The 57416-nt window shown below is 72.4% G+C and carries 54 protein-coding genes (1 of these 54 running past the window's edge); 8 read left to right on the plus strand and 46 right to left on the minus strand.

The annotated features are described in order from the left end of the window. Nucleotides 1-604: 604 nt before the first annotated feature. Nucleotides 605-1441, plus strand: a complete 837-nt coding sequence (locus tag D1350_RS21655; protein ID WP_125778133.1) for an alpha/beta hydrolase — start codon at nt 605-607, stop codon at nt 1439-1441. Then, a complete protein-coding gene (locus D1350_RS21660; RefSeq protein ID WP_125778134.1) occupies nt 1438-2220 on the plus strand; it encodes a glycerophosphodiester phosphodiesterase family protein in 783 nt (260 codons plus the stop codon). Before D1350_RS21655 ends, D1350_RS21660 begins: the two co-directional genes overlap by 4 nt. Before the next feature lie 4 nt (nt 2221-2224). Here D1350_RS21660 and D1350_RS21665 read toward each other — a convergent pair whose 3' ends face one another. The 16 genes from D1350_RS21665 to D1350_RS21740 form a co-directional block, all read right to left on the minus strand. Continuing rightward, entirely contained in the window at nt 2225-3076 is an 852-nt protein-coding gene (locus tag D1350_RS21665) for a hypothetical protein (protein WP_125778135.1), read from the minus strand. 124 nt (nt 3077-3200) lie between these two features. Continuing rightward, entirely contained in the window at nt 3201-4058 is an 858-nt protein-coding gene (locus tag D1350_RS23900; protein ID WP_164545272.1) for a hypothetical protein, read from the minus strand. A 131-nt stretch (nt 4059-4189) separates the two neighbouring features. Further along, nucleotides 4190-5341 carry a 3-dehydroquinate synthase gene (gene aroB, locus D1350_RS21675; protein ID WP_125778136.1) on the minus strand — a complete coding sequence of 384 codons (1152 nt, stop codon included), beginning with the start codon at nt 5339-5341 and terminating at the stop codon, nt 4190-4192. Next, the gene (locus D1350_RS21680; protein WP_125778196.1) at nt 5338-5844 is read right to left on the minus strand and encodes a shikimate kinase; all 507 of its coding nucleotides are present in this window, start codon (nt 5842-5844) and stop codon (nt 5338-5340) included. Before D1350_RS21680 ends, aroB begins: the two co-directional genes overlap by 4 nt. Nucleotides 5845-5888: 44 nt before the next feature. Then, nucleotides 5889-7103, minus strand: a complete 1215-nt coding sequence (gene aroC / locus D1350_RS21685) for a chorismate synthase (protein ID WP_125778137.1) — start codon at nt 7101-7103, stop codon at nt 5889-5891. Nucleotides 7104-7188: 85 nt separating this feature from the next. Then, on the minus strand, nt 7189-8040 hold the full coding sequence (locus D1350_RS21690) for a shikimate dehydrogenase (RefSeq protein ID WP_125778138.1): 852 nt from the start codon (nt 8038-8040) through the stop codon (nt 7189-7191). After that, entirely contained in the window at nt 8040-9200 is a 1161-nt protein-coding gene (locus D1350_RS21695; RefSeq protein ID WP_125778139.1) for an endolytic transglycosylase MltG, read from the minus strand. The genes D1350_RS21690 and D1350_RS21695 overlap by 1 nt, the downstream gene beginning before the upstream one ends. A gap of 82 nt (nt 9201-9282) precedes the next feature. After that, nucleotides 9283-10437, minus strand: coding sequence for an endolytic transglycosylase MltG (gene mltG, locus D1350_RS21700; RefSeq protein WP_240644280.1), 1155 nt, complete (start codon nt 10435-10437; stop codon nt 9283-9285). A gap of 37 nt (nt 10438-10474) precedes the next feature. Further along, nucleotides 10475-11011: a Holliday junction resolvase RuvX gene (ruvX, locus tag D1350_RS21705; RefSeq protein ID WP_125778140.1), complete on the minus strand. Its 537-nt coding sequence runs from the start codon at nt 11009-11011 to the stop codon at nt 10475-10477. Beyond that, complete coding sequence (alaS, locus tag D1350_RS21710) at nt 11011-13695, minus strand: alanine--tRNA ligase (RefSeq protein WP_125778141.1); 2685 nt, start codon at nt 13693-13695, stop codon at nt 11011-11013. Before alaS ends, ruvX begins: the two co-directional genes overlap by 1 nt. A 128-nt stretch (nt 13696-13823) precedes the next feature. Then, nucleotides 13824-14171, minus strand: coding sequence for a hypothetical protein (locus D1350_RS21715; RefSeq protein WP_125778142.1), 348 nt, complete (start codon nt 14169-14171; stop codon nt 13824-13826). Next, nucleotides 14171-14572 (minus strand): DUF948 domain-containing protein, encoded by a 402-nt coding sequence (locus D1350_RS21720; protein WP_125778143.1) that lies wholly within the window; start codon nt 14570-14572, stop codon nt 14171-14173. Before D1350_RS21720 ends, D1350_RS21715 begins: the two co-directional genes overlap by 1 nt. Before the next feature lie 129 nt (nt 14573-14701). Further along, nucleotides 14702-15328 (minus strand): 30S ribosomal protein S4, encoded by a 627-nt coding sequence (rpsD, locus tag D1350_RS21725; protein ID WP_125778144.1) that lies wholly within the window; start codon nt 15326-15328, stop codon nt 14702-14704. Nucleotides 15329-15510: 182 nt separating this feature from the next. Beyond that, nucleotides 15511-18114: an MMPL family transporter gene (locus tag D1350_RS21730; protein WP_125778145.1), complete on the minus strand. Its 2604-nt coding sequence runs from the start codon at nt 18112-18114 to the stop codon at nt 15511-15513. Nucleotides 18115-18162: 48 nt separating this feature from the next. Continuing rightward, a complete protein-coding gene (locus tag D1350_RS21735; RefSeq protein WP_206074643.1) occupies nt 18163-18798 on the minus strand; it encodes a TetR/AcrR family transcriptional regulator in 636 nt (211 codons plus the stop codon). A gap of 38 nt (nt 18799-18836) precedes the next feature. Further along, a complete protein-coding gene (locus tag D1350_RS21740; protein ID WP_125778147.1) occupies nt 18837-20267 on the minus strand; it encodes a replication-associated recombination protein A in 1431 nt (476 codons plus the stop codon). A 105-nt stretch (nt 20268-20372) separates the two neighbouring features. Here D1350_RS21740 and D1350_RS21745 point away from each other — a divergent pair, with 105 nt between their 5' ends. Beyond that, nucleotides 20373-22613 carry an MMPL family transporter gene (locus D1350_RS21745; RefSeq protein ID WP_240644281.1) on the plus strand — a complete coding sequence of 747 codons (2241 nt, stop codon included), beginning with the start codon at nt 20373-20375 and terminating at the stop codon, nt 22611-22613. 36 nt (nt 22614-22649) lie between these two features. Here D1350_RS21745 and D1350_RS21750 read toward each other — a convergent pair whose 3' ends face one another. The 12 genes from D1350_RS21750 to D1350_RS21805 form a co-directional block, all read right to left on the minus strand. Next, complete coding sequence (locus D1350_RS21750) at nt 22650-23156, minus strand: DUF4190 domain-containing protein (RefSeq protein ID WP_125778148.1); 507 nt, start codon at nt 23154-23156, stop codon at nt 22650-22652. 40 nt (nt 23157-23196) lie between these two features. Further along, entirely contained in the window at nt 23197-23697 is a 501-nt protein-coding gene (locus D1350_RS21755; RefSeq protein WP_125778149.1) for a DUF4190 domain-containing protein, read from the minus strand. Between the two features lie 55 nt (nt 23698-23752). Then, nucleotides 23753-24094 carry a hypothetical protein gene (locus tag D1350_RS21760; protein ID WP_125778150.1) on the minus strand — a complete coding sequence of 114 codons (342 nt, stop codon included), beginning with the start codon at nt 24092-24094 and terminating at the stop codon, nt 23753-23755. Nucleotides 24095-24135: 41 nt separating this feature from the next. Further along, a complete protein-coding gene (locus tag D1350_RS21765) occupies nt 24136-24561 on the minus strand; it encodes a DUF4190 domain-containing protein (protein WP_125778151.1) in 426 nt (141 codons plus the stop codon). A 59-nt stretch (nt 24562-24620) separates the two neighbouring features. Beyond that, a complete protein-coding gene (locus tag D1350_RS24215; RefSeq protein ID WP_206074644.1) occupies nt 24621-25466 on the minus strand; it encodes a GNAT family N-acetyltransferase in 846 nt (281 codons plus the stop codon). Next, entirely contained in the window at nt 25463-27268 is a 1806-nt protein-coding gene (gene aspS, locus D1350_RS21775) for an aspartate--tRNA ligase (RefSeq protein WP_125778152.1), read from the minus strand. The genes D1350_RS24215 and aspS overlap by 4 nt, the downstream gene beginning before the upstream one ends. 99 nt (nt 27269-27367) lie before the next feature. Beyond that, entirely contained in the window at nt 27368-28426 is a 1059-nt protein-coding gene (locus D1350_RS21780) for an Ldh family oxidoreductase (protein WP_125778153.1), read from the minus strand. Continuing rightward, nucleotides 28423-29184 (minus strand): SDR family NAD(P)-dependent oxidoreductase, encoded by a 762-nt coding sequence (locus tag D1350_RS21785; protein WP_125778154.1) that lies wholly within the window; start codon nt 29182-29184, stop codon nt 28423-28425. The genes D1350_RS21780 and D1350_RS21785 overlap by 4 nt, the downstream gene beginning before the upstream one ends. Next, nucleotides 29181-30479, minus strand: a complete 1299-nt coding sequence (locus tag D1350_RS21790) for a TRAP transporter large permease (protein ID WP_125778155.1) — start codon at nt 30477-30479, stop codon at nt 29181-29183. Before D1350_RS21790 ends, D1350_RS21785 begins: the two co-directional genes overlap by 4 nt. After that, nucleotides 30476-31054: a TRAP transporter small permease gene (locus tag D1350_RS21795; protein WP_125778156.1), complete on the minus strand. Its 579-nt coding sequence runs from the start codon at nt 31052-31054 to the stop codon at nt 30476-30478. The genes D1350_RS21790 and D1350_RS21795 overlap by 4 nt, the downstream gene beginning before the upstream one ends. Continuing rightward, the gene (locus D1350_RS21800) at nt 31051-32064 is read right to left on the minus strand and encodes a C4-dicarboxylate TRAP transporter substrate-binding protein (protein WP_125778157.1); all 1014 of its coding nucleotides are present in this window, start codon (nt 32062-32064) and stop codon (nt 31051-31053) included. Before D1350_RS21800 ends, D1350_RS21795 begins: the two co-directional genes overlap by 4 nt. 98 nt (nt 32065-32162) lie before the next feature. Then, nucleotides 32163-32861 (minus strand): FadR/GntR family transcriptional regulator, encoded by a 699-nt coding sequence (locus D1350_RS21805; RefSeq protein WP_125778158.1) that lies wholly within the window; start codon nt 32859-32861, stop codon nt 32163-32165. A gap of 73 nt (nt 32862-32934) precedes the next feature. On the opposite strand from D1350_RS21805, the gene D1350_RS21810 reads away from it, so the two are divergent. After that, nucleotides 32935-33399 (plus strand): PPOX class F420-dependent oxidoreductase, encoded by a 465-nt coding sequence (locus D1350_RS21810; protein ID WP_125778159.1) that lies wholly within the window; start codon nt 32935-32937, stop codon nt 33397-33399. A 7-nt stretch (nt 33400-33406) separates the two neighbouring features. Here D1350_RS21810 and D1350_RS21815 read toward each other — a convergent pair whose 3' ends face one another. The 6 genes from D1350_RS21815 to hisS all read right to left on the minus strand — a co-directional run bounded on the left by D1350_RS21815 (nt 33407) and on the right by hisS (nt 39896). Beyond that, a complete protein-coding gene (locus tag D1350_RS21815) occupies nt 33407-35590 on the minus strand; it encodes an intein-containing Rv2578c family radical SAM protein (protein ID WP_125778160.1) in 2184 nt (727 codons plus the stop codon). Nucleotides 35591-35633: 43 nt separating this feature from the next. Next, entirely contained in the window at nt 35634-36332 is a 699-nt protein-coding gene (locus D1350_RS21820) for a hypothetical protein (RefSeq protein ID WP_125778161.1), read from the minus strand. A gap of 119 nt (nt 36333-36451) precedes the next feature. After that, a complete protein-coding gene (locus D1350_RS21825; protein ID WP_125778162.1) occupies nt 36452-36946 on the minus strand; it encodes a GNAT family N-acetyltransferase in 495 nt (164 codons plus the stop codon). A 64-nt stretch (nt 36947-37010) separates the two neighbouring features. Continuing rightward, nucleotides 37011-37679: a hypothetical protein gene (locus D1350_RS21830; protein ID WP_125778163.1), complete on the minus strand. Its 669-nt coding sequence runs from the start codon at nt 37677-37679 to the stop codon at nt 37011-37013. A 314-nt stretch (nt 37680-37993) separates the two neighbouring features. Beyond that, complete coding sequence (locus tag D1350_RS21835) at nt 37994-38521, minus strand: GNAT family N-acetyltransferase (RefSeq protein ID WP_164545273.1); 528 nt, start codon at nt 38519-38521, stop codon at nt 37994-37996. Further along, on the minus strand, nt 38514-39896 hold the full coding sequence (hisS, locus tag D1350_RS21840) for a histidine--tRNA ligase (RefSeq protein ID WP_125778165.1): 1383 nt from the start codon (nt 39894-39896) through the stop codon (nt 38514-38516). Before hisS ends, D1350_RS21835 begins: the two co-directional genes overlap by 8 nt. 228 nt (nt 39897-40124) lie before the next feature. On the opposite strand from hisS, the gene D1350_RS21845 reads away from it, so the two are divergent. From D1350_RS21845 to ligD, 4 genes are all read left to right on the plus strand, one after another. Next, complete coding sequence (locus D1350_RS21845; protein ID WP_240644282.1) at nt 40125-40910, plus strand: peptidylprolyl isomerase; 786 nt, start codon at nt 40125-40127, stop codon at nt 40908-40910. Continuing rightward, the gene (locus tag D1350_RS21850; RefSeq protein WP_338068196.1) at nt 40907-43108 is read left to right on the plus strand and encodes a DUF349 domain-containing protein; all 2202 of its coding nucleotides are present in this window, start codon (nt 40907-40909) and stop codon (nt 43106-43108) included. The genes D1350_RS21845 and D1350_RS21850 overlap by 4 nt, the downstream gene beginning before the upstream one ends. 72 nt (nt 43109-43180) lie before the next feature. Beyond that, nucleotides 43181-43786 carry a hypothetical protein gene (locus D1350_RS21855; RefSeq protein ID WP_125778167.1) on the plus strand — a complete coding sequence of 202 codons (606 nt, stop codon included), beginning with the start codon at nt 43181-43183 and terminating at the stop codon, nt 43784-43786. Nucleotides 43787-43795: 9 nt separating this feature from the next. Continuing rightward, nucleotides 43796-44872: a non-homologous end-joining DNA ligase gene (ligD, locus tag D1350_RS21860; RefSeq protein WP_125778168.1), complete on the plus strand. Its 1077-nt coding sequence runs from the start codon at nt 43796-43798 to the stop codon at nt 44870-44872. A 7-nt stretch (nt 44873-44879) separates the two neighbouring features. Here ligD and D1350_RS21865 read toward each other — a convergent pair whose 3' ends face one another. The 12 genes from D1350_RS21865 to pdxT form a co-directional block, all read right to left on the minus strand. Then, on the minus strand, nt 44880-46076 hold the full coding sequence (locus D1350_RS21865; RefSeq protein WP_125778169.1) for an ATP-dependent DNA ligase: 1197 nt from the start codon (nt 46074-46076) through the stop codon (nt 44880-44882). Nucleotides 46077-46123: 47 nt separating this feature from the next. Then, entirely contained in the window at nt 46124-46657 is a 534-nt protein-coding gene (locus D1350_RS21870; protein ID WP_164545274.1) for a Uma2 family endonuclease, read from the minus strand. A gap of 75 nt (nt 46658-46732) precedes the next feature. Further along, the gene (locus D1350_RS21875) at nt 46733-49117 is read right to left on the minus strand and encodes a RelA/SpoT family protein (protein ID WP_125778171.1); all 2385 of its coding nucleotides are present in this window, start codon (nt 49115-49117) and stop codon (nt 46733-46735) included. Between the two features lie 58 nt (nt 49118-49175). Next, on the minus strand, nt 49176-49757 hold the full coding sequence (locus D1350_RS21880; protein ID WP_125778172.1) for an adenine phosphoribosyltransferase: 582 nt from the start codon (nt 49755-49757) through the stop codon (nt 49176-49178). Nucleotides 49758-49767: 10 nt separating this feature from the next. Continuing rightward, on the minus strand, nt 49768-50862 hold the full coding sequence (gene secF / locus D1350_RS21885; RefSeq protein ID WP_125778173.1) for a protein translocase subunit SecF: 1095 nt from the start codon (nt 50860-50862) through the stop codon (nt 49768-49770). Then, entirely contained in the window at nt 50862-52757 is a 1896-nt protein-coding gene (gene secD / locus D1350_RS21890; RefSeq protein ID WP_125778174.1) for a protein translocase subunit SecD, read from the minus strand. The genes secF and secD overlap by 1 nt, the downstream gene beginning before the upstream one ends. 125 nt (nt 52758-52882) lie before the next feature. Then, nucleotides 52883-53347, minus strand: a complete 465-nt coding sequence (gene yajC, locus D1350_RS21895; RefSeq protein ID WP_240644283.1) for a preprotein translocase subunit YajC — start codon at nt 53345-53347, stop codon at nt 52883-52885. A 68-nt stretch (nt 53348-53415) separates the two neighbouring features. Further along, on the minus strand, nt 53416-54477 hold the full coding sequence (ruvB, locus tag D1350_RS21900) for a Holliday junction branch migration DNA helicase RuvB (protein WP_125778202.1): 1062 nt from the start codon (nt 54475-54477) through the stop codon (nt 53416-53418). A gap of 229 nt (nt 54478-54706) precedes the next feature. Next, nucleotides 54707-55327: a Holliday junction branch migration protein RuvA gene (ruvA, locus tag D1350_RS21905; RefSeq protein WP_125778175.1), complete on the minus strand. Its 621-nt coding sequence runs from the start codon at nt 55325-55327 to the stop codon at nt 54707-54709. A gap of 138 nt (nt 55328-55465) precedes the next feature. Beyond that, complete coding sequence (gene ruvC, locus D1350_RS21910) at nt 55466-56032, minus strand: crossover junction endodeoxyribonuclease RuvC (RefSeq protein ID WP_125778176.1); 567 nt, start codon at nt 56030-56032, stop codon at nt 55466-55468. A 71-nt stretch (nt 56033-56103) separates the two neighbouring features. Beyond that, entirely contained in the window at nt 56104-56862 is a 759-nt protein-coding gene (locus D1350_RS21915; protein ID WP_125778177.1) for a YebC/PmpR family DNA-binding transcriptional regulator, read from the minus strand. 9 nt (nt 56863-56871) lie between these two features. Then, a protein-coding gene (pdxT, locus tag D1350_RS21920; protein WP_125778178.1) for a pyridoxal 5'-phosphate synthase glutaminase subunit PdxT crosses the window boundary here: on the minus strand, nt 56872-57416 show its 3' portion. 91 nt of this gene lie beyond the right edge of the window; the window shows 545 of its 636 coding nt (coding positions 92-636); the start codon falls outside the window, past its right edge — the gene reads right to left on this strand; its stop codon occupies nt 56872-56874.

The following is a 57416-nucleotide window of genomic DNA, read 5'->3' on the forward strand; positions in this document are numbered from 1 at the left end:
CCTCATCCGTCAGATCATGCCGACCCGCAACATCCACCACGAGCCCGCAGCATGCCGAACCCCCAGGTCAACCCGCAATTCCGAAACACGCCCTAGCGCATCTCAGGGACTCGAGCACGCCCCGGTTGGGCCAAGGAGTACACAACCGCTACGGGCACCCTGGCACACGGCACCAGCGAGAGGGCCGCCCAGCCGACCCCGGCCATGCCGGTCACCACCTCAAACGCGGACCCGTACCTGACCTCGTGTACGACGATCTCCCGCCCGCCGACCAGGTGCGCACTCTGCGGCTCATGGTCACCCACGGCGTCCTGACGCTCCACACCACCCCGTGGGGCAGACTGAGCTTCGTCGCCCATCCGGAACGCCTCACCCGAGTGCCAGGCGTGTCGTAGTGACAGGTACCTCGCACGGTGATCGACGGCTGGCCCAGGCGACGACGTCCCTGCCCCGCGCAGCATTCACCATTCGTCATCCCACTCGTAATGTTCCCCCGGTACCCGCGCGATACGGTGTCCGCACGGATGTACCCAGATGTCGACGAGTCGAGCCGAGAATGGCCGTGAACTACCCCTGACCTGCACAGAGAGGCACCTGCACGCACATGGCTGCACCCCGGGGAGCGGTGCTCCACGTCCACGGCTACAACGACTACTTCTTCCAGGCGCACCTGGCCCACGCCTTCGCTGAGGCGGGCTACGCCTTCTACGCGGTGGACCTGCGCACCGCCGGCCGTTCGCTCAAGCCGGGACAGATCCCGCACTACGTCACGGACCTGCGCCAGCAGGCCGCCGACATCGATGTGGCCGCGCACGCGATCCGCGCGATCGAGCAGGGTCCCCTGACCGTCCACGCCCACTCCACCGGCGGGCTGACGGCGGCCCTCTGGGCCCACGACCATCGCGCCGACGGCACGGGCCCCGACGCCCTCGTGCTGGAAGGCCCGTTCCTCGACCTGTCCGCGACGTGGTGGCAGCGCACGGTCGGCACGTGGCTCCTCCAGCTGGCGGGCCGGCTCCAGCCGCTCAAGGTCCTGTCGAGCTCGCCGTCGCACTATGCCACCGCGCAGCTGGCGGCAAACGGCGGCCGCTGGGAGTTCGACACCACGCTCAAGCGCCCCGAGGGCGTCCCCGCCCGGCAGGGGTGGATGCGCTCCGCGCGGCGCGGGCACGCCCAGGTCCGGCGCGGCCTCGGGCTCACCTGCCCGGTCCTCGTGGCCTACTCCGCGGAGTCCGGGCCCGACGACCCCGCCAACCCTCTGCTCGACGCCCAGGACACGATCCTCGACGTTCGCCAGATCGCCGCCCAGGCCCCGCGGCTCGGCGCCGACGTGACGCAGCTCGTGGTCGAGGGCGCGGTGCACGACCTGACCCTGTCGGACGACGAGCCCCGCGCCGCCTACCTGGCCGGCATGCTGGGCTGGCTGGAGGGAAAGCTGTGACCTACTTCGACGACCGGTTCGCCGCCCTCGCTCACCGCGGCTTCTCGCACGGGAACAAGAACCTCGAGAACTCGCTCGCTGCGTTCGCCGCGGCCGTGGAGCTCGGCTACCGCTACGTGGAGACGGACGCGCACGGCACGTCCGACGGCGTCGCCGTCGCCCTCCACGACGAGTCCCTCGACCGCACCACCGACGCGTCGGGGCTCGTGTCGGACCTCCCGTGGTCCGTCGTCAAGGAGGCGAAGATCGGCGGATCCGAGCCAGTACCGCTCCTCGAGGAGGTGCTCGGCACCTGGCCGCACCTGAACGTCAACATCGACGTGAAGGCCGAGTCGGGGATCGCGCCCGTCGCCGACGCGATCGAGCGCACCCGGTCGTGGGACCGCGTGTGCGTCACGTCGTTCTCGGTGGACCGCCGCCTCGCGACGCTCGCCCGCCTGACGCGCCCCGTCGCCACCTCGGCAGGCCGGAGCGAGGTCGCGCGGTTCCTCGTCGGGGCGCGCCTGCGGCTCGCCCCCGTGGCGAACCGCGCGCTCCGCCACGTCGACGCGCTCCAGGTACCGGTGATGGATCGTCTCCCCGCGGACCTGGGCCCCCTCACGGTGGTCGACGGCGTCACGGTCGCCCGGGCGCACCGCGCCGGGAAGAAGGTCCACGTCTGGACCATCGACGAGCCGGAGGAGATGAGGCACCTGATCGACCTCGGCGTGGACGGCATCGTCACCGACCGGGCCGACCTCCTGCGGGAGGTGCTGGTCCAGCGAGGGCTCTGGAGCTGAGGCGTCAGTCGCTGCCGCCGCTGCTGCCGCCGGAGGCGCTACCACCGCTCGCGCCGGGTTCGCTACCGCCGCGATCCCAGTCGCCGCTGGAACCTGAGCCGCCGCCGCTGCCGCCACCTGCCGAGGACCTGCCGGAGTCGGACCAGACCGAGTCGCTCCCCCAGGCACTGCCGCCCTGCCAACCGTCGCCGCCCTCGGCGGAGTCGTGGCTGACGGCGTCCCCGTCCCGGGCCGCGAGCGGGTCCTTCCATCCACCGGGGACCGCCGGTTCGATCGTGGTGTCGGCGCCGTATGTCACCAGTCCCTCGGGCCCCTGACCGGGTCGGCCTACGGTCGTGCCTTGCCTTGCGGTGAACGCCCAGACGACCACGCCCTCGGGCGAGGTCAGGCGGGCGGGTCCCTGCACCATCGATCCCGCGAAGAGGTCCGCTGTCACGGGCCCGTCAGCGACGAGACGGGCCGCGGCACCGTCGACGAAAAGAGCGTGCAGGTAGTACCGCGTGCCGAGGGTCTCCACGACGACGGTGCGCATCTCGCGACCGGAGACCACGCGCCTCTGCGGCACCACCCGACCCTGGACGGTGAGCGTGGCCTGCCCGCGCGCGGCGCGGTTCCAGATGCCGTAGGACCTGACGTAGCGCACCGTCGCGGCGATGCAGATCGCGAGGACGACGACGTTGCCACCGATCCACACCGGCGAGATCTCCGCGAACCCGCCGGAGACGGAGAGGGCGACAACGACATAGACGACGGCGAGGGCCCAGACCAGAACCACCCCGCGTGGACTCCGCCTGCCCACCGCCCGGGCTTCCCTGAACAGTGCGGCGGCGGGGTCCTTCAGGCGATCCGCGCTCATGGCCATCTTGGCAGGCTAATGCAGCAGTGCCGCATCAACAGGGAGGTGCGTGCAAATCACCCAGGACCCTCGCTGTCTTGCTGTGGCGCGAGCTCCGGAGGCCCGGAGCTACCGGTGCGACACCTCAGTCGCCGCCGCCTCCCCCGCCGGAGTCGCCCCCGCTGCTGCCGCCGTCCCCGCCCCCGCTGCTCCCGCCGCCGTCCGCGCTCGAGGTGCCGCCCGAGCCGGACCAACCCGAGTCGCTCCCCCACGTGCTGCCGCCCTGCCAGCCGTCGCCCGCGGCGCCGTACCCAGCGCCGTCCGACGCGGCGTTGCCGCCGCCGCCTGCCCCGTCACCGGAACGGTCGGGGTCTCGGTCGCGGTCGCCGGGATGGGACCCGGCGGTCCCCAAGGACGTCGTGTCGGCGGCGACAGTCCCGCCCCGGTCCCCCGGGAGCCGGCCGGCGGCCACCGGTCTCCCCTGCTTCGACGTGAACGCCCAACGGACCGTCCCGTCCGCAGCCGCCAGCCGCGCTGGCCCTTCGACCTTCCCGCCCGCGAAGAGGTCGACCGTCGCGGGGCCGGCAACGAGCGCGCGGGCCGCGGCGTCGTCCGCGAAGAGGAGGTGGAGGTACCGGGCACCGCCGTCCTCCGGGACGACGGCCGTGCGCATCTCCCGGCCCGAGACGGTCCGCTGCTGCGGCACCACGTGGCCCTGGAGGCTCTTCGCGGGCTGCCCGCTCGCGGCACGGCGCCAGAGCGCCCACGACAGCGCGGCACGGACGGTGCCGCGGATCACGAGCCCGAGGACGATGACCGAAGCGACGACCACCGCCACGCCGGTGTCCGTGAAGCCGTCCGTCAGCGCGTGCGCTACCGGGACGAACGCCCCGGCGAAGGCCCAGAGCACGACGACCGGGGCCACTCGTCGGCGGCCGGCCCGCCGGGCTACCCGGAACGCCGTCGTCGCGGGATCTTCCAGGAGCGCATCAGATCTCGTCATGTGGGGAAGCGTAATGCCCGAACCGCCCGTTTCAGGAGGTCCGTCGGCTCCGGCCGGGTGCCAGCCGCAGATGCCAGCCGCAGATGCGTCCCCGCGGCCCGGGCCCGTGCAAAGGCCACGGAGTCCACCCCTCAGCCCAGCGTCAGCTGGACCGGCGTCCCCGGACCACCCGTCGGCGGCTCCTTGGCCACCTCGGCGTACGCGGCGACGAGCAGCGCCGGGTCCGGGCCCTCGAGCCGCGTGGGCTGAGCCACGTCGTCGAGCACGACGAACCGCAGGAGGTCGCCCCGCGACTTCTTGTCGCGGCGCATCGCCGAGAGCAGCTGGTCCCACTTGTCCCCGCGGTACGACACGGGCAGGCCGAGCGAGGTGAGGATGGCGCGGTGGCGGTCGACGACGTCGTCGGGCAGCTTGCCCGCCATCCGGCCGAGCTCGGCCGCGAAGACCATGCCCACGCTCACCGCGGCACCGTGCCGCCACTGGTACCGCTCGGTGAGCTCGATGGCGTGCCCGAGCGTGTGGCCGTAGTTGAGGATCTCCCGGAGACCCGCCTCCTTGAGGTCCTCCCCCACCACCGCGGCCTTGACCCGCACCGACCGCTCGATGAGCTCCGCGAGCACGGCCCAGGTCTCGGGCGCAGCCTCCGCCCCGGCCCAGCCACGGAGCGCGTCCGCGTGCTCCTCCACCAGCTCGAGGATGCGCGGGTCGGCGATGAACCCGGTCTTCACCACCTCGGCGAGGCCCGCGACGAGGTCCCACCTGTCGAGCGACTCGAGCGAGGCGAGGTCGCAGAGCACGCCCGCGGGCGGGTGGAACGCGCCCACGAGGTTCTTGCCCTCGGCCGTGTTGATGCCGGTCTTGCCGCCCACCGCGGCGTCGACCATGGCGAGCAGCGTGGTGGGCACCTGCACCACGCGGATCCCGCGGAGCCAGGTGGCGGCCACGAAGCCCGCGAGGTCCGTGGTGGCGCCGCCGCCCACGCCGACGATCGCGTCGGTCCGCGTGAAGTCGAGCTGCCCCAGCAGACCCCAGAGGAAGGCCGCGACCTGGGCCGTCTTGGCCTCCTCTGCGTCGGGCACCTCGGCCACGTACGCGTCGTAGCCCGACGCGCGCAGGTCCTCCTGCAGCACGTCCGCCGTCGTCGACAGGGCGGCCGGGTGGATCACGAGCACCTTGCGGGCGTCCGGGCCGATCAGGGCGGGCAGCTCGCCGAGCAGGTGCCGGCCTACGACGACGTCGTAGGGGACGGCGCCCTGGACGGTGATGCGGGCTGCGTCGTTCACGAGTTCTCCTTGGTGAGGGCGTCAGCGATCTCCTGGGCCACCTGCTGCGGGGGGCGGTCGTCGCTCACGACGTGCAGGGTGGCGAGCCGCTCGTACATGGGGCGGCGCTCCTGCATGAGCGCCTGCCAGCGGGCCCGCGGGTTACCCAGCAGGAGCGGCCGGGCCTGGTTCAGACCCACGCGGGGGGCCGCGACGGCGAGGGTGACGTCGAGGAAGACGACGGCACCGCCCGCGCGGGCGTACGCCTCGAGGGCCTCCTGCGTCCGCGGGTCCATCGGGGCGCCGCCGCCCAGGGCGAGCACCCCGTCGTGCAGCGCGAGGGCGGTCGTCACGGCGTCGCGCTCCAGGTCGCGGAACCTCGGCTCGCCCTCGTCCACGAAGATGTCGGACACCGCCTTGCCGGCCGTCTCCTCGACGTCGGCGTCCGTGTCCCGGAAGCCTCGGCCGAGCAGGCCCGCCAGCGCACGGCCGACGGTCGTCTTCCCCGAGCCGGGCGGCCCCATCAGTACTGCGACCGGACCCGGCTGCTGCTGCGCCTGCGAGTCGCTCACCGCAGGAGCTCCGGCACGGACGCCAGGTAGGCCTCGGCGTTGCGCCGTACCTCGGCCACCGAGTCGCCGCCGAACTTCTCCAGCGCCGCCTCCGCGAGCACGAGCGCGACCATCGCCTCCGCGACGACCGCTGCGGGCGGGACCGCGCACACGTCGGAGCGCTGGTGGTGGGCGGTCACGGGCTCACCGGTGGACACGTCGACGGTGGGCAGCGCGCGCGGCACCGTTGAGATCGGCTTCATGGCCGCGCGCACTCGCACGACCTCGCCGTTCGACATGCCGCCCTCCACGCCACCCGCACGGTTGGTGGTGCGCTGGAGCCTGCCGTCACCCGGGACGATCTCGTCGTGCGCCAGCGAGCCGCGGCGCTTCGCCGTACGGAACCCGTCGCCCACCTCGACGCCCTTGATGGCCTGGATGCCCATGAGGGCGCCGGCGAGCCGCGCGTCGAGGCGGCGGTCGCCCTGGACGTAGGAGCCCAGACCCGACGGGACCCCGTAGGCCAGCACCTCGACCACGCCTCCCAGCGTGTCGCCGTCCTTGTGCGCGAGGTCGATCTCCTCGACCATCCGCGCGGACGACTCGGGCAGGTAGCAACGCACCGGGTCGGCGTCCAGGAGGGCGACGTCGTCCGGGGAGGGGACCGGCGCGCCGTCGGGCACCTCCGCCTCACCGATCGCGACCACGTGGGAGACGAGCCGCACGCCCAGCGCCTGCTCGAGGAAGTTCGCGGCGACGACGCCGAGCGCGACCCGGGCCGCGGTCTCGCGGGCGGAGGCGCGCTCCAGCACCGGACGGGCGTCGGTGAAGCCGTACTTGCGCATGCCCACGAGGTCGGCGTGCCCGGGACGGGGCCGCGTCAGGGGGCGGTTGCGGGCCACCTCACGAGCGTCGCCCGTCCCGGCGTCGACCATCAGGGCCTCGGCCGGGACCGGGTCGGCGGACATGACGTCCACCCACTTGGGCCACTCGGAGTTGGCGATCTCGATCGCGAGCGGACCACCCTGGGTCAGCCCGTGGCGCAGACCGCCGAGGACGCGCACCTCGTCCTTCTCGAAGCTCATCCGGGCCCCACGGCCGTAGCCGAGGCGGCGGCGCGCGAGCGCCTCCTGGATGTCGGCCGTCACGAGGCCCACCCCGGCGGGCAGACCTTCCATGAGGGCCACGAGGGCAGGACCGTGCGACTCACCCGACGTCAACCAGCGCAGCATGCGCCGATTCTTTCACGCTGGCTGCGACGCGGGCGTCGGCTGTCCACAGGCCGGGTTTCGACCGGCCGGCCACCCAGCCGGGCCGTCAGCCCAGCGCCGCCGCGAGCGCCGCGTCCATCGCCGCCAGCGGCGCGGTGCGGCCGGTCATGAGGCGCACCTGCTCCGCGGCCTGGTGGAGCAGCATCCGCTCCCCGCCCACGACGGCCCCGCCCGCCGCGGCCCACACCGCGGACAGGGCGGTGGGCCGGGGGTCGTAGACGACGTCGAGCAGCACGCCGTGGGGGCGTGCCCCCTTGTCGGCGAGGGCCTTCGCCCACGGGTCGGCGGCGTGCTTGGGCATCGTGGAGACGACGACGTCCGCGCCGGCGAGCGCGGTGACCGTCGCCTCCTCCTGGAAGACCTCGAAGACGGGGCTCACGCCCATGCGGCCGACGGCGGCCTGGAGCGGCCCGGTGCGGTCGAGCGAGCGGACGAGCACCCGCGGTGTGGGGCAGCCGAGCTCGGCGACGGCCGCGAGGGTCGACGCGGCGGTCGCGCCCCCGCCGAGCACCACGGCGGTGTCGATGCGGCGGCTGCCGAGCTCTTCGCGCAGCGACGCGACGAGGCCGTGCACGTCGGTGTTGGCCCCGGTGAGGGTCACGCCGCAGCGCGTGGGCGAGAGCAGCACGGTGTTGACCGCGCCGACCGCCTCGGCGAGGGGCTCCACGTGGTCGAGCAGGGGGAACACGACCTGCTTGAGCGGCATGGTGAGGCTCAGCCCGGCCCAGCCGAGGTCGACGTCGCGCAGGAAGCCTTCGAGCTGGTCCTCGGTGACGTCGATCGCGGTGTACTGCCATCCCTCCAGCCCGAGGGCTGCGTAGGCGGCGCTGTGGAGCGTCGGTGAGAGCGAGTGGGCGACGGGGTGGCCCAGCACGGCGGCGCGGCGGGGCGCGCCCATCAGTAGCCGTTCTCCGCGGCCCAGGCCTGGTACTCGTCCTTGAACACCTCGAACTCCTCGACCCTGTCCGTGAACTTGGTCTCCTGGGTATGGAGGTTCACGGTGACGTAGTAGATCCACGGCCCGGGGGGCGGATCGAGGACGGCCTCGATCGAGGCGCGGCCCGGCGAACCGATGGCCGTGGGCGGCAGCCCGTCCATGCGGCGCGAGTTGAAGGGGCGGCTCGTGGTGTCGGCCAGCTCCGCCCGGGTCATCTCGTGCGCGGGCTTGCCGGCGTAGTACGACTCGATGGCGTCCATGCCGAGCACCTCGCTGGTCGCGAGCCGGTTCTCGATCACGCGCGCGACCTGTCCACGGAACTGGTCCGGCGCCTCGCGCTCGACGATCGACGCCTTGACGAGGACCTGCTGCCGCTGCTCGGCCGGGACTCCCAGCTCGGTCAGCTCCGCCACGGTGGCCGCGACCATCTCGGTGAGCAGCTGGGCGGCGGAGGTGGTGTCGGGCTTGGCCTCGTAGGTGTTCGGGTAGATCCAGCCCTCGAGGTTGCCGCCCGCCTCGGGCGGCAGTCCCAGCGCGGCGGGGTCGGCGAGCGCGGCCTCGACATCGGCCTGGGGCCAGCCCTGGCCGATCATGCGCTCCGTGACCTGCGCCACCGTGAAGCCCTCGGGCACCACAAGACCGGCGCGGTCCACCTCGTTCCGCGTGAGCGTCTCGACCGCGTCGGCAGCGCTCATCTCCTTCATCAGGAGGTGGCTCCCCGCCTGGATGCTGCCCGACCCCGGGTTGGCCTCGAAGGCACGGACGAACGCCTCCGCGCTGGCGACGACCCCGGCGTCGGCCAGCACCCGGGCCATGTCCCAGCCGCCGGCACCATCAGGGATCTCGACGGCCACCTCGCCGGTGCCAGGCCCCGCGTAGTCGTCGGGCGCGAAGGGCGTGGCCCAGCCGAAGAGAATGCCGCCGCTGCGCCGGATCTCGAACGCGGCCCCGCCACCGGCAGCGACGACGACGAGGAGCGTGACCAGGAGGGTGACGATCGTGCGGCGCCGCTTGCGGCGCTTCGCCGCCTTCTGTTCCCGGGGGCTCGCGCCCGACAGGCCTCCGCTCGCATGGCGGGGTGGCCCGCTCGACACGGTCGGTTCGCTCAAGAGGTCCGTCACCCGCAGTTGCCTCGCAGTCTTGTCGTCGAAGGAGTGGTGCAGTCACCTTCCCGGGCACACCAGGGCCGGGACCGTCGCCGGGTCAGCCGCCGTTGGCCGCCTGCCAGGCCCGGAGCTCTTCGACGTTCTTGTTGTGCTGCTGGATCGTCTCGGCGAACTTGGTCTCCCCGGTGTCGAGGTTGACCGCCACCCAGAACACCCAGTCCCCCGGCTCGGGGTTCAGCACGGCGTCCAGGGCCGACGAGCCGGGGTTCGCGATCGGCGTCGGCGGGAGCCCCAGGTGGACGTACAGCGCGTACGGGTTGTTCGCGTCGTGGTTGTCCTCGTAGGTCAGCTCGGTGCCCGGCTTGCCGAGCCCGTACGCGGTCGACGCGTCGATGTCGAGCGTCATGCCCCGCTCGAGCCGGTTCTCGATCGCCCGGGCCATCTTGGGGCGGTCCTGGGGGAACTTCGCCTCGCGTTCCACGAGCGACGCCTTGGTGAGGACTGCCTGCCACTGGTCCTGGGGCACCCCCCGCTGCGTCAGCGACCCGACGGTCTGCTGGACCATCTGCGACAGCAGCGACGCCGGCGTGTCGTTCGGCACCACGTAGTAGGTGCTCGGTGCGAGCCATCCCTCGGCCTTGCCGCCCGCCTCGGCCGGCAGCCCGATGGACGCCGGGTCGGCGAGCGCGGCGTCGAAGGCGGCGCGGTCCAGACCCGTGACCTCGACGGCCCGGTCCACGACCTGCGCGACCGTGTACCCCTCAGGGATCGTGAGCTTCAGCTCGACCTTCTCGTTCTTGGCGAGGAGCGCCACCGCGTCGGCCGCGCGCATCTCGGTGAGCATGACGTGCGTGCCCGCCTGGATCAGCTGGGCGTTGGGGTTCGCCTCGTACGCCTCCACGAACGCCCCGACGCTGGCCACGACGCCCGCGTCGTACAGCGCCTGGCCCATCGCCTCCCCCGGGGCGCCCGGGGCGATCTCGACCTGGACCTGCTCGCCGCCGGGGCCCGGGAAGTCCTTGGACTCCAGGGGCGACACGAAACCGAACAGGTCGGTCTCCCGAAACACGAACCAGCCTGCGCCGGCGACCGCCGCGAGGGTGATGACGAGAACCAGGAGCGTACGCACCTGACGCCGCAGCTTGCGGCGGCGCGCCGCCTTGCGGTCACGTCCGTTGCCGGACCGGGACCGGCTCGCGGCCGTGGTCGCTCCGGTCGGTGGCAGGGTGGACGCGGTAAACAGGTCCGTCACCGCTGTCGCCTCACAGTCTCGTGGTCGTCTGGTCAGGTCACCCGTGCGTGTCGTGCACGGTTGCCTCGACGAGCTCCCCGGCTCGCATACCGCTCGCCCGTTCCGCGTCGAGTGCAGATTGCAGAATGATAACGGCTGCCGCCTGATCGATCACCGACCGGTGCTTCCGTCCCTTGCGCCCCGAAGCGTACAGCGCCTGATGAGCGCTCACAGTCGTCATACGCTCGTCGACCAGGCGCACCTCTGCACCCTCGCCGGCCGCGCCCAGCGCGGCGACCAGCCGGGCCGCGAACGCACGTGCATCGGCCGTGGCGGCACCCTCGGCACCCGACAGATGGCGGGGCAGCCCCACATAGACGACGGCGGCGAACCGGTCGGCCGCCACTTCCACGATACGCCTGACGTCGGCGGTGACAAGGGTGCCCACCTCGAGGACCCGCGGCACCGTCTCCACGGGCGTGGCCACGAGGCCGTCCGGGTCGCTCGCGGCGAGCCCGATGCGGGCCATGCCGACGTCGACGGCCAGGCGGGCTCCCCGTGGGAGCCCGCCTGGTTCGAGCGGGGTATGGCTCATCAGCCGACAGCCACCAGGCGGACGTCCTCCGCCACGCCGGCGAGCGCGGCCGGGAGGGCTGCGGCGTCGGTGCCGCCACCCTGGGCGAGGTCCGGCTTGCCGCCGCCACCGCCGCCGAGCACGCCGGCCGCGGCCTTGGCGAGCTCGCCGGCCTTGTAGCCCTTCTCGCGCGCGGTGGCGTTCGTGGCCACGACCACGACAGGGCGGCCGTTCGCGACGCCGCCCGCGGCGACGACGACGGGCTCCGCCTCACCGAGGCGGCCGCGCACGTCGAGCACGAGGGCACGCAGGTCGTCGGACTGGGCCTCGCCCGCGTCGTGGGTCACGACGCGCACGTCTCCCACGCGGGGGGCGTTCGCGGCGAGGGACCCGGCCGTCGCCAGCAGCTGCGCCTGGCGAACCGCGGCGAGCTCCTTCTCCGTCTCCTTGAGGCGGCCGAGGAGCGAGCCCACCCGGTCCACGAGCTCGTCCGGCCGCGCGCCGAGCAGGCCCTGGAGCTGGCCCACCAGGGCGTGCTCCTTGGCCTGGAACCCGTACGCACCGTCGCCCACCAGGGCGTCGACCCGGCGCACGCCGGAGCCGATCGAGGACTCGCCGAGCAGCGTGACGCGGCCCAGCTCGCCCGTCAGGCGGACGTGCGTGCCGGCGCAGAGCTCGCGCGACCAGTCGCCGCCGATCGAGACCACGCGTACCACGTCGCCGTACTTCTCGCCGAACAGGGCCATGGCGCCCAGGGCCTTGGCCTCGGAGATCGGCATGAGCTGGTCGGTGACCTCGAGGTTGTCCGCGAGGCGCACGTTGACGCGCTCCTCGATCTCCTGCAGCGCCCCGCCCGGGACGGCCGACGGGGAGCGGAAGTCGAAGCGGATGCGGCTCGGGGCGTTCTCCGAGCCCGCCTGGGTGCGGTCCGGGCCCACGAGCTCGTGCAGCGCCTTGTGGATCATGTGCGTGGCGCTGTGGGCGCGCGAGATCGCCTTGCGGCGCTCTGCGTCGATCTGCGCCGTGCCGGGGTCGCCCAGCGCGACGGTGCCCTCGGTCAGGCGACCACGGTGCACGGACAGGCCCTTGATCGGCCGCTGCACGTCGGCCACCTCGATGACGCCGCCGCCGTCCAGGGTGATCGTGCCGTGGTCGGCCAGCTGGCCACCCGCCTCGGCGTAGAACGGCGTGCGGTCGAGCACCACCTCGACGTCGGCCGGGGCCGAGGCCGCCGGGGCCGGCACGCCGTCGACGAGGAGGCCGGCGACACGGACCGAGGCGTCGAGCTGCGTGTAGCCGAGGAACTCGACCGGGGCGGTGAGGTCCTTGCTCACCGACTCGTAGGCCGCGACGTCGGCACCGCCCTGGCGCTTGGCCAGCGCGTCGGCGCGGGCGCGGGTGCGCTGCTCCTGCATGAGCTCGCGGAACGACTTCTCGTCCACCTGCACGCCCTGCTCGGCGGCCATCTCGAGGGTCAGGTCGATCGGGAAGCCGTACGTGTCGTGCAGCTGGAACGCCTTGTCGCCGCCCAGCACCGGCGTGCCGCCGCCCGAGGACTTCAGCTCCTTCACGGCGGTGTCCAGGATCGTGGTGCCGGACGCGAGGGTGCGGCCGAACGCCTCCTCCTCGGCGTAGGCCACGGCGGAGATGCGCTCGAAGTCGGTGGCGAGCTCCGGGTACGACGGCGACATCGCGTCGCGCGAGACCGGGAGCAGGGTCGGCAGCGACATGCCCTCGACGCCGAGCAGGCGCATGGCGCGCACCGAGCGGCGCAGGAGGCGGCGCAGCACGTAGCCGCGGCCCTCGTTCGACGGGCGCACGCCGTCACCGATGATCATGAGGGCCGACCGCACGTGGTCGGCCACGACGCGCATGCGCACGTCGTCGTCCCTGTCCGCGCCGTACGTCTTGCCCGACAGCACGGCGGCGGCGTCGATGACGGGACGCACCTCGTCGATCTCGTACATGTTGTCGACACCCTGCAGGAGGAACGCGACGCGCTCCAGGCCCATGCCGGTGTCGATGTTCTTGGCGGGCAGCTCACCCATGATGGTGAACTCCTCCTTGGACCTCACGTCCTGGAGGGCGTACTGCATGAACACGAGGTTCCAGATCTCGATGTACCGGTCCTCGTCGGCCTCCGGGCCGCCGTCGGCCCCGTGCTCCGGGCCGCGGTCGTAGAAGATCTCCGAGCACGGGCCACCGGGGCCGGGCTGGCCGGTGTGCCAGTAGTTCGTCTTCTTGCCCATGCGCTGGATGCGCTCGTCCGGCAGGCCCGCGATCTGCTTCCAGAGGCTGATGGCCTCCTCGTCGGTCTCGTAGACCGTCACCCACAGCAGGTCCGGGTCGATCCCGAGCCTGCCCTCGTCACGGGAGCCCGTGAGGAAGTCCCACGCGTAGGTGATCGCCCCCTCCTTGAAGTAGTCCCCGAAGGAGAAGTTGCCGTTCATCTGGAAGAACGTGCCGTGACGGGTGGTCTTGCCGACCTCCTCGATGTCGAGGGTCCGCACGCACTTCTGGACGCTCGTGGCGCGCTCCCAGGGCGGGGTCTGCTCGGCCGTCATGTACGGGATGAAGGGCACCATGCCGGCGATGGTGAACAGCGTCGACGGGTCCGGCGAGATCAGGGACGCCGACGGCACCACCGCGTGACCCTGGGCGGCGAAGTAGTCGAGCCAACGCTTGCGGATCTCGGCGGTACGCATGGGGATGCTGGTCCTTTGGGTGAGAGTGGGCGCGGTCGCTGTCGCGCCTGGTTGAACGGTCCCATTCTGCCGCCGCGGTGGCAGCAGGACGAAACTGATAGTCCGCCCCTCGCGGGCGGGCGGGCCGGCTAGTAGAACGAGTAGCCGAGCTCGGCCTCGTCGTCGGGCACGTCCGCCCGACGGCGGTGCTCGTCCGCGTACGCAGCGGCACGCCGCGCCCGGGTCACCTCGGGATCGGGCTGCCCGTCCGCCAGCAGGGCCGCCCGGAGCTCGCGCTCCCGCTCGGCCCGCGCCACCGTGAACTCGGCCCGGAACTGGCGGGCGAACTGCGAGACCCGTGCCCCGGCGTCGTCCACCACCGCTGCAGCGCGGTCGCTGACCGCCTCCGGCGTGTAGCGGGCCACGAGGCGCCTGCCCTGCCGGTAGACGACCACGGTGACGGCCACGCCGACGCCGACCCAGAAGAGGCGGCGCATCAGAGAGTGTCCGCCGTGCCCGCGTGCTTGCCCGCGGCACCGCTGGTCGCACCGCCCGCGGCGCGGCCGAAGGCGCGGCGCACGGCGTACGAGAACGCGGCGACCTTGACGAGCGGGCCACCCAGCGTCGCCGCGTACAGCCCGGTCAGCGCCGACACGTTCTCGCTGACCTGGGCGGCGGACGTGGTGATCGTGTCCACCTTGATGAGCTGTGAGTTCGCCGAGGCCACCGTGCCGGCAGCCTCGTCGAGGATCGGGACGGAGTGGTCGGTCACGGTCCGGATGCTGACGCGAGCCTCGTCCAGGACGCGTCCGAGCTTCCACAGCGGGACCGCGAGGAACCCGACCAGGAGCACGAACGCGATCGCCGCGATGAGACCTGCCACGTCGCCGAGGGTCATGCCCGATCCTGCCTCTCCTGCGCCACCTGTCCGATACCTGCCACGCCACCCTATCCCGCCGAGTTGCTCCCGCAACGTGCGAGAACGCCCCGCCTGCACCGAGGTGCGGGCGGGGCGTTCACGGCGTCGTCAGCGAGCGTAGAACTCGACGACCAGCTGAACCTCGCACGTCACCGGGATCTCGGAGCGCGAGGGGCGGCGGGTCAGCGAGGCCGACAGCTTCTCGAGCTGGACCTCGAGGTAGCCCGGGACGGCGCCGAGCACGTCGCGGTGGGCACCGGCGGCTGCCACCTGGAACGGCGTGGTCGCCTGGCTCTTCGGCTTGACCTGGACGGTCTGGCCGACCTTCACGCGGAACGACGGGCGGTCCACGATCTTGCCGTCCACAAGGATGTGGCGGTGCGTGACGTGCTGGCGCGCCTGCAGGATGGTGCGGGCGAAGCCGGAGCGGAGCACGAGGGCGTCGAGACGCGTCTCGAGGTCCTCGACCATGACCTCACCGGTCAGGCCCGGCTGCTTGCGGGCGTTCTCGTACACCTTGACGAGCTGCTTCTCGCGCAGCATGTACTGGGCGCGGAGGCGCTGCTTCTCGCGCAGACGCACGGCGTAGTCCGACTCGGTGCGGCGACGGGCGCGGCCGTGCTCACCGGGCGGGTAGGGACGCTTCTCGAAGTGCTTGACGGCCTTGGGCGTGAGCGCGAGGCCGAGGGCGCGGCTCAGGCGGACCTGGCGGCGCGAACGGGTGACTGAGGTCACGGTGTTCCTGTCCTGTAGTGATCGAAGAGGTCACACCCGGGGCGCACCGTTTCCCTGCCGACGCAGTCGAAGGCGCTGCTGGGCGAGGTGTGCCGGGTGCGGGACCAGCCGATGGACTCCGTTGCCGGAGGTCACGGGGCCGAGGTCCCAGGGAGCTGCCGTCTGGCGGCAACCTGAGCATCTTACCCCACCGGGGTTGCCACAGGCTCCTCCACCGCAGCCTCGTGGTGGTGGCGGCGCTCCAGCGCCGCGCCCTCGATGTCCGCGTTCGGCAGGATCCGGTCGAGCCACTTCGGGATCCACCAGGCGGCGTCGCCGACGAGGTGCATCAGCGCGGGAACCAGCGTCATGCGCACCACGAACGCGTCGACGAGCACCCCGAAGGCGAGGGCGAACCCGATGGGCCGCACCATCGACAGGTGGGCGAAGACGAAGCCGCCGAACACCGAGATCATGATGATCGCGGCGGCCGTGACGACCGCGCGGCCGGCGACGAGACCGCGGCGCACCGCGACCCGGCCGCTCGCGCCGTGGGCGTACGCCTCCCGCATGCCGGAGACGAGGAACAGCTGGTAGTCCATCGCCAGCCCGAACAGCACGCCCACGAGGATCGTCGGCAGGAAGCTCAGGACAGGGCCCGGCGTGCTGACCGCGAACACGTCGGCGAGCCAGCCCCACTGGTAGATGGCGACCACTCCGCCGAGCGCCGCGAACAGCGACAGGACGAACCCGAGCGTGCCGATCACCGGTACGAGGATCGAGCGGAAGACCACGACGAGGATCAGCAGCGAGAGCCCGACCACGATCGCGAGGTAGGCCGGCAGCGCGTCCGCCAGCTGCTTCGAGACGTCGATGTTGCCGCTCGCCTGGCCGGCGACGCCGAGCGTGACGGTCCCGTCGGGGTCGGCGAGCTCCAGGCCGCGCAGGTGGTGCACGAGCTCCTCGGTCGAGACGCTGCTCGGCCCCTCGGCGGGCACCACCTGGTAGGCGGCGACGCTGTTGTCCTCCGCCAGCCCCACCGGCACGACGGCGGCGACGTCGTCCTGCGCGCGCAGCTCCGTGCCGACGCGGACCTGCGCCTCCTCCGCCGTCGCGTCCTCCAGCCCGGCGGGCAGGTCGGCCATGACGAGCAGCGGGCCGTTGATGCCGGCGCCGAACTTCTCGGCGGTGACCTCGTAGGCGCGGTAGGCCGGGGAGTCCACCGGCTCGGCCGACCCGTCCGGGAGGCCGAGACGCAGGGACATGGCCGGCAGGCCGATGATGATCAGGGCGACGACGGCGACCACCGCGCGCACCACGGCACGCCAGGTCGCGACAGGCGTGTCCGCGCCGGTCGGCGAGACCCCGGTGGGGCCGCCCAGGGCGAGGAGCTCGCCCGCCTCGAGGGCCGAACGCTCCTTGCGGCGCAGCACCTTGCGGCCCGTCAGGCCGAGCATGGCCGGGGTGAGCGTCACCGCGACCAGGACCGCGACGAGGACGCAGGCCGCGCCGACAGAGCCCATGAGACCGAGGAAGCCGATGCCCGTCACGTTCAGGGCGACGAGCGCGATGATCACCGTGAGGCCCGCGAACACGACGGCGTTCCCGGAGGTGCCGTTGGCGAGGCCGATCGACTCCTCGAGCTCCATTCCCTCGCGCAGCTGCCGGCGGTGGCGGTTGAGGATGAAGAGCGAGTAGTCGATGCCGACCGCCAGCCCGATCATCAGGCCGAGCATCGGCGTGACGGCCACCATGTCGAGGACGCCCGAGAGGGAGAGCGCCCCGAGCGCACCGACCCCGACGCCGACGAGCGCGGCGAGGATCGGCAGACCGGCGGCGACGAACGTGCCGAGCATGACGAGCAGCACCAGGCCGGCGATGACCACGCCCACCGCCTCACCCGGCCCGAGCAGCGACGAGACGTCGCGCACCAGGTCGGCCGACGGGTCGGCGGTGACGCCTTCGACGGCGCCCTCCTCCAGGGCCGCGACGACGGCGTCCTTCACCTCCGTGGCGACCTCCATCGCGGCGACGTCGAAGGTCACGATGCCGACGGCGGCGCTGCTGTCCTCGGAGACCGTGCGGAACTCGCGGGACATCTCGAGCTGAGCCTCGGCCAGGCCGAGCTGCCGCTCGTTCTCCGCCAGCTCGGCGGTCCCGGACTCGATCTCCGCCCGGGCGGCCCCCAGCTGCGCCTGCCCTACGTCCAGCTGCGCGCGCTGGGCGTCGAGCTGAGCCTGCTGGGCGTCGAGCTGGGCGACGGCGGCCGCAGGAGAGCCCGCTGCCTCGGCCTGCGCGCGGGCTGCGTCGAGCTGCTGCTGGCCCTCCTCCAGCTGGGCCCGCGCGGGCGCGAGCTGCTCTGCCTGGGCGTCGAGCTGGGTCCGGCCTGCCTCCAGCTGGTCGCGGCCGGCCTCGAGCTGCCCGGCGCCGTCGGTGACCTGCTGCTCGGCAGCGGCACGGTCGGCGGCGGTCGCGAACGGGTCCGTGGTCCCGTCGACGCCGTCCAGCCCGCCGATCTCCGCGAGCACGTCCGAGATCCCGGCCTCCTGCTCCTCGGTGAAGGGTTCGCCCGAGCCGGTGTGGAACACCACGGTGGCCGAGCCGCCGCCCGCCTCGGGGAGGACCTCCTCGAGGCGGTCGCTGACCTGCTGCGTGGGCGTGTCCGGGATCGTGATCGCCGAGCCGAGCGTGCCGCCGAAGGCGACGTACGCGCCGGCCACGACCGCGAGCACGGCGACCCAGGACCCGATCACGAGCCACGCGCGACGCGCCGCAGCCCTGCCGAGCCGGTACAGGAGCTCTGCCATGGTGGTGGTGTTCCTCTTCTGTGTCTGGGGAGCGAGAGGTGGTGCTGGTCAGGAACGCGACGCGTAGCCGTCGCGGAAGGTCGTGAGGAGGCGGTCGACGAGCTCGTCCCACAGTGCCCGCGACGCCGGGTCGTCGTTCGCTCCGGTGCGCTCGTGCCAGTGGTGCGCGACAGCGCCCAGCCCGCCCACGAGGGAGCCCACGAGGAGGTCGACGTCCAGCGCGTCGGCGCCAGGGTGCCGACGCCGCACCTCGGCCGCGAGCCGGGCCGACGTGACGTTGAGCGCCTCCTTGACCCAGGCGTCCTGCCGGGGGTCGACGTCGCACGTGGTGCCGAGCATGCGCAGGAGGCGCGAGACGGGGGTCACGAGGTCGCTCGACCGGAGGACGGTCGCGATCTCGTCGAACATCGAGGCCGAGGTGCCCTCACCGACGGGCGTCGCCTCGGCGATCGCCATGAACTCGTCGACGACGATGCCGAGGGCCTCGGTGAAGCCCGCGGGGACGATCTCGTCCAGGGACGCGAAGTGGTTGAAGATCGTCCGGCGCGAGACGTCGGCACGGGCCGCCAGCTCGTCGACCGTGAGGCCGGTGACGCCGCGCTCGCCCACGATGAGGGCGGCGGCCCTGATGATCGCGTGCCGGTTCGCCGCTTTCAGCGCGGTCCGGCGGTCGGTGGCCTCCACGCTGATTACACTAAGTGCATCGCTGCACTAAGTGCAACCTAGGCTCCGTCCTCGGCGAGGATCGCCCGGATGCGCTGCAGCCGCTCCGTCACCTGCCGCTCGAACCCGCGGTCGCTCGGCGTGTAGTAGCGCCGGCCGTCCAGCTCGTCGGGCAGGTACTGCTGCGGTGCGACCGCGTGCGGCCAGTCGTGCGCGTACCGGTACTCCTTGCCGTGCCCGAGCCGGTCCGCGCCCGCGTAGTGGGCGTCCCGGAGGTGCATCGGCACCGTGCCCACGCGCCCCGCCCGGACGTCGGCGAGCGCCGCGTCGATGCCGAGGTACGCGGCGTTGGACTTGGGCGCGGTCGCGAGGTGGACCACGGCCTCCGCGAGGACGATGCGGCCCTCGGGCATGCCGATGAGCTGGACGGCCTGCGCGGCGGCGACGGCGGTCTGGAGGGCGGACGGGTCGGCGAGGCCCACGTCCTCGGCGGCGGAGATCACGAGCCGGCGGGCGATGAACCGCGGGTCCTCCCCCGCGGCCACCATGCGCGCGAGGTAGTGCAGGGCCGCGTCGACGTCGGAGCCGCGGATCGACTTGATGAACGCGGAGATCACGTCGTAGTGCTGGTCGCCGTCCCGGTCGTAGCGCACGGCGGCGACGTCGACGGCGCGCTCCACGGTGGCGAGGCCGACGACCGGGATGCCCGGGGCGCCGTCGTCCGCCCCCTCGCCTGGGCCCGTGTCGCCGGGGCCCGTGGCCTGGTCCGCGACCGGGTCGGAGAGGGCCGCGCCCGCCGCGGCCTCGAGGATGGTGAGCGCCTTGCGGGCGTCCCCGCCCGCGAGGCGGACGAGGTGCTCCTCCGCCTCGTCGGCGAGGGTGACCGAACCGTCGAGGCCGCGCGGGTCGGCGACGGCGCGGCGCACCAGCTCGCGCACGTGCTCGGACGTGAGCGGCTGGAGCGTGAGCAGGAGGGAGCGCGACAGCAGCGGGGAGTTCACGGAGAAGCTGGGGTTCTCCGTCGTGGCTGCGACGAGCGTGACCCAGCGGTTCTCGACGCTCGGCAGGAGGGCGTCCTGCTGCGACTTGGAGAACCGGTGCACCTCGTCGATGAAGAGGACGGTCTCGTCGCCGCCCGTGGCGAGCCGGCGCCGGGCGTCCTCGATCACCTGCCGCACGTCCTTGACGCCCGCGGTCACGGCGGACAGCTCGACGAACCGACGGCCGGACGCCGTCGCGACCAGGTACGCGAGCGTGGTCTTGCCGGTGCCCGGCGGCCCCCACAGGATGACCGACGACGGCGCCGCGCGCCCCGCCCCGCTCCCCGCGGGCTCGATGAGACGCCGCAGCGGCGACCCGGGCTCCAGGAGGTGCTGCTGCCCGGCGATCTCGTCGAGGCTGACGGGGCGCATCCGCACCGCGAGCGGGGACGCCGGCCCGGAGCGGGGTGTGCCCCGGGAGTCGGTGGTCGCGGCGTCGAACAGGTCCATGGGACCCAGCGTACGGACCGGCGGTGACACTCCCGGCCGCCGCGGCTCCCTGCCGAGACCGTGCTACGACGGGATAAAACGGTCCGTCAGTGAGATAGTCAAGCGGTGTTCTCCTCGCTGTTCTCCCTGCTCGGGCGAGTGGTTGCCCGGCGGCCCTGGCTGACGGTCGGCATCTGGGTGGTGCTGGCGGTCGCCGGCTACTCCGTGGCGGTGCTGGGCGTCGGCGGATCCTCGCTGTTCGACCGCGTGTCCACCGGCGCACCAACGATCTCCGGCTCCGAGAGCCAGGAGGGCCAGGACCTGCTCGACGAGGTGGACGTCAGCGGGGAGTCGGTCACGCTCCTCGTCCTGGACGTCGACCCCGCGGACCCGGCGGTGGCCGAGGCGATGGCCACCGAGAACCGGCGGCTCGGCGCGATCGCCGGCGTCGAGACGGTCATCGACCCGTACGTGCTGGAGGGCGGGCTCGAGAATCCGGCGGCCGCGACCCTGGTCGCCGAGTCCGGCGACGGTTTCGTGGTCGAGGTCACGCTGGCGCCGGACCTCACGGACGCGGAGCGCGACGAGACGCACGACCTCGTGGTGGAGCGTCTGCACGCGCTGCCGGAGGCGCTCGGCGCCGACGCCGACGGCCTCGTCAGCAGCGCGGACCTCGTGCTGGACGAGATCACCGGCCAGGTCCGCGAGGACCTCGAGACCGGCGAGGCGGTGGCGCTCCCCGTGGCCCTGCTCGTCATGGTGCTCGTGTTCGGCGGCTTCCTCGCGGCCGCCATGCCCATGGCCGGGGCCTTCGCCTCGATCGGTGTGGGGCTCGGCGTGCTGCTGGGCCTGACGTACCTGATGGGCGTGGACGCGTCGGTGGTGAACGTGGTCTCGCTGCTGGCCATCGGCCTGTCCATCGACTACGGCCTGCTCATGGTCTCCCGCTATCGCGAGGAGCTCGGCAACCTGGCCGACGACGCCGAGGCGGTGGACGGGCTGCGGCGTCGACGGCGGGACGGCGTCGTGCTGGAGGCTGTGTCGCGGACCATGGCGACCGCCGGGCAGACCGTCACGTTCTCCGCCGTCACCGTGGCGATCTCCATCGCGGGCCTCCTGGTCTTCTCCCCCGAGATCCTCCGCAGCATCGGCGCCGGCGGGGTCGCCGTCATCCTGATCGCGGTGCTCACCGCGCTCACGCTCGTCCCGGCACTCCTCACCCTCACCGGCCGCCGCCTCGAACGGCCCGGGCTCCTGGGCCGCGTGCCGTTCCTCCGCGGGCTCCTCGCCCGGACGGCCGACGTCCGGGCCGACGAGGGTCTGTTCTCCCGTCTCGCCGTCGTGGTCCAGAAGCACCCGTGGTGGACCACCGGCGGTGCGCTCCTCGCCCTGCTCCTGCTCGCCTCGCCCGCGCTCGGCCTGCAGATGCGCAGCTCAGGCATCGAGCTGCTGCCCGCCTCCTCCGAGCAACGGCAGCTGGTGGAGGTCCTCGCCGAGGAGTACCCGGCGAGCGACGGCGCGGAGGTGACGGTCCTCGCGGCGACCGGCGTGGAAGCCAGCGCCGGGCTCTTGGCGGAGATCGACGCGCTCGACGGCGTGACGGCGGTGGACGAGCCTCGCGACGCCGCGGGCTACACCGTCATCGGCGTGCACGTCTCCGGGAGCGACCCGGCGGGCGCGGAGGCCGTCGGCGTCGTGGAAGCGCTGCGCGAGCTGGATCCGGGCTTCGACACCTGGGTGACCGGGCAGGCCGCCGCTCAGGTGGACTTCCGCGACGCCCTCGCCGATCGCGTCTGGTGGGCCGTCGCCATCGTCGTGGTCGCCACGATGGTGCTGCTGTTCCTCATGACGGGCTCGCTGGTGCTGCCCGTCAAGGCGATCCTCACGAACGCCGTGTCGCTCGCCGCCTCGCTCGGCGTGCTCGTCTGGGGGTTCCAGGAGGGCCACCTCGAAGGGCTGCTGGGGTTCGACGCGGTGGGCGGCATCGAGACGTACGTGGTCGCGCTCGTCGTCGCCTTCGCCTTCGGCCTCGCGATGGACTACGAGCTCTTCCTGCTCTCCCGCATCCTCGAGCTGCATCACGAGGGCCGCAGCGACGAGGAGGCGGTCCGGGTGGGGCTGCAGCGCTCAGGCCGCATCATCACCTCGGCGGCCGCCATCATCGTGGTGGTGTTCGCCGGCTTCGTCGCGGGGCAGCTGCTCGTCATCAAGGAGGTCGGCTTCGCGCTCGCCGTGGCGGTCATCATCGACGCGACCCTCGTGCGGCTGCTGCTCGTGCCCGCCTCCATGACCTTGCTGGGCCGGTGGAACTGGTGGGCGCCGACGTTCCTGCGGCGGGTCCACGCCCGGGCGGGCATCGAGCACTAGGAGCGCTGCGCTGCCCCGCCCGGACGTGTCACCGGATCAGTACGAGACCTCGCTCGCCACCATCACGCCGATCAGGATGAGGTAGCCGATGATGACCAGGACCGTGAGGATCCCGATCGCGATGCCGATCCAGCCGGTCACGAAGCCGACGGTGGCGAGGGTCCCGTTGTTGGCGAGGCCCGCCCGCTCGGCCTCACGGGCCTTCTTCGCGAGGATGATCGCCGGGATTCCGCCGAGCAGGCCGAACCCGATCACGCCGAGGATGCCGAACACGAGCGAGAGCACGCCGAGGTCGTTCTTGGGCATCACAGGCGCCGGCGCGTAGCCGTACGCCGGGTACTGCTGGCCGGGCTGGCCCGGCTGGCCCTGGTAGGGCTGGCCGGCGTACTGCTGGGTGAGATCAGGCTGCGCGCCGGAGTAGGGCGGGCCGTAGGGCTGCTGATCCGGCTGCGGCTGGGTTGCGTAGGGCTGCTCCGGCTGACCCGTGTAGGGCTGTTCGGGCTGCGGGGGCGGCGAGCTCCAACCGCCGTCGGCCTGCGTCATCAAAGGTACCTTTCGAGTCGCGGACGACCGAGACTAGCAGTCAGTACGACGACGACTCGGTCACCGCGACCAGCAGGAACACCAGCACGTAGAAGAGCACGATCAGCGTGACGACGGCGATGCCGATCCAGCCGGTCACGATGCCCGCGGTGGCGAGGCTGCCGTTGTTGGCGAGTCCTGCCCGCTCCGCCGCCTTGGCCTTGCTGCCGAGGATGATCGCCGGGATCCCCGCGAGAGGGCCGAACCCGACCACCGCGAGGATGCCGAACACGAGCGCGAGGACGCCGAGGTCGTTCTTCGGCATGGCCGGCGCCGGCGCATAGCCGTACGCCGGGTACTGCTGACCGGGCCGGCCCGGCTGGTTCTGGTACGGCTGACCCGCGTACCGCTGGGTCAGGTCAGGCTGCGCACCGGTGTAGGGCGAGCCGTACGGCTGCTGGTCCGGCTGCGGCTGACCCGTGTAGGGCTGTTCCGGCTGACCCGTGTAGGGCTGGTCGGGCTGCGGGGGCGGCGAGCTCCAGCCGCCGTCGGCCTGCGTCATAAAAGGTACCTTTCGAACCAGGGACGCCCGAGGTTAGCAGCACCGGGACCATCTGCTACCAGCCGTTCATCGCCATGAACACGACGACGAACACGCCGAAGGCGATCCACGCGATGCTGAGCCAGGCGGCGACGACGCCGACGAGAGCAGTACCCCGGTTGTCCGCCAGACCGGCACGGACAGCCCGCCGCGCGTTCCAGGCCGCGACCAGTGCCACGACTGCGGTAACGAAGATGAGCCCCCACAGGGCGTACATCCAGACGCTGAACGGCATCACCATCTGGCGGACGAGGGCCGCGGATGCGGCGGACCCCACGCCCAGGGCGCACGCAAGGCGGCCCAGGCCGTTCTTCGAGGTCGAGGCCTGCTCGACGGGACGGGGCTCGTGCTCGGTCACGGTCCTAGGCCTCCCTGAACACGCTCGGGCCGTACGGCTGCTCAGCCATAACCGAACTGGACCGCGTCGAGGAACCAGAAGAGGCCGAAGAACCCGGCCACGAGGACTCCACCCAGGGCAGCGAGCGACCCCAGGACGATGCCCGCCGTCGCCAGGCCGCCGTTGTCAGCCAGGCCCGCCCGGACGGCCTTGTGCCCCTTCACACCCAGGACGATCGCGATGATCCCGGGAACCAGGCCGAGACCGAAGGCCGAGACCAAGAAGAAGCCGACGACGCCCAGGACGAGCGACCACACCGCGAGGCTGTTCTGCGGCAGAGCCGGTCGCACGCCGTACGGCCCGGGCGGACCAGCGGGCGTCCCGTACACCGGTGCCGGCTGCTGCTCCGGGGACGACGCGGACGGGCCGTACGCCGGCTGGACCGGCTGTCCCTCGGGCGAGCCCCAGCCGGGTTCCTGCTGTGACATCGGTACGCCTCTCCGTCGGGTCCGGCGAGAGCGTAGCAGCGCGTCACCGCAGGTCGTCGTCACCGCTCGGGGCGCCACGTCTCCACCTCGTGCATCAGCTCGAACCCGAGCCGCTCGTACACGCGGCGCGCCACGTCGTTGTCGTCGTACATCCCGAGCACCACGAGACCGTGGTCCCGGACGCCGTCGGAGGTGGCCCGCGCCGTCACCGCCGCAGCGAAGCCGCGACCACGCCGCTCGGGGCGGGTGCCGATGCCGCCGAGGTGCACCAGGCCGCCGTCGGGCGGGGTCGTCGCGCAGGCCACCGCGGCGAGGGTCCCGTCGGCGTCGCGCCACCCGTACCAGGTCGACAGCCGGTCGCCGGGGCGGTGCGACGTGGTCGGGTTCGACGCGGCCAGGCACTCCTCGACGGCGGCGGCGTCCCGGCCCTTCTCGCGTGGCGCCTGCCCCGCAGCCTCCGCAGACGCCGACGACGCCCCGGCCTCCGCGGCGACGACGTCGAGCAGCTCGACCGCCGCAGGGTCGGGCGTGCCCGGCGGCACGTCCGGCTCCCGCTCGATCGCAAGGCGGTCCCACGTGGACCGCCGGGCAAGGTGCCGGCGCGCCAGCACGTCCTCCGCGTGCGTCCCGGTACCGCGGGTCAGGGAGACCGCGGCCGGCTCCGGCACGTCGGCCGCCACGTCGCGCAGCAGGACGGCCAAGCGGGACGGCTCCCCCACGCCCACCAGGACGGGAGCGTGGGGGCGGCGGTCGCGGGGCGCGATCCGCACGAGCGCGGCCGCGCCGTCGTCGTCCCGCCCGTCCGACCACGACGCGACGGTCAGCCAGCCGAACGGGTGGACGAGGAACGGGTGCGCGAGCCCCCGCCCGGCCAGGCGCCGTCCGGCGACCGGCCCCGCGCTCACTCCGCGGGAGCGGCCACCTGGGTGGCCGGAGCCTCGGGCTTGGCGTCCACGCCCGCCTCCTTGCGCTGCTCCGGCGTGATCGGTGCCGGCGCCGCCGTGAGCGGGTCGTAGCCGCCGCCCGACTTCGGGAAGGCGATCACGTCGCGGATCGACGGCGACTTCGTCAGCAGGGCGACGATGCGGTCCCAGCCGAGCGCGACCCCGCCGTGCGGCGGCGCTCCGAACTGGAAGGCGTCGAGCAGGAAGCCGAACTTCTCCTGTGCCTCGGCCTCACCGATCCCCATCACCTGGAACACGCGCTCCTGCACGTCCCGGCGGTGGATACGGATCGAGCCGCCACCGATCTCGTTGCCGTTGCACACGATGTCGTACGCGTAGGCCAGGGCCTCGCCCGGGTCCTTGTCGAACGTGTCGAGCCACTCCGCCGTGGGCGACGTGAACGCGTGGTGCACGGCCGTCCAGGCCGAGCTGCCGAGGTCGACGTCGTCGTCCTCGCCGGCGGGCTTGAACATCGGCGCGTCCACGACCCACACAAACGACCACGTGTCGTCCGTCTCGGGGGTGCCGATCTGGCCGAGCTTCCGCGCGATCTCGAGACGGGCGGCGCCGAGCAGGGCCCGCGCGTCGGTCGTCTTGCCCGCGGCGAAGAAGACAGCGTCACCCGGCTGGGCGCCGGTGGCCGCCGCGAGGCCGTCGCGCTCGGCGTCGGACAGGTTCTTGGCCACCGGGCCGCCCAGCGTGCCGTCGGCCGCGAACGTCACGTACGCGAGCCCGCGGGCACCGCGCTGCTTCGCCCACTCCTGCCACGCGTCGAACTGACGGCGCGGCTGGTCGGCGCCGCCCGCCATCACGACCGCGCCCACGTACTCCGCCTGGAACACGCGGAAGGGGGTGTCGCTGAAGTAGTCCGTCAGCTCGACCAGGGGGTTGCCGAACCGCAGGTCAGGCTTGTCCGAGCCGTAGAGGCGCATCGCCTCGTGGAACGTCATGCGCGCGATCGGCGTGGGGATCTTGTAGCCGATCAGGTCCCACAGCGCGACGAGGATCTTCTCGGTGAGGTCGATGACGTCGTCCTGCTCGACGAAGCTCATCTCGACGTCGAGCTGCGTGAACTCCGGCTGCCGGTCCGCGCGGAAGTCCTCGTCGCGGTAGCAGCGGGCGATCTGGTAGTAGCGCTCCATGCCGGCGACCATGAGCAGCTGCTTGAACAGCTGGGGCGACTGCGGCAGGGCGTACCAGGAGCCCGGCGAGAGGCGGGCCGGCACGAGGAAGTCGCGGGCACCCTCCGGCGTGGACCGGGTCAGGGTCGGCGTCTCGATCTCCACGAAGTCGTGCTCGTCGAGCACGCGGCGTGCCACCTGGTTCGCCTTCGCGCGCAGGCGGAGGGCCGTGGCGGGCGCGGGGCGGCGCAGGTCGAGGTAGCGGTGCTTGAGGCGCGCCTCCTCGCCGATCACCTCGGTGTCCGCGAGCGCCGTCGACACCTGGAACGGCAGCGGCGCCGACTCGTTGAGCGTCACGACCTCGCGGGCGATGATCTCGACCTCGCCGGTCGCGAGGTTCGCGTTCGCGTTGCCCTCGGGACGGCGGCTGACCTCACCCGTGACCTGCAGCACGTACTCGGCGCGGAGGGGGTGGGCGACGGACTCGTCGCGGATCACGACCTGGGCGATGCCGGAGGCGTCACGCAGGTCGATGAAGGCCACTCCACCGTGATCCCGGCGACGATCGACCCAGCCCGTGAGGGTGACGGTCTGACCGATGTGCTCGGCCCGCAGAGAGCCGGCCGTGTGGGTGCGGAGCACGGAGGTTCCTTTCGAAACGTGGGGTGGCCCGACGACGTCGGGCAGCGACGGCGTCGGTCGAGGACGCCCTGGCGAGTCTAGTCGGTGGTCGGCGTCCGGCTACGCCCAGGGGGCCCGCACCCCGGCCCTCCGCCCGGCTTCAGCGAGGGACGCCGCGACGTCGTCCGGCAGCTCCACCCCGTGGGCGAGCGCGTCGTCGTGCCGACGCCACTCGAGCTGCCCGGGGTGGAGGATCTCCTCGGCGCCCTGGGCGAGGGGCGCCGCGTGCAGCCGGTCGAGGTAGTCGGCGACCCGCTGGCCGACCGGCGGGGCACCGCCGAACACCGCGGGGTCGACCACCAGGAAGACGTGCGCGACACCGTTGGGAACGTCCGGCTCGAACAGCCACGAGGGGATCTGGTCCGACGTCGGACCGGCCGCCAGGATGCCGGTCAGCACGTCCACGAGGACGGCGAGCCCGTAGCCCTTGTGCGACGACATGGGCAGCATGACGCCCTCGTCGGGGTAGCGGGACGGGTCTGTGGTGGGCCGGCCCTCGCCGTCGACGATCCAGCCCTCGGGAACGGGCGTGCCGGCGTCGCGTGCCTTGACGACCTTGAGCGAGGCGACCTGGCTGAGCGCGATGTCCAGCATCACGGGCGGGTACCGGCCGGCTGGCACCGCGTAGGCGAGGGGGTTGTTCCCGAGCACCTTGCCGCGAGCGCCGGGCGCCGTCATGTTGGCGTCGACGTTGCTCGCCACGATGCCGACCATGCCGGCCTCGGCTGCGGTCAGCGCGTACAGTCCGGCGGCCCCGAAGTGGGTGGACCCGCGGACGACGACGACGGCCACGCCCGTCTGCCTGGCCTTGGCGACGGCGGTGCGCACCCCGGTGTCCCCGGCGACCATGCCGAGCCCGTTGTGTGCGTCGAGCAGCGCGTACGCGGGGCCGTCGACGACCGCGGTGGGGCTCGCCGCGAGGTCGAGTCCGCCGCGCCGCGCCTTGTCGAGGTAGCCGCCGAGGTTCTTCAGCCCGTGGGAGTGCACGCCGAACACGTCGGTCCGCGCGAGGTGGGCGGCCGTGGTTCTCGCGTGGGCGTGCGGGGCCCCTGCCTCGACCAGGCACGCCTCGGCGAACCGTTCGAGGTCGGGGTAGGGCACGCGCAGGGGCGGGCTCACATCGTCATCCCGCCGTCGACGACGAGCACCGAGCCGGTCATGAACGCCGCCTCGTCCGAGGCGACGAAGGCGATGGCGGCCGCTATCTCGTCGGCCCGGCCGAGGCGCCCCAGCGGCTGGCGGGCGACGAAGGCCGCCTCCTGCGCCGATGGGTCGGGCGCGGCGGCGATCTTGTCCGCGAGGGCCGGGGTGAGCGTGGTGCCGGGGCAGACGCAGTTGACGCGGACGCCGTGGGTCGCGTGGTCGACGGCCATGGATCGCGTGAGCGCGACGGCGGCTCCCTTCGTCGCGGCGTAGACGGCGCGTTCGTGATGCCCCTTGAGCGCGGCCGCGGAGGCGACGTTCACGATGACGCCGCGGGTCTCGCGGAGCGCGGGCAGTGCGGCCCGGCACATGTGGACCATGCCCTTGACGTTGACGGCGAGCATGCGTTCGAGCTCGCTGTCCGACGTCGTCTCGACGGTTCCCGGGATCGCGATGCCGGCGTTGTTGACGAGGATGTCGAGGCGGCCGAACCGTTCCAGGGCGACGGCGACCGCTGCGGCGGCGGTGGCGGGGTCGGCGACGTCGCCCGCGGCCAGGACCGCGCGGCCGCCGTCGGCCATGATGGCGGACACGGTGTGCAACCCGCCCTCGGCGGTGCGGGAGTTGACGACGACGTCGGCCCCCCGGCGGGCGAGCAGCACGGCGGTCTCCCGGCCGATGCCCGCGCCGGCACCGGTCACGAGCGCGGTGCGCCCCGTGAGGTCCCCCGTCATGGCGTCGCCTCCGTGGCCCCGAACACGAGGTCCGGGAGCCACAGGCTGAGCTCCGGGACGAGCACGACACCCACCAGGAGAAGGGCGATCGCTCCGAAGAGATACCCGGACTGCCGCAGGTAGGCCGGGACCGTGGTGTCGAACATCGCGCAGGCGATGAGCATCACCACACCGACCGGCGGGGTGAGGAGGCCGAGAGTGAGCGTCAGCACCATGACGATGCCGAAGTGCACCGGGTCGATCCCGACGCGTTCCGCGACCGGCACCAGCATGGTGGTGAGCAGGAGGATCAGGACCGTCGAGTCCATGAACATCCCGATCACGAGCAGCGCCACGACCAGGACCAGCATGAGCAGCGTCGGGTTCTCCGTGATCCCCAGCAGGCCGTCCATCAGCCGCTGCGGGACCCGGTCCCAAGTCAGCCCACGGGTCCACGTCCCGGAGATGGCGATCAGGAACATGATCATGCCGACGTCGACCGCGGTGTCTCCCAGCGCGCGCCCCAGCCGCTGCCAGGAGAGCTCGCGGTAGAACAGCACCCCCACGAGCACCGCGTACGCGACGGCGAAGGCGCCGGCCTCCGAGGGGGTGAAGTACCCGAACCGCAGGCCCAGGATCAGGATCACGGGGAACAGCAGCGCCCACGCGCTCCTGCCCGCCGCGGACCCGATCTCGCGCGGCCGCGCCATGCGGTGACGCTCGCGCGGATAGTCGTTGCGGTGCGCCGTCACCCCGACGGCGGCCATGAGCAGCAGCGCCAGGAGGATGCCCGGCACCACACCCGCGGCGAACAGCCGGCCGATCGACACCTCGCCGAGCGTCCCGTACAGGATCAGCCCGGTCCCGGGCGGCACGAGCGTGGTGATGATGGCCGACGTACCGATCAGGCCGGCGGCGAAGCCGGGCGCGTAGCCACGCGCCGTCATGCCGGGGCCGAGCACCCGGCCGAACATGGTGGCGTCCCCGATCGCGGAGCTCGTCACGCCACCCATCGTGAACGCCGTGACCACGTTGACGTGGCCCAGGCCCGCGCGGAGGTGTCCCGTGAGGGTGGACGACAGGTCGAGCAGGCGCCGCGTCATGCCGGTCTCGTTGAGGAAGTTGCCCGCCAGCACGAAGAGCGGGATCGCGAGGATCGCGAAGTTCTGGGTCTGCGTGACCGTCAGCTGGGCGGCCAGCGTCAGGTCGCTCGTGGGTTCGGTCAGGTAGTACAGGAATCCCGAGACGCCGATCGCGAACGCCACGGGCATGCCGAGCGCCACCAGGATCAGGAAGACCACGAAGACGGTGATCACAGGCCCGCCCCCTGCGTCCCTTCGGCAGGGCCGGGCTCGACGGCCGGCCGGGGCCCGGCCGGGCCCGGCTCGGCCGGCCCCGGCTCGGCAGGCCCGGGCTCGCCGGGCTCCCGCAGTGCCGCGACGTCACGGCGGATCCGGCGGAGCGTCGTGACGAGCATGAGCAGGCAGCCGACCGGCACCGACAGCGTGACCCAGGTGTAGCTGAGCCACGGCAGGCCGCTGAAGCTCCGGTCGGCAGCGTCACCGGCGAGCTGCACGCCCGTCACCACCCTGGCCACCAGGAAAACGGCGATGAGGACGTCGTTCGCGAGCCGGACACCGTTGCGCGGCCTGGCCGGGAGCCGGACCGCGAGCAGGTCGATGGTCACCATCCGGTCGCGCCGCCACGCGACGTCGGCCCCGACGAACACGGCCCAGGCGAACACGAAGGTCGCCAGGTCCACCGTCCAGGACAGCGGGCGGCCTGCGGTGCGCGACGTCGCCGAGAGGAGAACGAGCAGCGTCATGAGCACCAGGCACGCCTGGGTGAAGCGCAGCTCGACCCGGCCGAGCGCCTCGTAGGCCCGGGTCATTCCTTGCCGATCTCCGACCAGATCTGGTCGCGCACCTCGGTGAGTCCGAGCCTCTCGTACGCCGCCTCGCCCGCCTCACGGAAGGCGTCGACGTCGGGATCCTCGTTGATCGTCATGCCACGGTCGAGCAGGTCTGCCTTGACGTCCTCGACCTGGTCCTCCATGGTCTGCGAGGTCTCCATACCGGCCTTGTCGGCCTCCTCGACGAGGATCTCCTGGTACTCGGTGGGCAGCGAGTCGAACCACTCCGAGCTGACCACCTCGAAGTTGATCAGCAGGATGTGGCCCGTCTCGCTGGCGTGGCTCAGCACCTCGTAGAGCTTGCCGCCGGGGATGTTCGCGTAGACGAGTTCCGCGCCGTCGACGGCGCCCTGCTGGATCCCGGAGTACATCTCGCCGAAGTCCATGGCGACCGGTTCAGCGCCCAGCGCCCGGACGGACTCCTGCCAGATCGGTGACCCCGGCGTGCGGATGCGCATCCCGGAGAGGTCCTCGGGTGTGTCGATCTCCTTGTTCGTGAAGAAGTGCCGGTGGGTCTGGACCCAGTTGAACGAGAGCACCTTCAGGCCCTGCTCCTCGAGCTCGTCGAGGTAGCCCTGCAGCGTCTCGCTCTCCTTGAGCTGTTCGACCTCGGCCAGGTCGTCGGCGAAGTACGGGCCGTTCATCACGGCGATGTCCTCGACGTACTGGCCCAGCCGGGCGGCATCCGTGTTCTGGCCGATGTTCGCACCGCCCTGGATCTGCTCGATGATGTCCTCCTCGACGCCCAGCTGCGCCGAGGGGAACACCTCGATGGTCAGGCCGCCGTCGGTGCGTTCCTCGACGGCCTCGGCCCAGTCCAGGAAGCCCTGGTGGAACGGCTCGCTCTCGGCGAGCACGTGGTTGAACCGGAGCTCGAACTGCTCCTGCCCCTCGCCCTGTCCGGCGTCCGGCCCGCCGCCCCCGCAGCCGGCGGACACCGCCGCTGCGAAGCCGATTGATACTACTATTGCGATCTTCCGCTTCGACATGTTCGCCCCCTCGTACGACCTCGTACGCTGGATTGGTCCCGTCAAATGCGATATTGCCACGCCCTCACGAGGCGCACAAGTATTCCCTTTGGCGGGCGTCAGCCCGGCAGGACGAACTCCGCGCGGACCCGGGAGACGAGCAGCCGCGCGTAGACCTCCGCGGCCTCAGGCATCCGCTCGCGGATCGCCCGTGCGGTCGTCACGTGGTGCTCCAGCACGGCCTGGACCGGGTCCGACGGCGACAGGCCAAGCCGGGTCCGCGCGACCATGACGCTCTTCACGACCTGCGCCAGGGCGGCGAGCATCTCGTTCCCGCTCGACCGCAGCATCGTCTGATGGAACTCGACGTCGGTCTCCAGGTACTCCTCCGTCTGCCCCAGCCCGGCACGCCCCATCTCGAGCAGCCGCTCGGCGAGCATGACGAGCCGCTGCCGCTCGGCGTCCGTCGCGTGCTCGGCGGCGCCCCGTGCCGCCATCGGCTCCACCGCCACGCGCAGGTCCAGGAGCGTGCGCAGCTGAGCGTCCCGCCCGGGCCCGCTCAGGCGCCACTCGATCACCTGCGGGCTCAGGACGTTCCAGTGCTCCGGTGGCGCCACGATGAGCCCAACCCGGCGCCGCGCCTCCACCATCCCGAGCGACTCGAGCAGGCGCATGGCCTCCCGCGCCACGGTCCGGGACACGCCGTGCTCCCGTTCCAGGTCCGCGAGGTTGACCACGCTGCCGGCAGCCAGGTCCCCGCCGGCTACCTGTCGTCCCAGGGCGTCGGCCACGTGCCGGTGCAGAGAGCTGGATGCCACCCGGGCATCATCGCACCGCCCGTGTCGGAACAGCACCTGCTCGGTCTGCGCCGCGGCGAGTAGCCTGTCGGTCATGGCCAGGACGATCGCGACCAGCACCCGGACCACCCGCGAGGAGCTCCTCGAGTTCCTCCGTTCCCGCCGCAACGGGGTGCTCGTCACGACGCGGAGCGACGGCGGCCCGCAGCTCAGCCCCGTGACCTACGGCGTCGACGGCGAAGGCCGGGTGGTGGTCTCCACGTACCCGGAGCGGGCCAAGGTGCTCAACCTCAAGCGGCGCCCGCAGGCCTCGTTCCTGGCGCTCGGCGACGACTTCGGCGACGCGTGGGTCCAGGTGGACGGGACGGCTGAGGTCCTCGACGTGCCCGAGTCCGTCGAGCCGCTCGTCGAGTACTACCGCGCGGCCGCCGGCGAGCACCCGGACTGGGACGAGTACCGCGACGCGATGGTGAAGCAGGGCAAGTCGGTGGTCCGGATCACGATCGAGCGCTGGGGGCCGGTGGCGACGGGCGGCTTCCCGGCGCGCCTCGCGGACTGAGCGGTTCTCAGAACAGCACCTGCTCGGTCCCCGCGGCGGCGAGGGGCATCGGTCCCGGCCTCGCCGACAGTCCGGGGAGGGCGCCCGAGGGATAGTCGCCGTCGTCGTGCCGGTCGGACGCCGCGACGCCGTCGGTGGACGTGCCGCCGCCCGGAGACGTGCCCCCGCCGCGGCGCCGGTGCCCCGAGCTGCCGAACCCGCGCTCGTCGAGCAGCGGCTGCACGCGGGCCCAGAGCCAGTCGCGATAGCCCTTGTGGGCGTAGGCGCCACGCCCGTACACGCGTCCGTACCCGGCGACGAGTCGTGGGTGCTCGCGCTCCAGCCACCCGAGGTACCACTCGCGGGTGCCAGGGCGCAGGTGCAGCGGGATCACCGTCACGCCGGTGGCCCCGGCCTCGACGACGGAGTCGAGAAGCCGCCGCAGGTGGTCGAGCGAGTCTGTCAGCCAGGGCAGCACGGGCGCCACCATGACGCCGCACGGGAGGCCCGCGTCCCGGACCGCGCGGATCAGGTCCAGCCGCGCGCGCGGCGTGGGCGTCCCGGGCTCGATCGCCTGCTGCAGCTCCTCGTCGGCGAACGCGAGCGAGACGCCGATGCCGACGTCGACCCGCTCGGCAGCGGCAGTCAGCAGGGGCAGGTCACGCCGCAGCAGCGTGCCCTTGGTGAGGATCGAGAACGGCGTGCCGGAGTCGGCGAGCGCCGAGATGATGCCGGGCATGAGCTTGTACCGGCCCTCGGCCCGCTGGTACGGGTCGGTGTTGGTGCCGAGCGCCACCGACTCGCGGGCCCACGACGGCTTGGCGAGCTCTGCCCGCAGGACCTGGTCGACGTTGACCTTGACGACCACCTGGGAGTCGAAGTCGGCCCCGGCGTCCAGGTCGAGGTATTCGTGCGTGGGCCGCGCGAAGCAGTTGTGGCTGATGACTCCGTTCGCAATGAAGTCCCCGGTACCTGTCGTGATGTCGACCATGTCCGCCTCGGAGCCGAGGTCTTCGACCGAGACAACACGCAAAGATCCCCACGTCTTCACCGCGGCGCCGACGATCGACAGCTTTCGCGTGATCGCGGGATTCGTCAGCATGAAGAAGCGCCGTCGGCTCGGCAGACCCCCGGAGACCCGGATCGTGGCAACACCGTTCGACGCGGCCCGCTCCCGGACGTGCGCAATGCCCAGGATGTCAAGCGCCTGCATGGTCGTGGTCAGCATGCGTTCGTCGGAGTTTGAGATCCGCAGGACCTGGCCGTCGCAGCTGCCTTCCGCATCGAAGATGCCCGCGAGGAAACCGATCGACCAGTCACGGGACGGGCTCTCCGGCCAGGTGATGATCTCGTTGATCCGGGCGTAGTTGCCGCGCGTCGAGGTGAAGATCCCGTCCATCGCCTGACGGTTCACCGTCGCGCGGGCGAACGGGCGCCGTGTCGTCGTGACGCCCGCCAGCTCAAGGTACGACTGGGACCGCACCAGCGCCTCGTCGTCGACCAGCGCGAGACGGAACATCGTGACGGTCAAGCGACCCCCCGACGCACGGTCGTAGGTCTTCGCGAACAGCATTCCGTCACCGCGGATCATGCCGGTGAGATAGCCGCGGCGGTACTCGATCGTCGCGGCAGGTGACTCATAGGCCTGCGTGGGCATACCCGTGCCAAAACCCTGGAGACGATTGTTGGTCGTCAGGTAAGGGCGCTGCGCCTCCCCCTTGGCGGGCGGTGCGACGTGCTTCCAGCCACGCTCGGTGAGGAACCGGTGGTCGCCGCTCGAGACGATCTCCGTCCCGTCCTCGAGCGTCACCCGGTAGGCACGCTTGACGGTGCCCCACCAAGCCTCGACCGTCGTCTCGACATAGCGCCGGTACTTCCCATCGAACTCCGTCCCGACGATGTTGTCGCCGACTCGCACCTCACGGATCGGCTTCTGCCTGCCGTCCGCCATGAGGACCAGCGTGGAAGGATCTACGCAGTAGGTGCACGCGTGGCTGCATCCCCGGTACGGGTTGATCGTCCAGCGGAACGGCATCTGCGACATCGGCGGCACCTGCGACAGCGCGCTCTTAGCCACGACCTCGTGGAACGCCATCCCCGCGAACTCAGGCGCCCGCACGGTACGCAGGAGCCCGGCGCGCCGCAGGCCCGACAGCTCGAGCCCGGGCAGCGCGCCGTCGTCGTTCGCGATCGCCTGTCCGTCCCATCTCACTCGGGCATTCGAACACGCGTTCTACCCTTGGCGCAAGCCGAGGTCACTCCCCCAGCCACGCCTCGCACGACGCGACCACCATGCCGTCGACGGCCAGCACCGTCTCCACGACCCAGCCCCGCTCCGCGCCGTCCAGCAGCGCCCGCGGGGGCGCCACGTGGAAAGCCCCGGACGCGGGGTGCGCGAGGCCTCGGGAGATGTCGTCCCGGGAGGTCACCGTTCCGTCGGCCACGACGGCCCGCGCGGCCGGGTAGGCCACGCCCGCCGGGTCGCGGAAGACCACGCTCACGCTGCCCGACGCCGGCCCCGCGCCCTCCCCGCGCGCCTCGCCCTGAGCCGTGGTCGCCCAGGTGACGTCGAGGTGGTCGCGGGGGTCGGGCAGGGCCAGTCCGACCAGGTCCCGGCCGTACTCGACCCAGGCCACGTCTGCGGCGTAGTGGGCAGTGCCCGGGCCGACGTCGCACGGGAGCTGCCTCGCCTCGGTCACCACCGGGGCGAACGCCCACGCGGACCAGGCGAGGGCCATGGCACCGCCCGCCACGATCGCGGGCACGGCGAACTTCCACACCCTCCGGACGGGGCCTGGCTGCAGGACGTTGTCGCCGGAAGGGCCGTCACCGGGCGACCGGCGACCAGCCCGCCTCGGACGGTTCGCGAGCGGAAGAACAGAACGGGTGACCTGCACCAGGGCCTCGGCCCACTCGCCGACGATGCCCTCGCGTGGTGATTCAGAACCAGCCATCGCCGTGCCCCCCGGCTTCCCGCCCCGGGCCGGCAGTCCGCACGGGGTGATTCCGACGGATCAATTCGATCCCCGCCGGACGGTACCTGACTGAAGTGGCATAACTTACCGATCAGTAATTATCCCCGCGCCAGGCGGGTCCACGGGTGCGGGTCCCAGGCGTAGCGGACGTCGGGCTCGCGCTCCTCGTTGCCGCGGCCGTCGGTGTGCTCGACCGGCACGAACCCGTGCCGCTCGTAGAACCGGCGCGCCGGCCAGTTGGCTTGGAACGTCCACAGGCTCAGCCCGCCCGGGTGCTCGGCCTTGGCCAGGTCGACGAACCGGTCGCCGATCCCGTGGCCGCGCCGGTCGGGGTCGAGGTAGAGCTGGGCGATCCAGCCGTCGTCGAGCACGAGGAAACCGGCCACCAGGTCGTCGGCCACCGCGACCCACGTGCGCCCCGCCGGGACGACGATGTCACCGAACCAGGCGCGGACCTCGTCGTCGCTGTGGGTGCGACGCACGCCGGGCAGCGCCGCGGCGAAGGAGCGCAGGTAGATCTCCGCGATCCTGGGCGCGTCGACAGCAACCGCCCGGCGGAGGTGCGGAGGTGTCTCGGTCGGGTCCAGGTGCATCAGTCCAGGGTGCCATGTCGGACCTCACGAAATAGCACGTCCGTTCGGGCGCGACAGCCATCGGTCAGTCGTGCTGCCGCAGCACGCGGACGAGCTTGCGGACGTCCCACCCCGCCGCGACGAGGAGCACAAGGGCGACCGCAAGAAAGACGGAGGCGAGTGTCCAGTCCTCAGCCAGGCCGGACTCGACCCCCTCGCTGAAGCCCACCGCTGCCATGAGCAGCACGAACAGTCCGATCCCGCCGAACGCCACCATCGACGTGACTCGACGGACGATCTCTCCGGCCCTGTCCGCCGCCGTGCGCGGCCGGCCCTCCCTGGCTGCGCGACCCCGACGTGACCGCCCGGTCTGCGACGCCACCGGCTGCGGGATCCGGCTCGGGTCGCGGGCCGGTAGCGGTACGACGAGGTGCGCGGGGACCCGGGCATCGATCTCCTGGGCGACCTGCTCAGGCGTCAGGCCGGGGTGGAGCGTGGGCTCGACGCTGACGACATACCCGTCCCGCGCGGTCAGGTGCCGCGCCCCGTCGGGCCGCGTGGTCATCGCGGCGAGCTCGTCGAAGCGCACCGTGCTGGCGGAGTCGGTCGTCGTGAGCGAGACGCCCTCGGGGGCCAGGACCAGGGCCACGTCGGAGCTGCCCCGCCGCGGCAGCCTGCGGCCCTGGACCACAGGGGTCGCAGGATGGTCGGGTGCGGGAACCGGCCCCGCCCAGTCGATGCCGCGACCCGGCACGATCCACAGCGCCGTCCCAGACGGACCGCGCGACCTCCCGGACCTCCGCGGCGGTCACAGCCTCGAGCTCCGCCCTGACCTGCTCCGGCGACTGGACCGGGTGGCCCATGAGCAGGCTCATCGCGTACGACGGGAGGAACGCTGCACCGAGCTCGGGGAGGCCGAGATGCTTGAGCATGCGCGCCCGGGTCGCAGCAAGCTCGTCGTCGGCCACCTCGACGCGACGGAGCCGGTTGAGGGTGTCGATGAACCCGCCGACGACGGCGCCCTGCTTGTCCGGCAGGGCATCAGCGAACAGCGTGATCCGAGCCTGTTCAGCCCGACCGCAGCCAGACGTGCACCAGGCGGCCGCCGACCCCGGTCTCCTCCCCCGCCGCGACGAAGCCGCTGCGCCGGGCCACAGCCTCGCTGGCCGTGTTTCCGGGCATCGTCAGGAGCGCGATCCGTGGGAACCCGGCCGCGAGCGCCCATCCGGCGAGCACCGCGGTGGCGCGGGTGGCGAGCCCTCGCCCGCGGTGGCCGGGCAGGAGGGAGTAGAAGACCTCGGGTCGGGTCGTGTCCAGGGCACCGATCCCGGCGGTGCCGGCCGGGACGTCGTCGGACAGCAGGACGTAGCGGGCGGCGACGCCCTGCGCCCGCCGCACGGCGGAGCGGGCGGCGCGCGTGCGCGCCTCCCGCTCCGTCATGGACGGCGGGTAGTGGGTCCAGAGCGGTACGTCCGGGACGCGGGAGAGCTCGGCCTCGAGGGGCCAGTCCGCGCCGACGAGAGCCCGCAGGCTCGCGGGCAGGTCGCCCGTCCGCGTCTGCGGGAGGGCGAGGCGTTCCGGCGGGACCTCAGGCACCCGCGGGGACGACCCGGGGCCAGAGGTCCTCGGCCGGGGGCTGCCAGGTCGCGGCATCGGCGTCGGACTGCTCGCCCGAGCGGATGTCCTTGACCTGGTCCGGGCCGGGCGTCCCGTCCTCGCCGGCGGTGCCGGGGAACCAGACGAACGGGATGCCGCGCCGGTCGGCGTACTGGATCTGCTTGCCGAACTTGGCGGCCTTGGGCGCCACCTCGACGGGGATGCCACGGGCGCGGAGGGCGGTGGCGACGGCGTCGGACGCCGCGCGGGTCTCCTCGGACGTCACGGCGACGACGACGGCGGACGGGACGGAGCGTGTCGCCCGGACGAGACCGCCGGACAGGAGCCGCGAGACGAGCCGTGAGACGCCCACCGAGATGCCGACGCCGGGATAGGTGTTCTTGCCGTCCGACGCCAGGGTGTCGTACCGCCCGCCGGAGCAGACGGACCCGAGCTGCTCGTGGCCGACCAGCACGGTCTCGTAGACCGAGCCGGTGTAGTAGTCGAGCCCGCGGGCGATCTTCAGGTCGGCGACGACGACGCCCGGCGCGCGCTCGGCGGCGGCGGTGATGAGCGCCCCGAGCTCGGCGAGGCCGGTCTCGAGCAGCTCGTTGCCCGCGCCGTAGGAGGCGGCGAGCGACCGGACCTCGTCCACGACGGTGGCGTCCGCGCCGGAGATGGCCGCGAGCGCGAGGCAGGCCTTGGCCTGGTCCTCGGTGGCGCCGCACTCCGCGACGAGGAGCCCTGAGACGGCCTCGGGGCCGATCTTGTCGAGCTTGTCGATCTGACGGAGGACGCCTTCGACGTCCTCGAGGCCGAGACCCCGGTAGAAGCCCTCGGCGACCCGCCGGTTGTTGACGAGGATCCGCACCTCGGGCAGGCCGACGGCGCGCAGCGCGGCGAAGGCCTCTGCCATGACGAGCGGGACCTCGACCTCGTAGTGGTACGGGAGCTCGCCCGCGCCGACGACGTCGATGTCGGCCTGGACGAACTCGCGGAACCGCCCGTCCTGGGGGCGCTCGCCGCGCCACACCTTCTGGATCTGGTAACGCTTGAACGGGAACGCGAGGTGCCCGGCGTTCTCCAGGACGTAGCGGGCGAACGGGACGGTCAGGTCGAAGTGCAGGCCCAGCTGCTTCTCGCTGGACGACGGCCGGTCGCCGGCCTCGGCCTGCAGGCGGCTGAGGACGTAGACCTCCTTGGAGGTCTCGCCCTTGCGCAGCAGCTGGTCGAGCGGCTCGACGGCCCGGGTCTCGATCCCCGCGTACCCGTGCAGCTCGAACGTGTGCCGCAGCGTGTCGAGGACGTGCTGCTCGACGATGCGACCGTCAGGGAGCCATTCGGGGAAGCCGGAGAGTGGGGTGGGACGAGCCATGCCTCAGATCTTCCCACGTCGGGGGGCACCGGGGCCCGCGCTTTCCACAGGACGAGCGAGTGCCAGGGGCGTGCGGCGGGCGGGTGAACCATGGACGAACCGGCCCAACCCTGTCCGGTTTCCCCGTCCGCGCGGTGTCACCAGGGCTGCGATGCCTACACTGTCCCCGCACGGGAGGATTCGTCCTGCCGTCATACGGAAACCGGTTCGAGAGAGGAGCGGTGGCGGGTGTCGACCACCAAGCAGCGCGATCGGGTCAACGCAGCGAAGCGTCAGGCCAAGTGGGCAGAGCGTCAGGCGAAGGCGCGGGCGCACCGTCAGCGTGTCTGGACGATCGTCGCGTTCGTCGCCGTGATCGCCGTCGTGGGCAGCATCGCGGTCGCTGCGATCGTGACGTCGTCGGACCCCGCCGGGGACGACACGGCTACCGGGGCCAGCACCTGCCCCGCGGGCTCGACCGACTCGCGCGAGGGCTACACGCTCGCCGCCCCCGAGGCCGCAGAGGACCGCACCTGGACCGTCACGCTGCAGAGCTGCTCCGGTGACACCGAGGCCGACATCACGCTCGAGCTCGACGGTGCGGCAGCCCCGCAAGCCGTCGCCAGCTTCGTGACGCTCGCCCAGGAGGGCTACTTCGACGGGACGCAGTGCCACCGCCTGACGACCGACGGCATCTACGTGCTGCAGTGCGGCGACCCGACTGCCACCGGCTCCGGCGGCCCGGGCTACACCTTCGGCCCCGTCGAGAACGCCCCCGCCGACGACGTGTACCCCGCGGGCACCGTCGCCATGGCGCGCGTCAGCAACGACGCCGAGTCGATGGGCTCCCAGTTCTTCCTCGTCTACGAGGACTCGACCATCCCGTCCGACTCGGCGGGTGGCTACACAGTGTTCGGCAAGATCACGTCCGGCCTGGACTTTGTCCAGGCAGTCGCTGACGTGGGAGTGGAAGGTGGTGCCCCTGACGGCACCCCGGCCAACCCCGTCACCATCGAAGGAGTTGAGACCCAGTGAGCGAGAGCACCGAGCGCGAGGCGTCCGGTCGCGTCAAGGACGCGGCCGCAGCCGAGCCGGAGGAGACGGCCGAGACTCCGGAGACCCCCGCAGTCGAGGCTGAGCCCTCGGTGCCCGACGACGCCACGGTCGCCACCGCGCCCGCCGTCGCCGAGGAGGACGCCACCGAGGAGACGGCCCCTGCGGCCGAGGTGACGCCCGAGCCCGAGGTCGAGACCCCTGAGGCCGACGTGGCCGCCGACGAGCCCGTCGCGGAGCCCGTCGCGGAGGAGGCACCCGCCGAGGCTGTCGCCGCCGAGGCCCTCGCCGCCGAGGCCGAGCCCGAGGCGGAGGCCGACGCGGCCGCAGAGCCGGCCGAGCCCGAGGAGAGCGCCGCGGCCGAGTCTGCCGACTCGCCGGACTCCCCCGACTCGCCTGACTCGCCTGACTCTCCGGACTCGGCCGACTCGCCCGACGAGGAGACGCCTGAGGAGAGCGACGCCCCCGCCGAGGAGGCTCCTACGGAGGAAGCCGCTACGGAGGAGGCCCCCGCGGCTCCCGCCCAGGCCGAGGCCGAGGCCGAGGTTTCCGAGGAGGCTCCCGAGGCTGAGGCCACCGCCGAGCCTGCCCCGGCCGAGGAGGTCGCCGACGCACCCGTCGAGGCCGAGGCCGAGGTCTCCCCCGCTGCTCCCGAGGCCGCGGCCCCCGCAGCCGAAGAGGCCGCGGCCCCCGCAAAGGCCGAGGCCGCACCGGAGTCCGAGCCCGTCGTCGCGCAGGCCGCGCCTGCCGCCCCGGCACCCGCCCGCCCGGCAGCGCCCTCCCCCGCCGCACTGGCCCGCCCGCGGGCCCCGAAGCCGTCCGCGGTCCGCCCGTCGGCTCCGGCCACCGCCCCGGACGCCGTGACCCCCGCGACGGCCCCGGCCGCCCCGGTCGTCGCGCCCGCCGCCGCGGACGCCGCAGCAGCGGCCGAGGCCCAGACGTTCGGCCGGGTCGACGAGGACGGCACCGTCTACGTCCGCGAAGAGGCGGGTGAGCGCGCCGTCGGCCAGTTCCCCGGGGTGAGCACCGACGAGGCGATGAGCCTCTACGTGCGTCGCTACCTGGACCTCGCCGCCAAGGTTGGCCTGTTCGAGGCCCGCCTCGACAGCGCGGACCTGTCGGTCAAGGAGATCGACCAGACCCTGACGAAGCTCGCCGAGGAGACCGCGGAGCCCGCGGCCGTCGGCGACCTCGACGGCCTCCGCACCCGGGTCGAGGGTCTTCGCGGCCGCGCCGCCGAGCGTCGTGCCGCGCTGGAGGAGGCCCGCGCCGCCGCCAAGGCGGAGGCCGTCGCCGCGCGCACGTCGATCGTCGAGGCCGCCGAGCGGATCGCCGAGACCGACCCGGCGAAGATGCAGTGGCGTCCGGCCGGGGAGGAGCTCCGCAGCCTGCTCGACCGCTGGAAGGAGACCCAGCGCACGGGTCCGCGTATCGACCGCACCACGGAGGAGTCCCTCTGGAAGCGGTTCAGCCACGCGCGCACCACGTTCGACCGCGAGCGCCGGCACTACTTCGCCGACCTGGAGCAGCGCAACAGCGCCGCGAAGATGGAGAAGGAGAAGCTGGTCGCCGAGGCGGAGGCCCTGTCGACGAGCACCGACTGGGGCCACACGGCCGGTACGTACCGCGACCTGATGGCGCGCTGGAAGGCCGCGGGCCGCGCGTCGCGCAAGGACGACGACGCCCTGTGGGCCCGGTTCCGGGCGGCGCAGGACGCGTTCTTCGCGGCTCGTGACGAGCAGAACGCCGCGCTGGACGCGGAGTTCGGCGAGAACCTCAAGGTCAAGGAGGCGCTGCTCGCCGAGGCGGAGCGTCTGGTCCCGGTCAAGGACCTCTCGTCGGCCAAGGCCGCCCTGCGCGACATCCAGGAGCGCTGGGAGCAGGCGGGCAAGGTGCCGCGCGGCGACGTGCAGCGTGTCGAGGGTCGCCTCCGTGCGGTCGAGACGGCCATCCGCGACGCCGACCAGGCGCAGTGGAACCGCAGCAACCCGGAGACGCGGGCACGCGCCGAGGGTGCCGCGGCGCAGCTCCAGTCCGCGATCGAGTCGCTCGAGGGCGACCTCGCCGCGGCGCAGTCCGCCGGTGACAAGCGGAAGGTCGCCGAGCTGGAGTCGGCGCTGGCGGCCCGCAAGTCGTGGCTCGAGCAGGTCGTCAAGGCGGCCGAGGACAGCCGCGGCTGACCTTTCCCGCTCGTCCACAGGCCGCCCGGCCGCGCTCAGCGCGACCGGGCGGCCTGCGTCTAGGGTCGGTCCGTGACGCTCGCGACGCTGCTCGACCCGGCTCCCCGGCCTGCCCTCCCTGTCGTGACACCGCACCAGGTGGGCGGCCGCGCGGCCTGGGCGGACCTCCTGCAGGCGGGCGCGCTGGAGCTCCTGCACGACGACGCTGCGGTCCCCCGCGGCACCGTCCTGACGGCGGTGCACCGGGCGCTCGCCCTGGCCGCCGTCGTGCCGCCGCGCTGCGTCCTTGCGGGCCGCTCCGCCGCGTGGGTGCACACGGGGCTGTACCGGGGAGCGCTCACGGTCCGGCTCCCCACGGGGACTCCGACCGAGGTGGCCTACCCCGTGGGCACGCACCACCCCGCCCCGCGCCCGGGCCTGCTCGTGCACCAGGTGCCGGGCCTGCACCGGGACACGGACCGCGTCGCGGGCGTGCCTGTCATGTCGCCTGTCCGGGCCGCGGTGGAGGTCGCCTGCCGGGTGCCGCACGCGGAGGCGGTCACGCTCCTGCGCGGGCTGGCGGGCTCGGGAGCGGACCTACGTCTCGCGGCGCGGCTGCTGGAGCAGCGGCAGCGCGTCGTCGGACGGCCCGCGGCGCGCCGGGCGCTCTCGGCGGCGGTGGCGGCGCAGCCCGGCTAGTTTGGCTCCATGGCGACCAAGACTCCCGCTGTCGAGCTCGACGTGGCCGGCCGCACCGTGCGCGTCTCCAGCCCGGACCGGGTCGTCTTCCCGGACCGTGGTCTCACCAAGCTGCAGGTGGTGGAGTACTTCGTCGCGGTGTCCGAGGGGATCACCGGCGCGCTGCTGCACCGGCCCACCACCCTGGAGCGCTGGCCCAAGGGCTTCTTCGACGGGGCGGTCATGTCCACCCGGGCCGACAGCCACGGCGACGCCTTCTACCAGAAGCGCCTCCCGCAAGGCGCTCCTGACTGGGTCGAGACAGCGACGATCGCCTTCCCCAGCGGTCGCACCGCGGACGAGGTGTGCCCTACGGAGCCCGCCGTCGTGGCGTGGGCGGCCAACCTGGGCACGCTCACGTTCCATCCGTGGCCGGTCCGCCGGGACGACGTCGAGGCGGTGGACCAGCTGCGGATCGACCTCGACCCCCAGCCGGGCACCGCGTTCGCCGAGGCGGTCGCGGTGGCCCCCTACCTGCGGGAGCTGCTGACGGAGCTGGGGCTCACGGGCTACCCGAAGACGTCGGGCGGCCGGGGGCTGCACGTCTTCGTGCCGCTCACGCCCGGCTGGTCGTTCACGCAGGCCCGGCGCGCGACGATCGCGATCGGCCGGGAGCTGGAGCGCCGTCTCCCCGAGAAGGTCACCACGAAGTGGTGGAAGGAGGAGCGCGGCGAGAAGATCTTCGTCGACTACAACCAGATGGCGCGCGACCGCACCATCGCCTCGGCGTACTCCATCCGCGCCAACAAGCGGGCCACGGTGTCCACGCCGCTCGAGTGGGACGAGGTGGACCAGGTCCACCCGGACGACTTCGACGTCACCACCGTCCCGGCACGCCTCACCGAGAAGGGCGACCTGTACGCCGCCCTGCGCGCGGACCGCGACCCGTCGCTCGACTGCGACCTCCGTCCGGCCCTGGACCTCGCGGACCGCGACGAGGCCGAGCACGGCCTCGGGGACCTGCCGTACCCGCCGGAGTACCCGAAGATGCCGGGCGAGCCCAAGCGGGTGCAGCCGAGCCGCGACAGGGACCGGCCGAAGACCTGACCCCGCCCTAGCTCTCGGCGAGCGTGGCGAGCGGGGCTCCGGGCAGAAGCTCGCCCAGGTCGTAGGAGATCGGCTCCTCGAGCTGCTCGTACGTGCACGACGCCGGCTCCCGGTCCGGCCGCCAGCGCTTGAACTGCGCCGTGTGGCGAAAACGCGTGCCCTCCATGTGGTCGTACCCCACCTCGAGCACCCGTTCCGCCCGCAGCGGCGTGAACGACAGGTCCTTTCCGCTGCTCCACCGCGACACCGCGCCCGGCCGGCGCTCCTTGCCCTCCGCCGCGGCGGCCGGGTCCTGCCAGTCGGCCCACGAGTGCTCCTCCGCCGCGACGGTGCCCGGCTCGACGACGAGCGGCGCCAGCTCCTCGAACAACGACGCACGCCGCGCTGCGGGGAACGAGGCGGAGACGCCCACGAACTGGAGTTGACCGGCGCCTCCCGCGAGGGTCCTGCCTGAATCGTCCTGCCCTGCGGGGTCGTAGAGGCCGAGCAGGAGGGAGCCGATCAACGGCTTCGCCTCCGTCGACGTCTTGTGCAGCCGGTACCCGGCCAGAACGACGTCGGCCGTCCGCGCGTGCTTCACCTTGAGCATCGTCCGCTTGTTCGCCTCGTAGGGAGCGTCGAGCGGCTTCGCGACGACGCCGTCGAGCCCCGCGCCCTCGAACGAGCCGAACCACTCGCGGGCCACCCCCGCGTTGAACGTGCGCGGTGTGGGGAACACGAGCGGCCCGGTCAACCCGAGCCCGTCCAGCACGTCGAGACGCTCGCGCAGGGGCCGCGCGGAGACGTCGTCGTCGGCCAGGGCCAGGACGTCGAAGACGACGAACGCCGCGGGCGTCTGACCCGCCAGGAGCCGGACCCGCGACGCCGCCGGGTGGATGCGCTGCGAGAGGAGCGCGAAGTCGAGCCGGGCACCGTCGTCGCCCGCCCGGGCGATGACGATCTCCCCGTCCACCACGCACCGCTCGGGCAGAGCGTCGAGGACCGCCTCGACCACGTCCGGGAAGTACCGCTCCATCGGCTTCGCGTTCCGCGAGTCGATGCGCACAGTGTCGCCGTCGCGATACACGATCGCCCGGAAGCCGTCCCACTTGGGCTCGTAGACGTACGACGGCGGCCCCTCGCCCTGGTCGGGGACGCTCGCCACCGATCGGGCCAGCATGGGCAGGACCGGGGGCAGCACCGGCAGGTCGAGGTCCGCAGTCATGGCCCCGATGCTGCCACCAGCCGCGGGCCGGGGCGAGTGGTCGGGCGTCAGCGGCGCGGCGCGACGACCGTCACCGGGAAGGGCTCGGTGAGGTCGATCGACTCGCCCGACGCCACCTTGGCCACCACTTCGTACGACTCACCGGCGAGCGCGTAGACCACCACGGATCCGTCCAGCTCCACCCGCCAGTACGCCGGGATCCCCGCATCGGCGTACGCGACCAACTTGTCGCCCCGGTCCGTGGTCACGGTCGACCGGCTCGCCACCTCCACGACGAGCTCCGGACGGACGGCGTTGTACTCGACGTCGGCGAGCACGACGCCGGGAGACAGGACAGCGATGTCCGGGACGAACCGGTTCTCCCCCAGTGCGATGCCGATCTCGTAGAGCACGTCCCAGCCCTTCGGCACGCCCGTGAGCAACCTGAAGAGCATGTCCCTGGCCACCGTCTGGTGCCCAGCCTTGGCAGGGGGTGTCACGAGCAGCCTTCCGTCGACGATCTCGTACAAGTACCCGTCCGGGAGATGCTGCAGGTCGGCCTCGGTCCAGTCCGTCTTCAGCGGGCTCAGCAGCTCTGTCATCGCGCCACCTCCTTTCGGGGTACAGGGACCAGTCTGGCCCGTCCCGGACAATCCCGCCCGTCGAAACCTAGACATCTAGACTGGGAGCTGCGGGCGCTCCGCCGCCTTGGTGCCCGTGATGCGGTGCACGTCGAAGACGCCGTCGACCTTCCGCACGGCCGCGAGCACCGTCGCGAGGTGCGCCGGCTCGGCCATCTCGAAGACGAACCGCGAGATCGCCAGGCGGTCGCTCGAGGTGGAGACGAAGGCCGAGAGGATGTTCACGTGGTTGTCGGACAGCACCCGGGTCACGTCCGACAACAGGCGGGCCCGGTCGAGGGCCTCCACCTGGATCTGGACGAGGAACATCGTGTTGGCGCCGGTGGTCCAGTCGACCTCGACGAGCCGCTCGGGCTGCTTCCGCAACCCTTCCAGGTTCACGCAGTCCGTGCGGTGCACGCTGACGCCCTGGCCCCGGGTCACGAAGCCGACGATCTCGTCCCCCGGCACCGGCGTACAGCACTTCGCGAGCTTGACCCACACGTCGTTGCTGTCCGAACCCTTGAGGGCCACGCCGGGGTCGCCCGCGCGGACCCGCCGCGTGGGCGTGCCGAAAGCCGGGCGAGCGGCCTCCGCCATGTCCTCCTCGGCGCCGTTCTCGCCACCGAGGGCGCGGACCAGCTTCTCCACCACGTTCGCAGCCGAGACCTGCCCCTCGCCCACCGCCGCGTACAGCGCCGACACATCGGGGTAGCGCATCTCGTCGGCCAGGCCCACGAGGGTCTCGTGCGACATGAGGCGCTGGATCGGCAGGTTCTGCTTGCGCATCGCCTTGGCGATGGCCTCCTTGCCGGTCTCGACGGCCTCCTCGCGGCGCTCCTTCGTGAACCACTGACGGATCTTGTTCTTGGCCCGCGGGGACTTGACGAACGCTAGCCAGTCGCGCGACGGCCCGGCGGTCTCCGACTTCGAGGTGAGGATGTCCACCACGTCGCCGTTGTCGAGCGACGAGTCCAGCGGCACGAGGCGCCCGTTGACGCGCGCACCCATGGTGCGGTGGCCCACCTCGGTATGCACCGCGTAGGCGAAGTCGACGGGCGTGGCGTCCGCCGGCAGGGCGATGACCTCGCCCTTCGGCGTGAAGACGTAGACCTCGTCGCCGCCGATCTCGAACCGCAGCGAGTCGAGGAACTCCGCCGGGTCGGCCGTCTCCCGCTGCCAGTCGACGAGCTGGCGCAGCCACGCCATGTCCTGGTTGCGGGGGTCGTCGTTCTTGGGCGCGCTGCTCCGCGCGCCCTCCTTGTACTTCCAGTGCGCCGCGACGCCGTACTCCGCGCGCCGGTGCATGTCGTGCGTGCGGATCTGGATCTCGACCGGCTTGCCGCCCGGGCCGATCACCGTCGTGTGCAGCGACTGGTACATGTTGAACTTCGGCATCGCGATGTAGTCCTTGAACCGGCCGGGGACCGGGTTCCACCGCGCGTGCATGGCGCCGAGCGCCGCGTAGCAGTCGCGCACCGAGTCCACGAGGACGCGCGTGCCGACAAGGTCGTAGATCTCCGCGAAGTCGTGCCCGCGCACGATCATCTTCTGGTAGATCGAGTAGTAGTGCTTCGGCCGGCCCGTGACCGTCGCCTTGATCTTCGCCGACCGCAGGTCGGACTCGATCTGCGCCTTGACCACGTCGAGGTACTCGTTGCGGGCGGGCGCGCGCTCGGCCACGAGGTGCACGATCTCGTCGTACACCTTCGGGTAGAGGGCCTGGAAAGACAGGTCCTCCAGCTCCCACTTGATCGTGTTCATGCCCAGCCGGTGGGCCAGCGGCGCATAGATCTCGATGGTCTCGCGCGCCTTGCGCTCCGCCGACTTGGAAGGCACGTACTTCCACGTGCGGGCGTTGTGCAGGCGGTCGGCGAGCTTGATCACGAGCACGCGGATGTCGCGCGCCATCGCGACCACCATCTTGCGGACCGTCTCGGCCTGCGCGGAGTCCCCGTACTTGACCTTGTCCAGCTTCGTCACGCCGTCGACGAGGAGGGTGACCTCGTCGCCGAAGTCGGTCCGGAGCTGGTCCAGCGAGTACTCGGTGTCCTCCACCGTGTCGTGGAGCAGCGCCGCGGCGATGGTGGTGCCCTCGAAGCCCAGCTCCGCCAGGATCGTGGAGACGGCCACCGGGTGGGTGATGTACGGGTCACCGCTCTTGCGCATCTGCCCGCGGTGCGCCTTCTCGGCGATCACGTAGGCGCGCTCGATGAGCGTGACGTCGGCCTTGGGGTGGTTGGAACGCACGGCCTGCAGGAGCGGCTCGATGGCGGCCGTCGAGGCCCCCGAACCCGTGCCACGCACGCCCAGGCGGACCAGGCGGTTGCGCACGCGCACGCCAGTCCCGGGGGTGGGCACCGCGGGCGTCTGGCGGCCCTGCGAGCCGGAACTTGGTTCGCCGCCGGACGGCGCGCGCGACACCGTGGTGTTCTCGGACATTGCGCGCCTCCTTCTGCCTGGGACGACTGCCGGAACGGCAAGTCTAGCCCCGGGACCTCTATTCCCCGGACGACTCCACTCGCAGGAGCGTATCGACGTGGCGCCCGTCCAGCCTGTCGCGGCCACCGAGAGCCGCGAGCTCGAGCAGGAAGGCGAGCCCCACGACCACGCCTCCGCACTGCTCCACGAGGCGAGCGGCGGCCTCGGCCGTGCCGCCCGTCGCCAGGACGTCGTCCACCAGGAGAACACGCGAGCCGGGGGCGAGTGTTCCCGAGCGCAGCTCGATCGTCGCGGAGCCGTACTCGAGGTCGTACTCCACCCGCTCGGTGGGCGGCGGGAGCTTGCCGGCCTTGCGCAGCGGCAGGAAACCCACTCCCAGCCGTACGGCGAGCGGCGCACCCAGCAGGAAGCCACGGGCCTCCATGCCGGCCACGACGTCGACGCCCTCGGCGGAGGCCAGGCTCGCGAACGCGTCGACCACGTCGGACAGCGCCGGGCCGTCGGCCAGCAGGGGCGTGATGTCCCGGAACATGATCCCGGGCGTCGGGAAGTCGGGGACGTCGGCGATCAGGGAACGCACCGACGCCGCCCTTTCCGGCCCGAGGCCGGAGAGGGCGGCGACTGAGATGTCGTCGGTCACGTACGCGACCTCAGCGACGCTTGCGCGGCTGCGCCGCGTGACCCAGGTGATGACCCGGGACCAGCTGCGCGGAGCCCGCGGCCACCGCGGCGAGGGTCTCGTCGTCGGCACCGCCCTCGACCAGGCCGGCCCGCGCCTGGAGCACCTTCTCCGTGTGCTCCGCGATCTTGGGCTCACGGACCCGGAGAGCCACGTCGAGCGGCGTCGCCAGGAAGATCGACGACGCGGCGCCCACCGCGATACCCACGAACAGCGAGAGCGAGATGTCGCGCAGCGCGCCCGCGCCCAGCAGGAAACCACCGACGAACAGGATGCCCGCCACCGGGAGCAGCGCCACGACCGACGTGTTGATCGAACGCACGAGGGTCTGGTTCACCGCCAGGTTGGCCCGCTCGGCGTACGTGCTGCGCGACTGCTCCAGCACACCCGTCGTGTTCTCTCGCACCTTGTCGAAGACCACGACCTTGTCGTACAGCGAGAACCCGAGGATCGTCAGGAAGCCGATGATCGTGGACGGCGTGACCTCCCAGCCGACCGCGGCGTACACGCCCGCGGCGATGAGCAGGTCCGCGAGCATCGCGACGATCGCCGCGACCGACATGCGCCACGCGCGGAAGTAGATCGCCATGAAGATCGCCACGGCGACCACGAACGTGAGCACACCGATCAAGGCACGCTGCGACACGCCCTGGCCCCACGTGGGGCCGATGAACGCGCTGGTGATCTGCTGGGAAGCATCCACGTCGTAGGCCTCGGCGAGGGCGTCGGCCACCGCGTCGGTCTGCTCCTTCGTGAGCTCCGTGGTCTGGACGCGCACGGCGTCCTGGCCCACGCTCGTCACGCGTGCCTCGTCACCCGGCACCACCGACTGGACCGCCTCGACGGCGAGGTCCTGGTCCTTGGTCGCGACGCCCGAGACGGTGAACTCCGACCCACCACGGAAGTCGATGCCGAGGTTCAGACCCTGGAGCACCAGGATGAGGACCGAGGCCACCGCGAGCACACCGGTGACGGCGAACCAGCGGCTGCGCGTCTGGACGATCGGGTACGACCTGCGTCCCGTGTAGAGGTCGTTGCCCCACTGCGCGAAGCTGCGGCCGGCCATCAGTGCTTCTCCTCGTTCTCGTCGACGGGCGCGTCGGCCTGCACGGCCGCCGCCCGGCGCTCGGCGGCACGCCGCTCCGCGATCGTCATCCTGCGCCCGTCGGTCCCGCCCTGCGGCAGGCCCTGCGGTGCCACCCCGGCCATGACCGGCTGCGGCACCTCCGCCTCGGCGGGAGCGTCCTCCACCGCGGCGGGCGCGGTGGCTGTGGCTGTGGCGGGGGCGCCTGTGGCGACCCGGCCGGCACCGACGTACCGGGGACCGGCCACCTGGAGGCGGTCGGGCGAGAGGCCCGACGCCCGGTGTCCGTCGCGGAAGAACTTCACCTTGGAGATGAGCTCCATCACCGGGTGCGTGAACCAGAACACGACCATGACGTCGATGATGGTGGTCAGGCCCAGCGTGAACGCGAAGCCCTGCACACCGCCGACCGTCATGTAGTACAGGATCACGGCGGAGAGCAGGTTGACGCCCTTGGCCGCGAGGACGGTGCGGCGAGCACGGTCCCAGCCGCGCTCCACGGCGACCCGCAGGGTGCGGCCGTCGCGGAGCTCGTCACGGATACGTTCGAAGTACACGATGAACGAGTCCGCCGTGAAGCCGATCGCCACGATCAGGCCCGCGACGCCCGGCAGGGACAGGCGGTAGCCCATGCCCCACGAGAGCAGCGCGATGACGACGTACGTCATGACACCGGCGACCACGAGCGACGACACGGTCAGCAGACCGAGCGTGCGGTACTGGAACATCGAGTACACGACGACCAGCAGCAGGCCGATGAGGCCGGCGAAGAGGCCGCGCTGCAGCTGCTCCGAACCGAGCGTCGCCGAGATCTGCTCCTGGCTCTGCACCTCGAACGTGAGCGGCAGCGAGCCGAAGCTCAGCTGGTTGGCCAGCGTCGCGGCGCTCTCCTGGGTGAACGACCCGGAGATCTCCGCGCGACCGTCGTTGATGATGACGCCCGGCGCCAGCGAGGGCGCGGACACGACAAGGCCGTCGAGCGTGATCGCGAACTGGTTGCGGGGGCTCTCGAGCCCCTGGAGGCGGGTGGTCGTCTCGGCGAACTGCTCGGTGCCCTCGCCGTTGAACTGCAGGTTGACGGCCCACTCGCCGGTGACCGTGCCGTTCGCGCCCGTCTGCAGGCCCGAGCTCGCGTTGGTCAGGTCGGTCCCGGCCACCTCGACGGGTCCGAGGATGTACTTCAGGGCACCGTCCTGCTGGCAGGTCACGAGCACCTTCGTCGGGTCGTCACCGCCGCCGCCCTTGAGGTTCTCCGGGTCGGTGCAGTCGAGAGCCGCGAACTGCTCCTGCACGGCAGGCGTGATCTGGGCGAGGTCGCTGGGGTCCGTCGCGGTGACGGCCTCCTCCTCGGCCGGGGCGCTGGGCTCCGCCGAGGGCGAGGCGCTCGCGTCAGGAGCCGGGCTCGCGACCGCGGCGTCGTCGGACGGGGCCGCGCTCGCGTCTGCGGACGGGGCCGCGCTGGGGTCGGCCGACGCGCTGGCTGACGGCTCCGGTGCCGCCATCCCCACGTCGTACGTCAGCACGGGCCGGAACTTCATCTGCGCGGCTTTGCTGATGAGCGCGATCGTGTCGTCGTCCACCTCGCCGGCGATGCCGACGACGATGTTCTCGCCACCCTGGCTCGCGATCTCGGACTCGGAGACGCCCGAGGAGTCGATGCGCTGGCGGATGACGTTGATCGCCTCGTCCAGGGCCTCGTCGGTCACCTCGGAGCCGTCGGTCGTGACCGGCCGCAGGATGACCTGGGTACCGCCCTGGAGGTCGAGCGCCAGGCCGGGGGCCAGGCTCGCGCCGTCAGGATTCTCGCTCGAGCGTGGGTCGAGCTGCGCGCCGGCAAGGAGCGCGCCGAGGGGCAGCAGGATCGTCAGGACCGTCATGAGGACGATCGTGCGAACCGGCCGCGAGCGCCGGGTAGGAGTCGCCAACTTCTGTCTCTTCTCGTGTGCGCGCCGCGAGCAGCGCGGGTTCGGCACCGGCCGGGTAGCCCCGGCCGGTGCGGTCGTCACTTGCCGTCGGTGTCGCCGTCCCGGCGCGCCTTCGGGTCCCGAGGAGCGTCGTCGAGGCCGGACAGGTCGTCCGGGACGTCGATCACGTCGGGGGCGATGTTACTTGCCGTTCCTGGCTTCTCTGTGACGGATCCGTCATCTGCGGTGCTGCCGTCCTCGTCGTCGGCCTCCGCGTCGTCGTCCTCGGCGGGCGTCGCGTAGCGCGCGGGACGCTCGTTGACGGCGCCCAGGACCCACTCGGTCCGGGTCCCCGACTCGGACTCGATGGTGACGATCTCGGTCTCGGCGTCGACGCTCACGACCCGGCCGATCATGCCGGAGGCCGTCATGATCTCCTTGCCCGGCTCGAGGCTCGCGCGGAACGTCTGCGCGGCACGCTGCTGCTTGCGCGTGCGCGAGGACATGAAGAACATCGCGCCCGCGAGCAGGACGATGAGGATGAGAAATGTCGGGTCGCCCACGATGGCAGGTCCTGTTCGGTCGGGAGTGGGAACCACCACAGTCTAGGTCGGCCGGAGGGTCCTGTGGGTCACTCCTCGAAGAGGGTGACCCCGGCGGGCGCCCGGAACGGCCCGGAGGCCGCGGGGTTCGCCGTCCCGGGGGCCCCTGGGGGCGGTGTGAGGCCCAGGTGCGCCCAGGCCGCGGGGGTGGCGATCCGGCCTCGCGGGGAGCGCCCCACGAGGCCCTCGCGCACCAGGTACGGCTCGGCCACGGTCTCGACGGTCTCGGGTTCCTCCCCCACCGTCACGGCGAGCGTGGTGAGCCCCACGGGGCCCCCGCCGAACCGCACGCACAGGGCGGTCAGCACCGCACGGTCGAGCCGGTCCAGGCCGATCGGGTCCACCTCGTACACCTCGAGGGCCGCGCGGGCGGCGCGTAGGTCGAGAACGCCGTCGCCGCGCACCTGCGCCCAGTCGCGCACCCGGCGCAGCAGGCGGTTGGCGATGCGGGGCGTGCCGCGGGAGCGGCCGGCGATCTCGTGGGCGGCCGTGTGCTGCAGCTCGACGCCGAGCAGCCCGGCGGAGCGGAGGATGACGCGCTCGAGCTCGTCCGCGGAGTAGAAGTCGAGGTGGCCTGTAAAGCCGAACCGGTCACGCAGCGGCGCGGGCAGCAGGCCCGCCCGGGTGGTGGCGCCCACGACGGTGAACGGCGGGAGGGCCAGCGGGATCGCGGAGGCGCCGGCGCCCTTGCCGACCACGACATCGACGCGGAAGTCCTCCATCGCCACGTACAGCAGCTCCTCGGCGGGGCGCGCGAGGCGGTGGATCTCGTCGATGAACAGGACCTCGCCCTCCTCCAGGGAGGACAGCACGGCCGCGAGGTCGCCGGCGTGCTGGATCGCGGGACCGCTCGTGACGCGCATCGAGGTGCCGAGCTCGGACGAGATGATCATGGCCAGCGTGGTCTTGCCGAGGCCGGGCGGGCCCGACAGGAGCACGTGGTCCGGCGGGTTGCCCCGCGCGAGCGCGGCCTGCAGCACGAGCGAGAGCTGGTCGCGCACCACGCGCTGGCCCACGAACTCGTCGAGACGCTTGGGCCGGAGCGCCGCCTCGGCGGCGCGCTCGACGTCGTCGGCGGAGGAGTTCACGATCCTGCCCGTGCCGGTGGTCTCGTCGCCGAACCCGGTGGAGGAGCCCGCCTCAGCACTCTTGTGGCTTCCGCCGGCCCCGGATGGGCTCGACCCTCGCGGGAGGCCTCGCTCAGCACCTTCTTGGCTTCCGCCGGCCCGGGATGGGCTCGACCCTCGCGGGAGGCTCCGCTCAGCACCTTCTTGGCTTCCGCCGGCCCGGGATGGGCTCGACCCTCGCGGGAGGCTCCGCTCAGCCACGACGGCCTCCCAGCGTCCGGAGCGCGTCGCGCAGCGTGACGGCCACGTCGGCCTCGGCCACCACGTCCGTGCCCGCTTCCGCGAGGACCTTCGCGACGGCGTCCTCCGCCGCCTTCGGCTGCCAGCCGAGGCCGGTCAGCGCCTCGACCACCTGCGCGGTCCGGTCGTCGGCGACGGGCGCGGCCGGGGCGTGCGAGCCGCCGCCGGGCAGCGGAGCGCCCAGGCGGTCGCCGAGCTCGAGAACGATGCGCTGGGCGCCCTTCTTGCCGATGCCCGGGACGCGCATCAGTGCGGCCAGGTCCTCGCCGGCGACGGCGCGGCGCAGCGCGTCGGGAGTGTGCACCGCGAGCATCGCGAGGGCGAGGCGCGGGCCGACGCCGCTGACCGACTGGACCGCCTCGAAGACGTCGCGCTCGTCGGCGTCGCCGAAGCCGAACAGCGTCATCGAGTCCTCGCGCACCACGAGGGAGGTGGCCACGCGGGCCTGCTCCCCCACGCGCAGCGCTGCCAGCGTGCTGGGTGTGGCGTGGACCAGGTAGCCGACGCCGCCCACCTCCACGACCGCTCGGTCCAGCCCTACGTGCTGCACCGAACCCGTGAGCGAGGCGATCACCGGCGCCCCCCTTCCTCGATCGAACGTCCGTGCGATCCTAACAACGCGGGCCGACGTCGGAGCGCACCCGCGTGCACCGGCGTGCCGCGAGCGGTGGCCGGGTCCCGAGCGGTGGCCGGGTCCCGAGCGGTGGCCGGGTCAGCGGCGCGGGCGCTGCTTCGCCGCGTGCTCCGCGGCCGCCCAGGCACGCTGGGCCGACGTCATCTCGTGCCGGTCGCCGCCCTGGAGGGCGCCGGCGGGCCGCCAGAGGTGGCAGACGGCGAGCGCCAGGGCGTCGGCGGCGTCGGCGGGCTTGGGCAGCTCCGCCAGGCCGAGGATGCGCGCGACCATGCGCTGCACCTGCTCCTTGTCGGCCCGGCCGGAGCCCGTGACGGCAGCCTTGACCTCGCTCGGCGTGTGCAGCGCCACGGGGACGCCCCGCCGCGCGGCAGCGACCATGGCCAGGCCCGCCACCTGGGCGGTGCCGGTCACGGTGGCGACGTTGTGCTGGGCGAACACGCGCTCCACGGCCACGACGTCGGGGACGTGCTCGTCCATCCAGGCGTCCAGTCGCTCGGCGAGGTGCAGGAGGCGCAGGTCCACCGACAGGTCGGTCGAGGACCTGATGACGCCCACGGCCACCATCGAGGCGCGCCGGCCGGGGAGCGAGTCCACCACGCCGACTCCGCACCTGGTCAGGCCAGGATCCACCCCGAGGACGCGCACGCCCTCACCCTCTCACGGGCGAGGGCGTGCTCCGGCGTCACGCGCCGGGGAGGCTCCGGTGACCGGGGCCTTCAGTCTTCTTCCAGGGCTGCCATGACCTCGTCGGACGCGTCGAAGTTCGCGTACACGCTCTGCACGTCGTCGCTGTCCTCGAGGGCGTCGATGAGGCGCATGATCTTGCGGGCGCCCTCGACGTCGAGCTCCACCTGCATCGACGGGTGGAACACCACGTCGGCGGAGTCGTAGTCGATCCCGGCGTCCTGCAGCGCGGTGCGCACCGGCACGAGGTCGGTGGCCTCGCTGAGGATCTCGAAGCCCTCGCCGAGGTCCGTGATCTCCTCCGCGCCGGCGTCGAGCGCGGCGAGCATGACGTCGTCCTCGCTGACGCCGTCCGTCTTCGGGACCACGATGAGGCCCTTGCGCGAGAACAGGTACGACACGGAACCCGGGTCGGCGAGGTTGCCGCCGTTGCGCGAGAACGCGAGGCGGACCTCCGAGGCCGCGCGGTTCTTGTTGTCGGTGAGGCACTCGACCAGGACGGCCACACCGTTGGGCCCGTAGCCCTCGTACATGATCGTCTGGTAGTCCGCGCCACCGGCCTCGGCGCCGGAGCCGCGCTTGACCGCGCGGTCGATGTTGTCGTTCGGGACCGACGACTTCTTCGCCTTCTGGACCGCGTCGAACAGCGTCGGGTTGCCGGCGAGGTCACCGCCACCGGTGCGCGCGGCAACCTCGATGTTCTTGATCAGCTTCGCGAAGAGCTTGCCACGCTTGGCGTCGATCGCGGCCTTCTTGTGTTTGGTCGTGGCCCACTTTGAGTGCCCTGACATGACCCTGAGTCAATCCCTTCGCGATGCTTCGATGATCTGGACGAACCGCCCGTGCACGCGCGCGTCACCTGTGATCTCCGGGTGGAAGGCGGTGGCGAGCAGCGATCCCTGTCGTGCTGCGACGATCCTACCGGCGGCCGCCACCGGACGGCCTTGGGTGTCGGTCGCGGGGATGCGGGCCAGCACCTCGACCTCCGGTCCGGCCTCCTCGATCCAGGGGGCGCGGATGAAGGCGGTCCGCACAGGGCCGCCCTCGATCCCCGCCATCTCGAGGTCCGTCTCGAACGAGTCGACCTGGCGTCCGAACGCGTTGCGGCGCACCACGACGTCCATCCCGCCCACCGTCCGCTGGCCGTCGATCCCGTCGAGGATGCGGTCCGCGAGCAGGATCATCCCCGCGCACGACCCGTACACCGGCAGCCCGGACTTCACGGCGGCCCGCAGGGGCTCGGCCAGCCCGAAGATGTGCAGCAGCTTGTCGATGGTGGTGGACTCGCCGCCCGGGAGGACCAGGCCGTCCACCGCCTCCAGCTCCGCGAGGCGGCGCACGGGCA

Origin of the sequence: Antribacter gilvus (assembly GCF_003946865.1) — a bacterium.
In the GTDB taxonomy this organism is placed as follows: domain Bacteria; phylum Actinomycetota; class Actinomycetes; order Actinomycetales; family Cellulomonadaceae; genus Antribacter; species Antribacter gilvus.

What these genes read in the sequence shown, in the direction of transcription:
- D1350_RS21655 (WP_125778133.1), top strand. Translation starts at nt 605, where the DNA reads ATGGCTGCACCCCGGGGAGCGGTGCTCCACGTCCACGGCTACAACGAC.
- D1350_RS21665 (WP_125778135.1), bottom strand. Translation starts at nt 3,076, where the DNA reads ATGAGCGCGGATCGCCTGAAGGACCCCGCCGCCGCACTGTTCAGGGAA.
- D1350_RS23900 (WP_164545272.1), bottom strand. Translation starts at nt 4,058, where the DNA reads ATGACGAGATCTGATGCGCTCCTGGAAGATCCCGCGACGACGGCGTTC.
- D1350_RS21680 (WP_125778196.1), bottom strand. Translation starts at nt 5,844, where the DNA reads ATGGGGCCGCCCGGCTCGGGGAAGACGACCGTCGGCCGTGCGCTGGCG.
- aroC (WP_125778137.1), bottom strand. Translation starts at nt 7,103, where the DNA reads ATGCTGCGCTGGTTGACGTCGGGTGAGTCGCACGGTCCTGCCCTCGTG.
- D1350_RS21690 (WP_125778138.1), bottom strand. Translation starts at nt 8,040, where the DNA reads ATGGGCGCGCCCCGCCGCGCCGCCGTGCTGGGCCACCCCGTCGCCCAC.
- ruvX (WP_125778140.1), bottom strand. Translation starts at nt 11,011, where the DNA reads ATGAGCCATACCCCGCTCGAACCAGGCGGGCTCCCACGGGGAGCCCGC.
- alaS (WP_125778141.1), bottom strand. Translation starts at nt 13,695, where the DNA reads ATGCGTACCGCCGAGATCCGCAAGCGTTGGCTCGACTACTTCGCCGCC.
- D1350_RS21715 (WP_125778142.1), bottom strand. Translation starts at nt 14,171, where the DNA reads ATGCGCCGCCTCTTCTGGGTCGGCGTCGGCGTGGCCGTCACCGTGGTC.
- D1350_RS21720 (WP_125778143.1), bottom strand. Translation starts at nt 14,572, where the DNA reads ATGACCCTCGGCGACGTGGCAGGTCTCATCGCGGCGATCGCGTTCGTG.
- D1350_RS21730 (WP_125778145.1), bottom strand. Translation starts at nt 18,114, where the DNA reads ATGGCAGAGCTCCTGTACCGGCTCGGCAGGGCTGCGGCGCGTCGCGCG.
- D1350_RS21740 (WP_125778147.1), bottom strand. Translation starts at nt 20,267, where the DNA reads ATGGACCTGTTCGACGCCGCGACCACCGACTCCCGGGGCACACCCCGC.
- D1350_RS21750 (WP_125778148.1), bottom strand. Translation starts at nt 23,156, where the DNA reads ATGACGCAGGCCGACGGCGGTTGGAGCTCGCCGCCCCCGCAGCCCGAA.
- D1350_RS21755 (WP_125778149.1), bottom strand. Translation starts at nt 23,697, where the DNA reads ATGACGCAGGCCGACGGCGGCTGGAGCTCGCCGCCCCCGCAGCCCGAC.
- D1350_RS21765 (WP_125778151.1), bottom strand. Translation starts at nt 24,561, where the DNA reads ATGTCACAGCAGGAACCCGGCTGGGGCTCGCCCGAGGGACAGCCGGTC.
- D1350_RS21785 (WP_125778154.1), bottom strand. Translation starts at nt 29,184, where the DNA reads ATGACGGGGGACCTCACGGGGCGCACCGCGCTCGTGACCGGTGCCGGC.
- D1350_RS21795 (WP_125778156.1), bottom strand. Translation starts at nt 31,054, where the DNA reads ATGACCCGGGCCTACGAGGCGCTCGGCCGGGTCGAGCTGCGCTTCACC.
- D1350_RS21800 (WP_125778157.1), bottom strand. Translation starts at nt 32,064, where the DNA reads ATGTCGAAGCGGAAGATCGCAATAGTAGTATCAATCGGCTTCGCAGCG.
- D1350_RS21810 (WP_125778159.1), top strand. Translation starts at nt 32,935, where the DNA reads ATGGCCAGGACGATCGCGACCAGCACCCGGACCACCCGCGAGGAGCTC.
- D1350_RS21820 (WP_125778161.1), bottom strand. Translation starts at nt 36,332, where the DNA reads ATGGCTGGTTCTGAATCACCACGCGAGGGCATCGTCGGCGAGTGGGCC.
- D1350_RS21825 (WP_125778162.1), bottom strand. Translation starts at nt 36,946, where the DNA reads ATGCACCTGGACCCGACCGAGACACCTCCGCACCTCCGCCGGGCGGTT.
- hisS (WP_125778165.1), bottom strand. Translation starts at nt 39,896, where the DNA reads ATGGCTCGTCCCACCCCACTCTCCGGCTTCCCCGAATGGCTCCCTGAC.
- ligD (WP_125778168.1), top strand. Translation starts at nt 43,796, where the DNA reads ATGGCGACCAAGACTCCCGCTGTCGAGCTCGACGTGGCCGGCCGCACC.
- D1350_RS21865 (WP_125778169.1), bottom strand. Translation starts at nt 46,076, where the DNA reads ATGACTGCGGACCTCGACCTGCCGGTGCTGCCCCCGGTCCTGCCCATG.
- D1350_RS21870 (WP_164545274.1), bottom strand. Translation starts at nt 46,657, where the DNA reads ATGACAGAGCTGCTGAGCCCGCTGAAGACGGACTGGACCGAGGCCGAC.
- D1350_RS21875 (WP_125778171.1), bottom strand. Translation starts at nt 49,117, where the DNA reads ATGTCCGAGAACACCACGGTGTCGCGCGCGCCGTCCGGCGGCGAACCA.
- secF (WP_125778173.1), bottom strand. Translation starts at nt 50,862, where the DNA reads ATGGCCGGCCGCAGCTTCGCGCAGTGGGGCAACGACCTCTACACGGGA.
- secD (WP_125778174.1), bottom strand. Translation starts at nt 52,757, where the DNA reads ATGACGGTCCTGACGATCCTGCTGCCCCTCGGCGCGCTCCTTGCCGGC.
- D1350_RS21915 (WP_125778177.1), bottom strand. Translation starts at nt 56,862, where the DNA reads ATGTCAGGGCACTCAAAGTGGGCCACGACCAAACACAAGAAGGCCGCG.